This is a genomic window from Mycobacterium sp. 852002-50816_SCH5313054-b (assembly GCF_001667185.1).
Classification (GTDB): domain Bacteria; phylum Actinomycetota; class Actinomycetes; order Mycobacteriales; family Mycobacteriaceae; genus Mycobacterium.
Genome location: NZ_LZIC01000005.1, coordinates 1 through 55634, shown reverse-complemented (window position 1 = coordinate 55634; position 55634 = coordinate 1). Strand labels below are relative to the sequence as shown.

Annotated in this window: 53 protein-coding genes, 4 pseudogenes and 1 riboswitch (1 of these 58 running past the window's edge); of the genes and pseudogenes, 22 read left to right on the top strand and 35 right to left on the bottom strand. The window is 69.7% G+C overall.

What is annotated here, in order from left to right; translation table 11 throughout:
* A pseudogene (locus tag A5787_RS00765) lies at positions 1-673 on the top strand (HNH endonuclease signature motif containing protein); it begins 777 nt to the left of the window's first position.
* 141 nt (positions 674-814) lie between these two features.
* A complete protein-coding gene (locus A5787_RS00760; protein ID WP_369829064.1) occupies positions 815-2284 on the top strand; it encodes a peptidase in 1470 nt (489 codons plus the stop codon).
* 1 nt (position 2285) lies between these two features.
* Here the strand turns inward: A5787_RS00760 and A5787_RS00755 are convergent, their stop codons facing one another.
* From A5787_RS00755 to thiC, 6 genes are all read right to left on the bottom strand, one after another.
* On the bottom strand, positions 2286-3155 hold the full coding sequence (locus A5787_RS00755) for an LLM class F420-dependent oxidoreductase (RefSeq protein WP_066960131.1): 870 nt from the start codon (positions 3153-3155) through the stop codon (positions 2286-2288).
* A gap of 16 nt (positions 3156-3171) precedes the next feature.
* Positions 3172-3609 (bottom strand): MarR family transcriptional regulator, encoded by a 438-nt coding sequence (locus A5787_RS00750; protein WP_066960128.1) that lies wholly within the window; start codon positions 3607-3609, stop codon positions 3172-3174.
* A gap of 66 nt (positions 3610-3675) precedes the next feature.
* Positions 3676-3900, bottom strand: a complete 225-nt coding sequence (locus tag A5787_RS00745; RefSeq protein ID WP_066960125.1) for a hypothetical protein — start codon at positions 3898-3900, stop codon at positions 3676-3678.
* 11 nt (positions 3901-3911) lie between these two features.
* Positions 3912-4529 carry an alpha/beta family hydrolase gene (locus A5787_RS00740; protein ID WP_066960122.1) on the bottom strand — a complete coding sequence of 206 codons (618 nt, stop codon included), beginning with the start codon at positions 4527-4529 and terminating at the stop codon, positions 3912-3914.
* Entirely contained in the window at positions 4526-5362 is an 837-nt protein-coding gene (gene thiD / locus A5787_RS00735) for a bifunctional hydroxymethylpyrimidine kinase/phosphomethylpyrimidine kinase (protein ID WP_066960119.1), read from the bottom strand. Before thiD ends, A5787_RS00740 begins: the two co-directional genes overlap by 4 nt.
* Positions 5359-6993, bottom strand: coding sequence for a phosphomethylpyrimidine synthase ThiC (thiC, locus tag A5787_RS00730; protein ID WP_066960116.1), 1635 nt, complete (start codon positions 6991-6993; stop codon positions 5359-5361). Before thiC ends, thiD begins: the two co-directional genes overlap by 4 nt.
* Positions 6988-7098: riboswitch (TPP riboswitch) on the bottom strand. (Overlaps the previous gene by 6 nt.)
* Positions 7099-7167: 69 nt before the next feature.
* Between thiC and A5787_RS00725 the strand changes: the two genes are divergently transcribed.
* From A5787_RS00725 to A5787_RS00715, 3 genes are read left to right on the top strand one after another with little or no spacing between them, the layout of a single operon-like run.
* Positions 7168-7848, top strand: a complete 681-nt coding sequence (locus A5787_RS00725; protein WP_066960113.1) for a PAS and ANTAR domain-containing protein — start codon at positions 7168-7170, stop codon at positions 7846-7848.
* Positions 7849-7886: 38 nt separating this feature from the next.
* Positions 7887-8249 (top strand): STAS domain-containing protein, encoded by a 363-nt coding sequence (locus tag A5787_RS00720; protein ID WP_066960109.1) that lies wholly within the window; start codon positions 7887-7889, stop codon positions 8247-8249.
* The gene (locus A5787_RS00715) at positions 8246-12049 is read left to right on the top strand and encodes a SpoIIE family protein phosphatase (protein WP_066960106.1); all 3804 of its coding nucleotides are present in this window, start codon (positions 8246-8248) and stop codon (positions 12047-12049) included. Before A5787_RS00720 ends, A5787_RS00715 begins: the two co-directional genes overlap by 4 nt.
* Before the next feature lie 13 nt (positions 12050-12062).
* Here the strand turns inward: A5787_RS00715 and A5787_RS00710 are convergent, their stop codons facing one another.
* Positions 12063-12338: a hypothetical protein gene (locus A5787_RS00710; protein ID WP_156763697.1), complete on the bottom strand. Its 276-nt coding sequence runs from the start codon at positions 12336-12338 to the stop codon at positions 12063-12065.
* 63 nt (positions 12339-12401) lie between these two features.
* Between A5787_RS00710 and A5787_RS28450 the strand changes: the two genes are divergently transcribed.
* On the top strand, positions 12402-12710 hold the full coding sequence (locus tag A5787_RS28450) for an Rv1535 domain-containing protein (protein WP_369829063.1): 309 nt from the start codon (positions 12402-12404) through the stop codon (positions 12708-12710).
* On the opposite strand, the pseudogene A5787_RS28445 reads toward A5787_RS28450, so the two are convergent.
* The 5 genes and pseudogenes from A5787_RS28445 to A5787_RS00685 form a co-directional block, all read right to left on the bottom strand.
* Positions 12676-15048: pseudogene (locus A5787_RS28445) on the bottom strand (cation-translocating P-type ATPase); the annotation flags it as partial. The gene A5787_RS28450 and the pseudogene A5787_RS28445 sit on opposite strands and share 35 nt — an antisense overlap.
* Before the next feature lie 1809 nt (positions 15049-16857).
* Positions 16858-17301 (bottom strand): hypothetical protein, encoded by a 444-nt coding sequence (locus tag A5787_RS00700; RefSeq protein WP_066960097.1) that lies wholly within the window; start codon positions 17299-17301, stop codon positions 16858-16860.
* Positions 17302-17456: 155 nt separating this feature from the next.
* On the bottom strand, positions 17457-18263 hold the full coding sequence (locus A5787_RS00695; protein ID WP_197506928.1) for an exodeoxyribonuclease III: 807 nt from the start codon (positions 18261-18263) through the stop codon (positions 17457-17459).
* A 57-nt stretch (positions 18264-18320) separates the two neighbouring features.
* Complete coding sequence (locus tag A5787_RS00690) at positions 18321-19088, bottom strand: GCN5 family acetyltransferase (RefSeq protein ID WP_066960092.1); 768 nt, start codon at positions 19086-19088, stop codon at positions 18321-18323.
* Positions 19088-19681 carry a peptide deformylase gene (locus tag A5787_RS00685; RefSeq protein WP_066960089.1) on the bottom strand — a complete coding sequence of 198 codons (594 nt, stop codon included), beginning with the start codon at positions 19679-19681 and terminating at the stop codon, positions 19088-19090. Before A5787_RS00685 ends, A5787_RS00690 begins: the two co-directional genes overlap by 1 nt.
* A 193-nt stretch (positions 19682-19874) precedes the next feature.
* On the opposite strand from A5787_RS00685, the gene A5787_RS00680 reads away from it, so the two are divergent.
* The 6 genes from A5787_RS00680 to A5787_RS00655 are packed head-to-tail and all read left to right on the top strand — an operon-like array spanning position 19875 to position 24025.
* Positions 19875-20183, top strand: coding sequence for a DUF3263 domain-containing protein (locus tag A5787_RS00680; protein WP_066917645.1), 309 nt, complete (start codon positions 19875-19877; stop codon positions 20181-20183).
* Positions 20184-20201: 18 nt separating this feature from the next.
* Positions 20202-20675 carry a LytR C-terminal domain-containing protein gene (locus A5787_RS00675; protein WP_066960086.1) on the top strand — a complete coding sequence of 158 codons (474 nt, stop codon included), beginning with the start codon at positions 20202-20204 and terminating at the stop codon, positions 20673-20675.
* Between the two features lie 48 nt (positions 20676-20723).
* A complete protein-coding gene (locus A5787_RS00670; RefSeq protein WP_066960083.1) occupies positions 20724-21434 on the top strand; it encodes a superoxide dismutase family protein in 711 nt (236 codons plus the stop codon).
* On the top strand, positions 21415-22554 hold the full coding sequence (locus A5787_RS00665; protein ID WP_082977002.1) for a glutamate--cysteine ligase: 1140 nt from the start codon (positions 21415-21417) through the stop codon (positions 22552-22554). Before A5787_RS00670 ends, A5787_RS00665 begins: the two co-directional genes overlap by 20 nt.
* Positions 22554-23195: an LON peptidase substrate-binding domain-containing protein gene (locus tag A5787_RS00660; protein ID WP_066960077.1), complete on the top strand. Its 642-nt coding sequence runs from the start codon at positions 22554-22556 to the stop codon at positions 23193-23195. Before A5787_RS00665 ends, A5787_RS00660 begins: the two co-directional genes overlap by 1 nt.
* Positions 23196-23206: 11 nt before the next feature.
* Complete coding sequence (locus A5787_RS00655; protein WP_066960074.1) at positions 23207-24025, top strand: enoyl-CoA hydratase-related protein; 819 nt, start codon at positions 23207-23209, stop codon at positions 24023-24025.
* A 115-nt stretch (positions 24026-24140) separates the two neighbouring features.
* Here the strand turns inward: A5787_RS00655 and A5787_RS00650 are convergent, their stop codons facing one another.
* From A5787_RS00650 to A5787_RS00640, 3 genes are all read right to left on the bottom strand, one after another.
* Positions 24141-25049, bottom strand: coding sequence for an SDR family NAD(P)-dependent oxidoreductase (locus tag A5787_RS00650; protein ID WP_066960072.1), 909 nt, complete (start codon positions 25047-25049; stop codon positions 24141-24143).
* A gap of 17 nt (positions 25050-25066) precedes the next feature.
* A complete protein-coding gene (locus A5787_RS00645; protein WP_066960069.1) occupies positions 25067-26470 on the bottom strand; it encodes an MFS transporter in 1404 nt (467 codons plus the stop codon).
* Between the two features lie 70 nt (positions 26471-26540).
* Positions 26541-27317 carry a DUF2867 domain-containing protein gene (locus tag A5787_RS00640; protein WP_066960066.1) on the bottom strand — a complete coding sequence of 259 codons (777 nt, stop codon included), beginning with the start codon at positions 27315-27317 and terminating at the stop codon, positions 26541-26543.
* A gap of 21 nt (positions 27318-27338) precedes the next feature.
* Here A5787_RS00640 and A5787_RS00635 point away from each other — a divergent pair, with 21 nt between their 5' ends.
* Positions 27339-27935 carry a TetR/AcrR family transcriptional regulator gene (locus tag A5787_RS00635; RefSeq protein ID WP_066960064.1) on the top strand — a complete coding sequence of 199 codons (597 nt, stop codon included), beginning with the start codon at positions 27339-27341 and terminating at the stop codon, positions 27933-27935.
* Here A5787_RS00635 and A5787_RS00630 read toward each other — a convergent pair.
* Genes A5787_RS00630 through glp form a run of 4 tightly spaced genes read right to left on the bottom strand, consistent with a single transcriptional unit; the run spans position 27909 to position 32913 of the window.
* Entirely contained in the window at positions 27909-30083 is a 2175-nt protein-coding gene (locus A5787_RS00630; protein ID WP_066960060.1) for an AAA family ATPase, read from the bottom strand. The genes A5787_RS00635 and A5787_RS00630 overlap by 27 nt on opposite strands.
* On the bottom strand, positions 30080-30943 hold the full coding sequence (gene pssA / locus A5787_RS00625) for a CDP-diacylglycerol--serine O-phosphatidyltransferase (protein ID WP_066960057.1): 864 nt from the start codon (positions 30941-30943) through the stop codon (positions 30080-30082). The genes A5787_RS00630 and pssA overlap by 4 nt, the downstream gene beginning before the upstream one ends.
* The gene (locus A5787_RS00620) at positions 30940-31662 is read right to left on the bottom strand and encodes a phosphatidylserine decarboxylase (RefSeq protein WP_082977001.1); all 723 of its coding nucleotides are present in this window, start codon (positions 31660-31662) and stop codon (positions 30940-30942) included. Before A5787_RS00620 ends, pssA begins: the two co-directional genes overlap by 4 nt.
* 45 nt (positions 31663-31707) lie before the next feature.
* Entirely contained in the window at positions 31708-32913 is a 1206-nt protein-coding gene (gene glp / locus A5787_RS00615; RefSeq protein ID WP_066960054.1) for a gephyrin-like molybdotransferase Glp, read from the bottom strand.
* Positions 32914-32967: 54 nt separating this feature from the next.
* Between glp and A5787_RS00610 the strand changes: the two genes are divergently transcribed.
* Positions 32968-33444 carry a VOC family protein gene (locus A5787_RS00610; RefSeq protein WP_066960052.1) on the top strand — a complete coding sequence of 159 codons (477 nt, stop codon included), beginning with the start codon at positions 32968-32970 and terminating at the stop codon, positions 33442-33444.
* Positions 33435-34877 (top strand): NAD(P)/FAD-dependent oxidoreductase, encoded by a 1443-nt coding sequence (locus A5787_RS00605; RefSeq protein WP_066960049.1) that lies wholly within the window; start codon positions 33435-33437, stop codon positions 34875-34877. Before A5787_RS00610 ends, A5787_RS00605 begins: the two co-directional genes overlap by 10 nt.
* A gap of 244 nt (positions 34878-35121) precedes the next feature.
* Here the strand turns inward: A5787_RS00605 and A5787_RS00600 are convergent, their stop codons facing one another.
* Positions 35122-35616 (bottom strand): cupin domain-containing protein, encoded by a 495-nt coding sequence (locus A5787_RS00600; RefSeq protein ID WP_066960046.1) that lies wholly within the window; start codon positions 35614-35616, stop codon positions 35122-35124.
* 18 nt (positions 35617-35634) lie between these two features.
* Entirely contained in the window at positions 35635-36546 is a 912-nt protein-coding gene (locus A5787_RS00595; protein WP_066960043.1) for an SDR family NAD(P)-dependent oxidoreductase, read from the bottom strand.
* A gap of 103 nt (positions 36547-36649) precedes the next feature.
* On the opposite strand from A5787_RS00595, the gene A5787_RS00590 reads away from it, so the two are divergent.
* From A5787_RS00590 to A5787_RS00580, 3 genes are all read left to right on the top strand, one after another.
* Positions 36650-37216, top strand: a complete 567-nt coding sequence (locus tag A5787_RS00590; RefSeq protein ID WP_066960040.1) for a TetR/AcrR family transcriptional regulator — start codon at positions 36650-36652, stop codon at positions 37214-37216.
* A 176-nt stretch (positions 37217-37392) separates the two neighbouring features.
* Positions 37393-39018, top strand: a complete 1626-nt coding sequence (groL, locus tag A5787_RS00585; protein ID WP_066960038.1) for a chaperonin GroEL — start codon at positions 37393-37395, stop codon at positions 39016-39018.
* 141 nt (positions 39019-39159) lie between these two features.
* Positions 39160-39984 carry an SDR family oxidoreductase gene (locus tag A5787_RS00580; RefSeq protein WP_066960035.1) on the top strand — a complete coding sequence of 275 codons (825 nt, stop codon included), beginning with the start codon at positions 39160-39162 and terminating at the stop codon, positions 39982-39984.
* On the opposite strand, the gene A5787_RS00575 is transcribed toward A5787_RS00580, so the two are convergent.
* From A5787_RS00575 to A5787_RS00560, 4 genes are read right to left on the bottom strand one after another with little or no spacing between them, the layout of a single operon-like run.
* Positions 39973-40533 (bottom strand): carboxymuconolactone decarboxylase family protein, encoded by a 561-nt coding sequence (locus A5787_RS00575; RefSeq protein ID WP_066960033.1) that lies wholly within the window; start codon positions 40531-40533, stop codon positions 39973-39975. The genes A5787_RS00580 and A5787_RS00575 overlap by 12 nt on opposite strands.
* Positions 40530-40919 carry a hypothetical protein gene (locus tag A5787_RS00570; RefSeq protein ID WP_066960030.1) on the bottom strand — a complete coding sequence of 130 codons (390 nt, stop codon included), beginning with the start codon at positions 40917-40919 and terminating at the stop codon, positions 40530-40532. Before A5787_RS00570 ends, A5787_RS00575 begins: the two co-directional genes overlap by 4 nt.
* 17 nt (positions 40920-40936) lie before the next feature.
* Positions 40937-42328, bottom strand: a complete 1392-nt coding sequence (locus A5787_RS00565) for a PPE family protein (RefSeq protein WP_066960027.1) — start codon at positions 42326-42328, stop codon at positions 40937-40939.
* A 38-nt stretch (positions 42329-42366) separates the two neighbouring features.
* The gene (locus tag A5787_RS00560) at positions 42367-44118 is read right to left on the bottom strand and encodes an amidohydrolase family protein (RefSeq protein WP_066960024.1); all 1752 of its coding nucleotides are present in this window, start codon (positions 44116-44118) and stop codon (positions 42367-42369) included.
* Positions 44119-44164: 46 nt separating this feature from the next.
* Here A5787_RS00560 and A5787_RS27935 point away from each other — a divergent pair.
* The 3 genes and pseudogenes from A5787_RS27935 (at position 44165) to A5787_RS00550 (ending at position 45878) form a co-directional block, all read left to right on the top strand.
* A pseudogene (locus A5787_RS27935) lies at positions 44165-44490 on the top strand (VOC family protein).
* A gap of 10 nt (positions 44491-44500) precedes the next feature.
* Positions 44501-45013, top strand: a complete 513-nt coding sequence (locus A5787_RS00555) for a mycothiol transferase (protein WP_066960021.1) — start codon at positions 44501-44503, stop codon at positions 45011-45013.
* Positions 45014-45023: 10 nt separating this feature from the next.
* The gene (locus A5787_RS00550) at positions 45024-45878 is read left to right on the top strand and encodes a hypothetical protein (RefSeq protein WP_066960018.1); all 855 of its coding nucleotides are present in this window, start codon (positions 45024-45026) and stop codon (positions 45876-45878) included.
* A 2-nt stretch (positions 45879-45880) separates the two neighbouring features.
* Here A5787_RS00550 and A5787_RS00545 read toward each other — a convergent pair whose 3' ends face one another.
* The 10 genes from A5787_RS00545 to A5787_RS00500 form a co-directional block, all read right to left on the bottom strand.
* On the bottom strand, positions 45881-46579 hold the full coding sequence (locus A5787_RS00545) for an anti-sigma factor domain-containing protein (protein ID WP_066960015.1): 699 nt from the start codon (positions 46577-46579) through the stop codon (positions 45881-45883).
* Positions 46576-47121 (bottom strand): sigma-70 family RNA polymerase sigma factor, encoded by a 546-nt coding sequence (locus A5787_RS00540; RefSeq protein ID WP_066960012.1) that lies wholly within the window; start codon positions 47119-47121, stop codon positions 46576-46578. The genes A5787_RS00545 and A5787_RS00540 overlap by 4 nt, the downstream gene beginning before the upstream one ends.
* A gap of 21 nt (positions 47122-47142) precedes the next feature.
* Positions 47143-47634 (bottom strand): DUF1295 domain-containing protein, encoded by a 492-nt coding sequence (locus tag A5787_RS00535; RefSeq protein ID WP_066960009.1) that lies wholly within the window; start codon positions 47632-47634, stop codon positions 47143-47145.
* A gap of 45 nt (positions 47635-47679) precedes the next feature.
* Positions 47680-49356 (bottom strand): cytochrome c biogenesis protein DipZ, encoded by a 1677-nt coding sequence (locus tag A5787_RS00530; RefSeq protein ID WP_066960003.1) that lies wholly within the window; start codon positions 49354-49356, stop codon positions 47680-47682.
* Positions 49357-49387: 31 nt separating this feature from the next.
* Positions 49388-52267 (bottom strand): RND family transporter, encoded by a 2880-nt coding sequence (locus A5787_RS00525; protein WP_369829062.1) that lies wholly within the window; start codon positions 52265-52267, stop codon positions 49388-49390.
* Entirely contained in the window at positions 52264-52686 is a 423-nt protein-coding gene (locus tag A5787_RS00520) for an MmpS family protein (protein WP_066960000.1), read from the bottom strand. The genes A5787_RS00525 and A5787_RS00520 overlap by 4 nt, the downstream gene beginning before the upstream one ends.
* Positions 52687-53009: 323 nt before the next feature.
* The gene (locus tag A5787_RS00515) at positions 53010-53339 is read right to left on the bottom strand and encodes a hypothetical protein (RefSeq protein ID WP_066960137.1); all 330 of its coding nucleotides are present in this window, start codon (positions 53337-53339) and stop codon (positions 53010-53012) included.
* 195 nt (positions 53340-53534) lie between these two features.
* A complete protein-coding gene (locus A5787_RS00510; RefSeq protein ID WP_066959997.1) occupies positions 53535-53993 on the bottom strand; it encodes a DUF5078 domain-containing protein in 459 nt (152 codons plus the stop codon).
* A 65-nt stretch (positions 53994-54058) separates the two neighbouring features.
* Complete coding sequence (locus tag A5787_RS00505; protein ID WP_066959994.1) at positions 54059-54973, bottom strand: crotonase/enoyl-CoA hydratase family protein; 915 nt, start codon at positions 54971-54973, stop codon at positions 54059-54061.
* A gap of 7 nt (positions 54974-54980) precedes the next feature.
* Positions 54981-55292, bottom strand: a complete 312-nt coding sequence (locus tag A5787_RS00500; protein ID WP_066960133.1) for a hypothetical protein — start codon at positions 55290-55292, stop codon at positions 54981-54983.
* A gap of 98 nt (positions 55293-55390) precedes the next feature.
* Here A5787_RS00500 and A5787_RS00495 point away from each other — a divergent pair.
* Positions 55391-55634, top strand: a pseudogene (locus A5787_RS00495) (hypothetical protein); the annotation flags it as partial.

Below are 55634 nucleotides of genomic sequence, written 5' to 3'. Positions count from 1 at the left end.
CATCCATGTGGTTGCCGACCAAGGTGCTGTGGAGGGCAGCGGCAGCACGCCGGGCATCCTGCCCGGGTTCGAGGGGCTGATTCCGGCCGAGCTGGTCGCCGAGCTGGCCCGCTCGGCGCGCCTGGTGCCCGTGGGCATGCCGACCGGGGTGCCCGAGCCGGGTTATCGCCCCTCTGCCAGGCTGGCCGAGTTTGTGCGGTGCCGGGATCTGACGTGCCGGGCCCCGGGGTGTGATCGCCCCGCCGTGCAGTGCGATGTGGACCATACGATCCCGTATGCCGAGGGCGGCGCCACGCACCCGTCGAACCTGAAATGCCTTTGCCGGCTTCACCATTTGCTCAAGACCTTCTGGAAGTGGCGCGACGAACAGCTGCCGGATGGAACAATCATCTGGCGGTTGCCCGACGGCCACACCTACATCACCACGCCCGGCAGCGCGCTGCTGTTCCCGAGCCTGTGCGCGCCCACCGGCGACCCGCCGATATCCGATGCGCCGGGCGAGCGCTGCGCTGAACCCACGGCGATGATGCCGCTGCGCACCCGCACCCGCGCCCAAAACCGGGCCGCCCGCATCGACGCCGAACGGCGGCGCAACCGCGACACCCGACTGGCCGCCCAAAGCTCCGAACCACCGCCCCCACCACCCGACGACGACGAACCACCGCCCTTTTAGGGCACCGGCAATTCGCGTACCGAATACCCTCCCGCCCGTTGACGTTTCGCAATGGGTAACCCAAGGCGCATTTCGGCTGTCAGAGTTTGCCAGGGGATTTAGAATGAGGTCCCTTTGATGCTGCCCTGCAGCCCGGTCGGGATGAGGTCATTCATGGACATGCGCGGGCCGAGTCGACGTCTGAAGGCGGCAATCGCCTGCGCCGGGGCGGTACTTGTGGTGGCCGGGTGCACCACCTTCGTCGACGGGCGCGCCCTGTCGATGCTCAACGACCCGTTCCGGGTGGGCGGGCTGCCGGCGACCAACGGACCCAGCGGAATCCGGTCGAACGCACCGAGTCCCACCGGCACGGTGCTCAACACCGACAACGGGCCGATCGACAAGCTCTCGTTGCTCTCGATCAACGACATCGAGGAGTACTGGAAGTCGGTCTACAGCCAATCGCTGAAAGGCACGTTCGTTCCCGTCGAGAAGATGGTGTCCTACGACTCCGAGAATCCGCGCAGCCCGATCGTTTGTTATAACGACACCTATAAGCTCGTCAACGCGTTTTTCACGGGGCGCTGCAACTTGATCGCCTGGGATCGCACGGTGTTCATGGCCGTCGCGCAGCGCTATTTCGGCGACATGTCCGTCAATGGTGTGTTGGCGCACGAATTCGGTCACGCCCTGCAGCAGATGGCCAAACTCGTGACCAGAAAAGACCCCACCATCGTTCGCGAGCAACAGGCCGATTGCTTCGCCGGCGTCTACCAGTACTGGGTGGCCGACGGTAAATCGCCCCGCTTCACGCTGAGCACCGCCGACGGGCTCGACCACGTGCTGGCCGGCATCATCATCACCCGCGACCCGGTCATGGACGCCGACACCCACAACGACGACGAGCACGGATCGGCCCTGGATCGAATCAGCGCCTTCCAGATGGGCTTCATCGACGGCGCCTCGGCGTGCGCGACCATCAACATGCAGGAGATCGAGCAGCGCCGCGGCGACCTGCCGACCACCCTGCGGCTCGACACCAGCGGCGACCCGGAGACCGGAGAGGTGCCGATCAACGAAGACACGCTGTCGACGCTCATGGAGCTGCTGGGAAAGATCTTCTCCCCGAAGAATCCGCCGACGCTGTCCTACCAGCCCGCCGATTGCCCGGACGCCAAGCCCAGCCCGCCGGCGTCCTACTGTCCGGCCACCAACACCATCATGGTCGACCTCCCCGGACTCGCGAAGGCGGGTCAGGTAGCCGCCGAGAGTGAGCGCACGTTGCCGCAAGGCGACGACACCGCCCTGTCGATGGTGATGTCGAGATACGCGTTGGCGGTGCAGCACGACCGCGGACTACCCATGCAGAGCCCCTACACCGCGCTGCGCACCGCCTGCCTGACCGGTGTGGTGCACCGCAAGATGGCCGAACCGATCGAACTGCCGTCCCAGAAGCAGCTGGTGCTGACGGCCGGCGACCTCGACGAGGCCGTCTCCGGGCTGCTCACCAACCACCTGGTCGCCAGCGACGCCGACGGCATCAGCGTGCCGGCCGGTTTCACCCGGATCGCCGCCTTCCGTGGCGGCGTCACAGGCAACATGGACGCCTGCTACTCGCGCTACCCGGGATAGCTCAGGCGATTTCGGCGAGCTTGGGGACCACCTCGTCGCCGAGGCGGCGGATGAAGCCGACGGGGTCGGGGTTTCCGGGGAAGGGGCCGAGATTGATCAACTCGACGCCCAACTCGGCGTGGCGTTGCACCGTCTTCAGGAACCCCGGCATGTCCGCGAAGGGGTCGACGAAAACACCGACCGTCTTGCGGATCTCGCGCGGATCCCTGCCCACCGCTTCGCAGTGCCGGTGCAGGACCTCGATCTTGTGCGCGAGTTCGTCGACATCGCTCGTCGTGCTGTTCCAGACGTCGGCGTACTGCGCCACCAGCCGCAGCGTCTTCTTCTCGCCGTCGCCGCCGATCAGGATCGGTGGCCGCCGAATCGGTTGCGGCACACAGATCGTCTCGGCCAGCTGGTAGTGCTTGCCGCGGTACGGCCCGTCGTCGTCGCTCCACATCTGCCGGCAGATCTGCAGTGTCTCTTCCACCATCTCGAACCGTTCGCGCAGCGGCGGATACGGAATCCCGAGGGCGACGTGTTCGCGGTCGTACCACGCGGCGCCGAGGCCCAGCATCGACCGGCCCTGCGACAGCACGTCCAGCGTGGTGACCGTCTTGGCCAGCACGCCGGGATGGCGATAGGTGACCCCGGTGACGAGCAGGGCCAGGTCGATGGTCGCGGTCTGTCCGGCCAAAAAGCCCAGCGACGTGTAGCCCTCCAGGAACGGATCCTCGGCTCGCCCAACGTTTTCCATCTGAAAGAAGTGGTCGGCCACGGTGAACAGCGTCGCGCCGCCCTGCTCGGCGGCCTGGGCCGCGCCGGCCAGCGTCGGCCCTAGCCTTGCCGGATCACCCGGCAGAAAATCGATGAAGTGCACAGCCAATTCCATTGCAGCGGTTCCCCTCTCATGACTCGGTCAGACGCTCGAGCAGCGCTAGCGCATCGAGGATGGTGCGGCGTTCCCGCTCGGAATACCGTTCCTGGATGGCGCGCGCCAGCCACTCCTCCCGCACTTGACGATCGCTCTCGGCGCGCCGCCGGCCCGCGGCGGTCAACGAAACGACCTGGCGGCGGCCGTCTTCGGGATCGGGAGTGCGCGCGATGAGCCCGCGTTGCTCGAGCGCGGCCACGATGGTGGCCATCGACTGCGGACGCACCCGCTCGGCGCCGGCCAGCGCGCTGGCCGACGACGCTCCCTCTTTCCAGAGGCGGGTGAGCACCGCGGTCTGGGACGGTGTCAGGTCGTCGTCGACCCCGAGACTCCGCAACCGGCGTCGCAACCGGCTGAACACCACCCGCAGGTCGCGGGCGGCCAGCACGGCGGAGTCATTGATGCCGTCCATGACCCCAGCCTAGATTAGACAGGTAAGACTGTCCAGTTTCAACTGACTAAATCGAGCCGATGGTCGTCAGGTCATGCAGACGTTGGCGAAGAGCAGCACCGGCCACGACACGATCGACCCGAGGAAGGACACCGCCAGGTCGACGCCGTGCATCTGGTGCAGATGCTCGGTGTGGGTGGTTGACCAGATGGTCCCCACCAGCAGGTACGGGGTGCCGAGGATGATTCCGATGGCCATCAGCTGGGCGATGCTGAGCCGGAATTCGAGCACTCGGTGAAGTCTTTCCAACATGTGCCGTCCCTTCAGGAAATGAGCCGCAGCGCCGCCTCGACCGCCAGCGCGGGCACGTCAAGGGTCTTCGAGCGCAGATCATGGCGCGCTCCGGTGATCTCGACGATCTCGGTCGGCGCGGCGATCAGCGCCGCGGCGTCGCGCAGCTCGCCGGGCGTGCCGAACGGATCCGACGTTCCGTGGGTGAACACGGTGGGCACCCGGATGTCTGGCAGGTGCTCGGTGCGCGGTCGCTCCGGCTTGCCCGGCGGGTGGACCGGGTAGGAGAACAAGGTCAGCACGTCCACCCCGATCTTGCCGGAGGCGACCACCATGGAGGTCTGCCGGCCGCCGTAGGAATGCCCGCCGGCGATCAGCGGGCCGCCGGACAGGCCGCGGCACACCGTGATCGCCTCGACGATGCCTGCGCGGTCGGTGGCCGCCGAACCGGACGGCGGACCCTTGGGCCGGCGCCGGCGGTACGGCAGGTCATACCGCACCGCGAGCCAGCCGCGGCGCGCCCACTCGTCGCAAACCTGTTGCAGCAGCGGGGAATCCCGGTCGCCGCCAGCGCCGTGGGTCAGCGCGACGACGCCCGACGCCGAGCCCGCAGGCTCGTGCGCGATACCGGCGATCCGATCGAGGTTCATGTGAGCCGGAACAACGGGGACACGGGGCCGTGCCCATGGCCCAGGGGGTACGCGGCGCGCAGGCATTCGGTGACCCAACGCTTTCCGAAGCCGACGGCGTCCCGCATCGTGAAGCCGTGCGCCAGCGCGCAGGCGACCGCGCTCGCGAGCGTGTCGCCGCCGCCGTGGTCGTTGCCGGTGGGCAACCGCCGCGAGTCGAATTCGAGGAAGTCGGCGCCGTCATAGAGCAGGTCGCAGCTGCGCTCCGAGGACCGCAGGTGCCCGCCCTTGACCAACACCCAGCGCGGGCCCAGCGCCTGCAGCGCCTTGGCGGCCGCGCGCTGCGAGGCCGGGTCGACGACGTCGATGTCGACCAGCAGCCGCACCTCGTCCAGGTTCGGCGTCACCAGCGCGGCCAGCGGAAACAGTTGGTCGCGCAGCGAATCCAGCGCCGACGGCGCCAGCAGGGCGTCGCCGTGCATGGACGCGCACACCGGGTCGACGACGAGCGGGACCGACGAGCCCGTTAATCCCAGCCGGCGCCAGGTGGCGGCCACCGCCGCGATGATGTCCGACGACGCGAGCATCCCCGTCTTGGCGGCATGGATGCCGATGTCGCCGACCACGGCCTCGATCTGGGCGGCGACCACGTCGGCGGGCACCTCGTGAAAGCCCTGGACGCCCACCGTGTTCTGAATGGTGACCGCGGTGACCGCGACGCAGGCGTGCACCCCGAGCAGTGCCATGGTGCGCAGGTCGGCCTGGATGCCCGCGCCGCCCCCCGAGTCGGACCCGGCGATGGTCAGCACGCGCAACGGCGTGCTGCCCGGCGGCGCGAGCGGCAGGAAACTCACGGGGTGATGGGCAGATACACCCGATTGCCGTGCTCGGCGAACTCCCGCGACTTCTCGGCCATGCCCTCGCTCATCATCGCCTCGATGTCCTCTTCGGTCTCGAGCCCGTGCTTGGCGGCAAAATCGCGCACGTCCTGGGTGATGCGCATCGAGCAGAACTTCGGCCCGCACATCGAGCAGAAGTGTGCGGTCTTGGCCGGTTCGGCCGGCAGGGTCTCGTCGTGGAATTCCCGTGCGGTGTCGGGATCCAGCGACAAGGCGAACTGGTCGTTCCAGCGGAACTCGAAGCGGGCCGTCGACAACGCGTCGTCGCGCTCCTGGGCGCGGGGATGCCCCTTGGCCAGGTCGGCCGAGTGCGCGGCGATCTTGTAGGCGATCACCCCGTCCTTGACGTCCTTGCGGTCCGGCAGCCCGAGGTGTTCCTTCGGGGTGACGTAACACAGCATCGCGGTGCCGGCCTGGGCGATGATCGCCGCGCCGATCGCCGAGGTGATGTGGTCGTAGGCCGGGGCGATATCGGTCGCCAGCGGCCCCAGCGTGTAGAAGGGGGCCTCCTCGCACAGCTCCTCTTCCAGCCGCACGTTCTCGACGATCTTGTGCATCGGGACGTGTCCCGGTCCCTCGATCATCACCTGTGCGCCATGGGCTTTCGCGATCTTGGTCAGCTCGCCCAGGGTGCGCAGCTCGGCGAACTGCGCGGCGTCGTTGGCGTCGGCGATCGAGCCGGGCCGCAGCCCGTCGCCCAGCGAGAAGGTGACGTCATAGCGCGCGAAGATGTCGCACAGCTCCTCGAAGTTGGTGTACAGGAACGACTCCCGGTGATGCGCCAGGCACCAGGCCGCCATGATCGACCCGCCGCGCGACACGATGCCGGTGACCCGCTTGGCGGTCAGCGGCACGTACCGTAGCAGCACGCCGGCGTGCACGGTCATGTAATCAACACCCTGCTCGCACTGCTCGATCACGGTGTCGCGGTAGATTTCCCACGTCAGTTCCGTCGGATCGCCCTTGACCTTTTCCAGCGCCTGGTAGATCGGCACCGTGCCGACCGGCACCGGCGAATTGCGCAGGATCCACTCGCGGGTTTCGTGGATGTTCTTGCCGGTGGACAGGTCCATGATGGTGTCCGCACCCCAGCGGGTGGCCCACACCATCTTGTCGACCTCTTCGGCGATCGACGACGTCACGGCCGAGTTGCCGATGTTGGCGTTGACCTTGACCGCGAACGCCTTGCCGATGATCATCGGCTCGTTCTCGGGGTGGTTGTGGTTGGCCGGGATCACCGCGCGCCCGCGCGCGACCTCGTCGCGCACCAACTCGGCGGGCATGTCCTCGCGGACGGCGATGTATGCCATCTCGGCGGTGATCTCGCCGGCGCGGGCGCGCTGCAGCTGGGTGCCGCGGTCGCGCACCACCCCGGGCCGGGCCGGCAGGCCGGCCGCCAGGTCGATCACCGCGTCCGGATCGGTGTACGGCCCCGACGTGTCATAGAGGTCGAAGTGGTCTCCGGTCGACAGGTTGACCCGCCGGAACGGGACGCGCGCGCCGGGCACCCCGTCCAGTTCCCGGTAGGCCTTGCTGCTGCCCGCGATGGGGCCGGTGGTGATGGACGGCTCGACGGTGACGGTCATGTGTTGTCATCTCCCTACGCCGGCATTACCCGGTCAGGTTCGTACGGTCGACGGCCCCGAGCCGTCCTCTCAGCGCACTCGGCGTGCGCTCCCGCGTCTGGTGGATGGGTCCGCACGCGACGTTACCCCCTCAGGCGGTAGCCCGGGATACCCACCGGATGGCAGGATGCATACGTGCAACCCGCGGGCCACCATAAGCAGCCGACCAGCGCAATCGAGGTCGCCGCCCAGCATTTGAACGTCGGCGCCTTCCGGTTCTGGTTCGTCGGTCAACGTTGGGAATGGTCCGACGAGGTGGCCAGGATGCATGGGTACGAACCGGGCGCCGTGGAGCCGACGACGACACTGCTGCTCTCGCACAAGCATCCCGAGGACCGCGCGCACGTCCAGGAGTTGCTCGACTACGCGCTGCAGTCGTCGGAATCGTTCTCCAGCCGGCACCGCTTCCTCGACACGGCGGGCAACGTGCACGACGCGATCGTGGTGGCCGACCGGATGCTGGACGAGTCGGGCGTGGTGGTGGGGACCGACGGCTATTACATCGACCTGACCGACACCTTCGACGAGGCCCGGCAAGAGGTGCTCGACGCGGCCCTGCCCGACCTGTTCGAGAATCGCGCGGCCATCGAGCAGGCCAAGGGAGTGCTGATGTATGTCTACCAGGTCAGCGCCGACCAAGCCTTCCGCGTGCTGCAGTGGCGCTCGCAGGAGACCAATGTGAAGCTGCGGTCGTTGGCGAAGCAACTGCTCGACGAAGTGACGACGCTGATGGCGCCGCCGCCCGCCGCGCAAAGTCAGTTCGACCACCTGTTGCTGACGTTGCACGAAAGGATTCCCGACGAGCCCGCTGGGTAACCAGCGCTGTATGCGGACACACGAAGTCGGGGAAGGGCATGGAAGTGTTGGCGGTCGGCCACGAGGCCAATGGGGATGCGGTCGTCGTGCGCGTCAAGGGTGATGTCGACTCCAGCAACGTCGGCGAGCTCGGCACTCACCTCACCGCCGCGCTGCAGGTGGCCGCGACGCACCCGGAGCGGCTGTTGATCATCGACCTGCAGTCGGTGAATTTCTTCGGAAGCGCGGCGTTGAACGCGGTGCTCGAGTGCCACGAGGAAGGGAAGGCGGCCGGTACGACGGTCCGGCTGGTGGCCGATCACGACCAGGTGCTCCGCCCCATCCAGGTGACCGAGCTGGACCGCATCCTCGACATCTCTCCGACGCTGGCCGATGCGTTGGCGCGCAACCGCCGGCAATGAACCCAGGCCTGCCGGCTGATCTGGCGGCCGCGGCCGCGTTAGGCGGCGACATGGGTCGCCGGTTCGCCGAGTTCGACTGGGCGAACCACCCCCTGGGGTCACCGGACGAATGGTCGGCCGAGGCGCGGGTGGCCGTGGCGGTGGCCTTGACGTCGCGGTTTCCCATCGTGCTGTGGCTGGGGCCGACGGAGCTGTTCCTGATGTACAACGACGCCTACGCGCAGATCCTGGGCAACAAGCACCCGGCGGCCCTGGGGCGCCCGGCGGAGCAGGTGTGGTGGGAGATTTGGGGGCAGATTCACCCGATGCTCACCAGCGTCATCGACACCGGCATCGCGACCTGGTCCGACGATTTGATGCTGCCGCTGATGACCGGCGACCAGCCCGAGGAGCGGTATTTCACGTTCAGCTACAGCCCGCTGATCGGCGGCGGCGGAGACGTTTACGGAATCTTCTGCGCCGTCCGGGAAACCACCGACCGGGTGTTGAGCGAGCGTCGCCTCCACCTGCTCAACGCGGTGGCCGGCGCCGTCATGGAGACCCACGGCATCGACGACGCCGTGCACGGCGCCGTGGCCGTGTGCGACGCGCAACCCTTGGACCTGCCTTTCGTCGCCGTGTACCTCGACGGCACGCTGCGCGGGGCGACGCCCTCGATCCGGGAGCGGCTACCGTGCTCGCTGGCGGAGCTGACGGGCCCGGGCGCGGCGCCGCGTTCGCGGACGACCGCACACGTCATCGACCGGCTGGAGGCCGTGATACCCGGCATCGCAACCGTTCTCGGCGAGAACTCCCCGCGGCAGGCCCTGGTGTTGCCGTTGGGTGAGGGTGCCAACAGCGGGGCGCTGGTGATCGGCGCGAGCCCGCGGCGCCCGCTCGATTCGATGTACCGCGGCTTCTGCCAGCTGCTCGCCGACCAGCTGTCCTCTGCGTTGGCCTCCGCCGTCTCCTACGAGCAGCAGCGGAAGCGTGCGGACGCGCTCGCCGAGCTGGATCGGGCCAAGACGGCGTTTCTGACCAACGTCAGCCACGAATTCCGCACGCCGCTAACGCTTTTGCTGGGACCGCTCGATGACGCGCTGTCCGATGCGCCGCCCGAGAGCGTGCTGGCCGATCGGCTGGGCGTCGCGGAACGCAATGCGCGCCGCCTGCTGCGCCTGGTCGACTCGCTGCTCGATTTCTCCCGCATCGAAGCGGGCCGGGCGAACGCGAAGCTGGTGTGCACGGACGTCGGCGCGCTCACCGACCACATCGCCTCGTCGTTCACCGAGTTGTGCCAGCGGGCGGGGCTGGATCTCGTGCTGGACTGCGATCCCGCGCTGGCCGACATCGATCCGGGCATGTGGGAAACGATCGTCCTCAACCTGCTTTCCAACGCCGTCAAATACACCCTGAAGGGCTCCATTTCGGTCGAGGCGCGTGCCGAAGCCACCGAATGCCGGATCACGATGCGCGACACCGGAGTCGGCATCGCGCCCGAGGACCTGGACCGCCTGTTCGAACGCTTCTACCGGGCCGAGAACTTGCGCGGGCGCAGCGTGGAGGGCACCGGGATCGGGCTGTCACTGGTGCGCGGTCTCGTCGAACTGCAACGCGGAACGGTGGAGATCGACAGCGAATTGGATCGCGGAACGACGGTCACCATCCGGCTGCCGCGTTCCGTCGCGGGCGCGGCGGTCGACCAATCTCCCGCCGCGCTGCCGGACGAGAGCAACCCGTACGTCGCCGAGGCGCGTCAGTGGCTGGCGCCGGCTTCACATCCGGCGGTCGGCGGCCCCCGCCAGGTGGTGCTGATCGCCGACGACAACGCCGACATGCGCGCGCACCTGGACCGGGTGCTCTCTGCCCACTGGGAAACCGTCTTGGTCGCCGATGGCGAGTCGGCCCTGGCCGTTACCAAAGAGCTGCACCCGGACGCGATCGTGACCGACGTGATGATGCCGGGCCTCACCGGCTTCGACCTGGTCGCGGCGATCCGCGCGGACCCTGCGCTGGCCGCCACGCCCGTCCTCATGCTGTCGGCCCGGGCCGGCGCGGAGGCGATCGACGAGGGCTTCGCGGGCGGGGCCGACGACTACCTGCCCAAGCCGTTCCGCTCCCAGGAGCTGGTCGAGCGGGTGGCGTCGCGGCTGTCGGCGATCGCCCGCGAGCGCGACCGCCAGCGGCGCGAGGCGCAGCTCGACCTGGCGCAGCTCGACGCCGCCCTGCAGGCCGCCGAGTCGGTGGCCGGCATCCTGGACGCCTTGATCGGCCACTCATCGGGCTCGGGTGATCCCGCCGCCGTGACCATCGGGGTGCTCGACGGGGAGCACCACGTCCGCTTCGAATACGCCGGCGAGCTCCCCGCGGAGGTGCGGGACCGCTACCACGTGGCCGCGCTCGACTCGCCGCTGATCGGGGCCGACGTCATCAGCGGCGGCGAGGCGATGGTCGTCCCCGACACGTTCGACCTACCGCCGCGCTACCAGCACGCCGTGCGCGACACCGCGGCCAGCGTGCGCGCCTGCGTCGCGCATCCCTTGCGGGACAACACCGGTCGCGTCATCGGTGCGCTGTTGTTGCTGTGGCCCACGCCGCGGCAGTTCGACCCCGCCGAGCTCGATACGTTCGGCCGGATGGCCGAGCTGACGCAGTCGGCGCTGGACCGGGTCCGGGTGATGGCGCGAGAACACCGGATCGCCGTCGACTTCCAGGAGCACCTGCTCGACCTGGATCGCAGCTCCACCGCCGCGGTCGTGGCGGCCGTCTACCAGCCGGCCGGCGAAGCGATGCGGGTCGGCGGCGACTGGTACTCGGTCACCCCGCTCGGGCGCGCCGGCCTGATCGGGATCTCCGTCGGCGACGTCGTCGGGCACGGTCTGGCCGCCGCGATCGTGATGAGCAGGCTGCGCGCCGCCGTCGCCGCCTCGGCGCTCACCGCCGCCGAACCGCTCGCGGTGCTGGCCGCGCTGGACCGGTATGCGGCCAGCGTCACCGGCGCCCGCTGCGCGACGGTGGCCTACGCGCTTGTCGACACCGGAGCGGGCTCCGGCGGCGCCACCGTCAGCTACAGCTGCGCCGGGCATCCCTATCCGCTGCTGGTCCCTGCCGACGGTGATCCGGTCTTCCTCGAGTCCGGCCGCCGTCCGCCGGTGGCGGTCGAGGATGCCCACCCGACCGGCACCAGCGCGACGGCCGAGCTGGCGCCGGGAAGCATGATTTTGCTGTACACCGACGGGCTCATCGAGCGGGCCGGCGAGACGCTCGACGACGGCTTCGCCCGCCTGAAGGCCGCGGCCGCCGAGTGCGCCGAGCTGCCGGTCGAATCGGTCTGCACCGAGCTGCTGGCGCGGATGACGCCGCCGACGGGCTATCGCGACGACGTCGTGGTGCTCGCGTTACGCCCGAGCCACGCGGCGGGGCGCAGCTTCGCCGCGGTGCTGCCGGCCGCGCCGGCGCAGATCCCCATCGCGCGCAGGCAGCTGCGGGGCTGGTTGGACAGCATCGCCGTCGAGCCCGGCCGCGAGGAGGACATCCTGCTGGCGACCGGGGAAGCGGTGACCAACGCGATCGAGCACGGCAGCCACAGCGAGCCCCGCAAGACCGTGACCGTCGAGGCCTTCCTGCACGAGGACACGGTCGCGGTGACCGTCAGCGACAGCGGGCGCTGGGTTGGCGATTCGTCGGCCAGCCTGCGCGACAGGCGACGCGGCCGCGGGCTGACCCTGATCGGTGGGCTGGCCGACGCCGTCGACACCGAACGGAACCCGGGCGGCACCCGGGTCACGCTGCGGTTCGACCGCGCGGTCGCCAGCGGCTGAGCGACACGGCAGCCTAAGCCTCCTCCATCGCCTCGCCGAGCTCCTCGAGGAGCTTGTTGTGGTGGTTGCTCGCCAAGACGTGCCCGGCCGCGATGACCAGGGCGACCGGCCAGTCGATGAGCTCGAACGCGGCCAGCGCGGCCAGGCCGCCGTAGTAGGCCAATTGCTCCGGGCGCGGAATCTCCACCTGCCCCACCACCGGCACGTTCACCACGAAGGTTTCGCCCTCGCGGATCTTCTCGACCGCCTCGCGCTGCGGGGTCCCCCGGCGCGTTTTCTTTTCCGCCATCATTTGCCTTCCAGTAACTAAGGGTTTCCCGCCCCGCCCGGTCGTGCGGCCAACGTCGGACCTATGTCGACGATGACCGACCTCGGGGGTGATCCGCTAGTTTCGTCGATCGCCTCGGTGCTGAAGGTGCCACTGGTTGAACTTTATGCGCTGCTCTGGCGGGTCGGGGTCGTGGAGATTCGGCATTCCGATCGGGCGGCTCACCGTTCGTCGGCTCAGGTCCGGGTGGCAGCGTGTCCGGCTGGAGCCGCGTGCCCCAATCTTCCGCAACACGGTTCAGAACGGCTACCGCGACGGTCGCACCAGCGGCGGCGCCCAGGGCCTGTCCCCAGCCGACCGGACCCAGCGGCGTGCAGCCGAGCAACTGGCTGACCACCGGGATGCTGATCAGCGTTCCCATCGCGCCCAGCGAGCCCACCGCGGTGAGCACCACCAGCGGGGCGCGCGAATCCAGCAGCGTTTGACCCAACTCGGCCCCCACCAGCGCGACCAGCGCCACGGTGGATGCCCGCTGCGGGCGGCCGGTGACGCTCGCCATCGCCCACGCCGCCGTCGTCGCCGCGGCCGTGGTGACCCCGCGGATCGCCACGGCGCGCCACAGCGCGGGCTGATCGGGGCCGCGCAGGCCCGAATCGACCGGGCCGCTGGGCTCGCTGACGGCAAGCGCGGCGGCCGGCAGCGCATCGGTCATCATGTTCACCAGCAGCAGCTGCCGGGTGTTCAGCGGCGACGTGCCGGTGATCGCGCTGCCGATGACGGCGAACAGCACCTCCCCGGCGTTGCCGCCGAGCAGTACCGACACGGCCGCCTGCACCCGCTGCCACAGTTGGCGGCCCTCCGCGATCGCCTCCACCAGCGCCTCGATGCGGGCGTCGACCAGGACGACGTCGGCCGCCAGGTGGGCGGGGTCGCTGCCGCCCGCCACCACCCCGATGCCGACGGTGGCGGCCCGGATGGCGGCGGCGTCGTTGGAGCCGTCGCCGACCATCGCGCAGAGCACCCCGGCACCCTCGAGCGTCTGCACGACCTGCACCTTGTTCTCGGGCGTCATCCGGGCGAAAATGACCCGCTCGGTGACGACCCGCGCCTGGTCCTTGCGCGACAGCGCGTCCCATTCGGCGCCGCTGATCACCTGCTCGTCGGTCACCGCCAGCCCCAGCTCCCGGGCGATGGCCAGGGCGGTGATCGGGTGGTCGCCGGTGATCAGCTTGACGCCCACCCCCTGGTCGCGCAGATTCGCGAGCAGACCGACGGCCTCGGCGCGCGGGGTGTCCGACAGGCCGAGGAACCCCGTCAGCGTCAGCCCGTCGCGGCAGAAATCCGCGATGTCGTCGGGATCTTCCTGGATCGCCCGGGCCTGTTGCGCGGTCAGCACGCGCCGCGCCACCGCGATCACCCGCAGGCCGCCGGTGGCCAGCTCGGACACCGTTTCCTCGACGCTCTTGTCGACGTTGCCGCAGGCGGCCAGCACCACCTCGGGCGCGCCCTTGACCGTCAGCTCGGTGCCGGTGATGGAGGCGGAGAACGACCGCCCGGAGCGGAACGGCAGGTGAGCGTCGGATTCGGCGTCCGGTGTCGAGCCGTTGAGCGAACGCCTGGCCGCCTCGACGATGGCGACATCGGTGGCGTGCGCCTGCGGGTTGCCGTTGGCCGCCGGGGCGGCGTGCGCCGCGTCGCGCAGCACCTCCTCGGGCGAGTGCCCCGGCGCCGGGCGGACCTGCGCCACCCGCAGGCGGTTCTCGCTGAGGGTTCCGGTCTTGTCGAAGCAGACCACGTCGATGCGGCCGAGCGCCTCCACCGAGCGCGGCACCCGGACCAGCGCGCCGAACTTGGTCAGCCGTCGCGCCGACGCCGACTGCGCCAGCGTCGCCACCAGCGGCATGCCCTCCGGAACCGCCGCGACGGCGATGGCGATGCCGCTGGCCACCGCCTGGCGCAGCGCGGTTCCGCGCACCAGCCCCAGGCCGCCCACCAGCGCGCCACCGGCCACGCTGACCGGGAAGGCCCGGTTCGTGAGCTGGCTGAGCTGGTGCTGCAGGCCGATATCCGACGACAGGTCGCCGGCCACCAGCTCGGCGGCCCGGCGTTCCTGGGTGTCGGCGCCCACCGCGGTCACCAGGGCGACCGCGGTGCCGGCCACCACCGTGGTCCCGGCGTACAGCATGCAGCGACGCTCGGCGAGGTCGGCGCCCGGTGTGGCGTCGACCTGCTTCTCCACCGACAGCGACTCGCCCGTGAGCGTCGACTCGTCGACCTCGACGTCGACCTCCTCGACGATCCGGGCGTCGGCGGGCACCACCTCGTGCGTCCGGATCTCGATGACGTCGCCGGGGCGCAATTGCGCGGCGATGACGTCGGTGTACACCCGCTCGCCGTCCGGACCGGTCCCGACCTTCCTGGCCGGCGGGATCTGCTGCTCGAGGAGGCGGTTCAAACGGTTCTCGGCGCGCAGCCGCTGGCTGGCCGCCAGGATCGAGTTCCCGGTCAGCACCGAGAAGACCAGGACGGCGTCGACGGGCGAACCGAGCACCGCGCTGGCCGCCGACCCGAGCGCCAGCACCGGGGTGAGCGGGTCGGTCAGCTCGGCGCGGACGGCCTTGAGGAGCTGCCAGGCCGCGGGAGGGGGCGCGTCGACCCGCCCCGCCGGCGGGGCGTCCGCCTCCCTGTCGGTGGCCGGCGGGAGTGCCCTGCGCACCTGATCGACCGACATCGCGTGCCACTCGTGGACGGACGCCGGCCGCGGCGGGTCCGCGGCCATCGTCCCGCGCGCCAGCAGGTACCCGGAGATCGCGCCCGCGGCCGCGCCGGTCGTCACCGGCCCCGGGCCCAGGCCGCGGATGCCCGGGATCATCAGCAGCGAACCCATGGCCGTCGCGCCCGCCGAGATCCCGGCGCCGCGCTGGGTGGCGGCCTTGGCCGCCGGAAGAGCGTGCAGCACCCGCCACGCCGCCGCGAGATCGGGCAGCAGCAGGTCGGCGCACCACGCCGGCGGACCCGCGCCGGGCTGCGGCAGCACACCGAGGGCCACATCGGCGGCCGAAATCGCCTGCGCGCCAAGCGATGACAGCACCGCCACGGTGCGACCGTCCCGCCGCAGGTCCGCCACCGCGCGGGCCAGGGCGTCGTCGATGGAGCCCTCGCCCTGCACCGGCCTCAAGTCGTCGAACGCCGCCCGCAATTCGCCCAGCGAATCGACGTCGACCGAGACCAGCTCGGCTCCCGTGCGGTGTGCCTCGGCGACCACGGCCGAGGCCAGGGGGTCGTGGCCCGGGCGAAACAGCGCCTCAACCGCCGAACCCGGTCCGCCGGCCGGCGCCCCGGGCACCCGGTGCCAGCCCGGCCGGTGCCCGTTGCGCTCCAGCACCCGCTGGGCACGGTCCCACGCCGCCGCCAGGTCGAGTTCGTCGGCGCCGCGGATGCGCGCCACCCGCAGCCCGGTGGTGCACAACACGCGGGGGTCGATCACGATCGCGTCGATGCGGTCCAGGCGGCGCAGCGCGTCGGGCCGCAGCGACAGCACCGCGTGGTGGTCGGCCAATCCGCGTCCGAGCGCCGCGGCGAACGCCTCCGGGGTGGTGCGGCTGGCCTTGGGGGCGGTCACCAGCACTGCGGTGGCGGCCATGTTCAGGTTGCGGGTGGTGGCGCCGACCAGCCCGGCGCCGAGCGCCTGGACGAGCGCGAAACGGCCGGCGTTGCGTTCCACCGCTCGGGCGCGGGGCGGCCTCGGCGGCGACGCGTCGCCGGGCGGTTGGTCGGCGTAGCGGGCCAGCTCGGGCTCGTGCCTGCGCCACGCCCGCGCCTCGGCCCGGCACTCGGCGGCCTTCAGCGACTGCATCAGCAGGCCGACCGACAGCGACGCCGGGGCCAGCGTGACGGTTTCGGCCGCAGCCATGGCCAGGGTCAGCATCGTGTCCGTCGCGGGCCCGCCGATGCGGTCCTCGAGCATGCGCCGCAGCCAGGGTTGGTAGTCCAGCGCCACGATGGGCGCCTGGACGCCGATGGGCAACCGTGGCCAGCGCAGCGCCCGGCCCGCCAGCGCGACCCCCAGCCCCGCGGCATTGGCGGCCAGCGTCACGGCCCTGGTGGCCGCCACCACGCCGTCGCCCGGAAGGGTGGTCGCCGAGGCCTTGTGCGGTGCGCGGCAACGCTTTTCGGCGTCGTCGATGGCCCGGCAAAGGTCGCGCAGCGAGGCGTCCCCATCACCGAGGGCGACGACGACCCGCGACAAGGGGTGATTCAGGCTGGCCGAGGTGACGCCGGGGTGGGCCAGGACCGCGTCGAGCACGGCGACTCCAAGTTCACCGGGGTCCGCGCCGTCCAGGCCGCGCACCTCGATCCAGGCGCGGCTCTCGCCCCGCCAGCAGCGCCGGCTCAGCGTTTCGTGGGGCAGGTCGCCGGTGAGCGCCCGGGCGCCTTCGCGCAGCGGAATCGCCGCGATGTCCAAGACTGTCGTGAGCGCCCGCAGCGGCGTCGATCGTTGTAACGACGTGACAATGCTCAAGGGCGGCTCAGACGGTTCTCAGTTGGTGCTGCGCAGCTCGGCGGAACCGGCACGCCGCCCCGCCGCCTTCTTGGCGGCCGGCTTGCCGGCGGCCTTCGCGGGCGTGACCTTCTTAGGCGCGGGTTCGGAGGGCACCGGCTTGAGGTTGGCCTTCGTCGGGGCCGGACCCTCGGGCTTGCGCTGCATCCGGTGCAGCAACAGCGCGCCGCCGCCGACGGCCAGCAAAACCGGCCACTCGACCAGGCCCGCGACGCCGATCGCGCCCAATGCCAACGCCGCGGCCGGCGTCGAATGGCTGCCGCTGCTGATTCCGCGCTTGATGCCCTCCGCGGCTCCCGTTACGCCGCCGACGACTCCATTGACCGCGGCGCCGCCGACAGCACCCGCTGCCGCGGTGGTCGCGTCCGCCGCGCGACCCACGGTTTTGCCCACGTTGCGGACTGCCCCGCCGACGACACCCATGATGACTCCTTGGTATCTAGTCGCTCTCGCTCGGAACCGCGCGGTACCTGCGTACCCGTTGAACGCAAAGTTAACAGCAACAACGAATTCGTGCTCGATAGCGAAAGCCTGCCACGTTACAAACGCGCGTACAACGAGAAACTTTCAGACCGGGCTCAAATGCCCCTCACATCGATCAGCACCGGCGCGTGATCGCTCGGCGCCTTGCCCTTGCGTTCGTCCCGGGCGATCTGGGCGGCGGTGACGCGGCCGGCCAGCGCCGGTGAGGCGAGGATGAAGTCGATCCGCATGCCCCGGTTCTTCGGGAACCTCAGCTGGGTGTAGTCCCAGTAGGTGTAGACCGCCGGGCCCGGGGTGAAAGGCCTTACCACGTCGGTGAATTGCGCATCGACGATGGCGTCGAACGCGCGGCGCTCCGGCGGGGAGACGTGCGTGGCGCCGGCATAGAACTCGGTGCTCCACACGTCTTCGTCCGTCGGGGCGATGTTCCAGTCGCCGACCAGCGCGATCGGGGCGGCCGGATCTTCGCGCAGCCAGCCGGCTGCCGTATCCCGCAGCGCGGCAAGCCAATTCAGCTTGTAGGTGTAGTGCGGATCGCCCAGGGCGCGGCCGTTGGGCACGTACAGGCTCCACACCCGGATGCCGCCGCAGGTGGCGCCCAGTGCGCGCGCCTCGGCCGTGGCGGCCACCTCGGGCTTGCTGCTCCAGGTGGGCTGGCCTTCGAAGCCGACCTGCACGTCGTCGATGCCGACGCGGGAGGCGATGGCTACGCCGTTCCACTGATTGAAGCCGACGTGGGCGACCTCGTAGCCGAGTTCGAAGAACGGCAGGGTGGGGAACTGGCTGTCGGAGCACTTGGTCTCCTGCATGGCCAACACGTCGACGTCCGCGCGGCCCAGCCAGTCCAGGACGCGGTCCAGGCGGGTGCGGATCGAATTCACGTTCCAGGTGGCCAGCCGCAGCGTCGATCGCAAGCGCGGCGAAGCCGGGCGCTGCGGGTCGCCGCCATCAATCATGGGCTAGACGCTATCGAGTCGTCGCGCCCGCACGTAGCGGCGACGGTGGTGCAGCCGGAAGCCCAGTGATTCGGGAACCCCGGTGGTGTGGCCGGCAACCAGGTAGGCGCGGGTCGCGCCGCGATCCGCGCCCCACGCCAGCAGCGCCGCGAACGGGCCGGTCTCGGCTTGCTCGGCGCCGGCCCCGATGGGGGACAGGCCCAGCCACCTGGTGCCGTCCGGCGCGTCGGTCACCGCCGCGCGCCAGGTCCCGCCGTCCCGTTGCCCGGACGTGACGCCCGCGAGGTCGCCTACCAGGACCCGCTCCGTGAGCTCGACCGCGACCTCCGGCGGGAGCGCCAGCAGGCGCTCGGGAATGGCCAGCCGCGGCGTCAGGTCGCGGCGCTCATACCAGGCCACGATCTCGGGAATCGCGGTGATACGGGCCGAAATATCCAGTGGCATGGCCGAATTGGTGGCCGGCTCGGCCCCTTGCCCGGCCCGCAGCAGCCAGCCGTCCAGCCAGGTGTGCTCGGCGCCGGGCCAGGCCGCGGCGGCCGCGTGCTCGAGCGCCCGGATGTCGGAGGTGCGCACCGGTGCGTCGGTCAGCGCCCGCAGCGCGACCACATCGGCGGGCGCGAACTCGACGACCGCACCCGTTTTCGTCCGCACCCGCACCAGCGGATCGACCGACATCAGGTGTCCGACGGCATCGGTCAGCGGCGGGACCGACCCGGCGGGGCGCCGGTAGCGGACCGTCACCCGGGTGCCCAGGTCGGGCCACGAAACCATCAGTGCCCGAACGGGTCCGGCCCCTCGCCCGGTAGCCACGACAGTCCCGGAACGCCCCAACCGTGTGACTTCACGGCCCGTTTGGCGCTGCGGGCGTACCGGCCGATGAGGCGGTCCAGGTAGAGGAAGCCGTCCAGGTGGCCGGTTTCGTGCTGCAGCATCCGCGCGAACAGGCCGGTGCCCTCGATGGTGATCGGGTTGCCGTCGGCGTCGAGCCCGGTGACCCGCGCCCACTTCGCGCGGCCGGTGGGGAACGACTCGCCCGGGACCGACAGGCAGCCCTCTTCGTCGGTGCCGGGGTCGGGCATGGTCTCGGGTATGTCGGAGGTTTCCAGCACCGGGTTGATGACGACGCCGCGTTGGCGGTCGGTCAGGCCGCGGTCTTCGGCGCAGTCGTAGACGAACAGCCGCAGCCCGTATCCGATCTGGTTGGCGGCCAGGCCGACGCCGTGCGCGGCGTCCATCGTGTCGTACATGGTGGCGATCAACTCGGGCAGGTCGGCCGGCAGCGAACCGTCGGCGGCGACGGAAACCGGCGCCGTCGGGGTGTGCAGGACGGGATCTCCCACGATGCGGATGGGTACGACTGCCATGGTCGGCAAGCTTATGCGCGGCGATGGCTCCCCTTCCCGGGAGCCGGGGCCAATCGCGGCCAATCGGCCGACTCGCGGGTCTGCATTACGGCTTGAGGGTTCGCGGCGTGGTTCAATATTCGCCGAAACATGCCCCTATTTATGAGTCATTCGAACACGTTGAGCATCGCCGGAAGGGTCCAGGGGAAGCGATATGGACAGCGCCATGGCGCGGGCTAATCGATCGGGGGACGACGCTGACATCGCCGATGGCCTCACCCGCCGTGAACACGACATCCTGGCGTTCGAACGCCAGTGGTGGAAGTACGCCGGGGTCAAGGAAGACGCCATCAAGGAGCTGTTCTCGATGTCGGCGACGCGGTACTACCAGGTGCTCAACGCGTTAGTCGATCGACCCGAGGCGCTGGCCGCCGACCCGATGCTGGTGAAGCGGCTGCGCCGGCTGCGCGCCAGCCGGCAAAAGGCGCGGGCCGCCCGCCGCCTCGGCTTCGAGGTGACCTAACTCGCTACAGTGGGCTCGATGAAAGAGCGCGTTCCCGACTCCACGGGGCTGCCCCTCCGGGCCATGGTGATGGTGCTGCTGTTCCTGGGCGTCATCTTCCTGCTGCTCGGCTGGCAGGCGTTGAGCTCCTCCGGAAAGTCCGACGACGACTCGGCGTCGGCCGTCTCCAGCGCGACCAGCAGCGTCACCTCGCCGGCGACCACCAGCGCCGCCCCGGCCAACCAGGCCGAGGTTCGCGTGTACAACATCTCCAATAGAGAGGGCGTCGCCGCGCGCACCAAGGATCAGCTCACGTCCGCGGGTTTCAAGGTGGCCGACGTCGGCAACCTGCCGATGTCGGATGTGCCGGTCACCACGGTCTACTACACCGACGCCGACGGCGAGCACGCCACCGCCGACGCGGTGGGCAAAAACCTGGGAGCGCCCGTCCAGCCGAGGATTCCGGCGCTCAACGGCCAGCCGCCCGGCGTCATCGTCCTGGTGACGGGCTGACGTCGGCGCTGCTCCAATTTCGGATGCCGTCCGGCTAGGCTTTCCGCTATGCCTAAGCACCGCAATGTCGCTGCCGTCATCACGTCCGCGCTCGCTGCGGGAGCCTGTGTCGCGCTGGTGGGTGCCTGCTCGTCGCCCCAGCACGCGTCGACGGTTCCCGGCACCACGCCGGCGATTTGGACCGGAGCGAGCGCGCCGTCGCCCACGTCGGGCACCGACGGCGCCGAGCAGCAGCCCGCGGGGCAGAGCCTGACCACCCAACTCAAGACGCCCGACGGCACCCAGGTCGCGACCGCGAAGTTCGATTTCAGCAACGGCTACGCCACCATCACCATCGCGACGTCGGGCCCGGGTCACCTGACGCCCGGGTTCCACGGGGTGCACATCCACAAGGTGGGTAAGTGCGAGCCCAACTCGACGGCCCCGACCGGCGGCGCGCCCGGCGACTTCCTGTCCGCCGGCGGCCACTTCCAGGCGCCCGGGCATTCCGCCGAGCCGGCCAGCGGCGACCTGACGTCGCTTCAGGTCCGCAAGGACGGCGTCGGCATGCTGGTGACCACCACGGACGCGTTCGCCATGGAGGACCTGACGACCGGCGAGAAGACGGCGATCGTCATCCACGCCGGCGCCGACAACTTCGCCAACATCCCGCCGGAGCGCTACAGCCAGACCAACGGGGCGCCGGGTCCCGACCAGATGACGATGACGACCGGTGACGCCGGCAAGCGGGTGGCGTGCGGTGTCATCGGCGCCGGCTAGCAGGTCGCGAACCCGCATCGATTTCGCGCCGTCCCCACGGCCGACCATCGGCGTGGAGTGGGAGTTCGCGCTCGTCGACGCGCAGACCCGCGACCTGAGCAACGAGGCCACCGCGGTCATCGCCGAGATCGGCGAAAACCCGCGCGTGCACAAGGAATTGCTGCGCAACACCGTCGAGGTGGTCAGCGGCATCTGTGACTGCACCGCGCAGGCGATGGAAGACCTGGGCGAGACCCTGCGCCCGGCCCGCCAGGTCGTCCGCGACCGCGGCATGGAGCTGTTCTGCGCGGGCACCCATCCTTTCGCCCGGTGGTCCGCCCAGAAGCTGACGGACGCCCCGCGCTACGCCGAGCTGATCAAGCGCACCCAGTGGTGGGGCCGCCAGATGATGATCTGGGGCGTGCACGTCCACGTCGGGATCTCGTCGGCGAACAAGGCGATGCCGATCATGACCTCGCTGCTGAAGTACTACCCGCACCTGTTGGCGCTGTCTGCGTCGTCGCCGTGGTGGGGCGGTGAGGACACCGGATACGCCAGCAACCGCGCGATGATGTTCCAGCAGCTGCCGACCGCCGGGTTGCCGTTTCACTTCCAGAGGTGGTCGGAGTTCGAGGGCTTCGTGCACGACCAGAAGAAGACCGGCATCATCGACCACATGGACGAAATCCGTTGGGACATCAGGCCTTCACCGCACCTCGGCACGCTCGAGGTGCGGGTCTGTGACGGCGTGTCCAACCTGCGCGAGCTCGGGGCGTTGGTCGCCTTGACGCATTGCCTGATCGTCGACCTGGACCGCAGGCTCGACGCCGGCGAGACGCTGCCCACCATGCCGCCCTGGCACGTGCAGGAGAACAAGTGGCGCGCCGCCCGCTACGGCCTGGACGCGGTGATCATCCTGGACGCCGAGAGCAACGAGCGGCTGGTCACCGACGACCTCGACGACGTGCTGACCCGGCTGGAGCCGGTCGCCACGTCGCTGCAGTGTGTCGACGAGCTGCGCGCGGTGGCCGACATCGCGGCCCACGGCGCGTCGTATCAGCGCCAGCGGCGGGTGGCCGAGGAACACGACGGCGACCTGCGCGCGGTCGTCGACGCGCTGGTTGCCGAGCTGGACATCTGATGGCGGACACTAAATCCCTTGAGCGGGCCATGTTCCCGCTCGAGTCGGCGGTGCTGCCCGGGCAGGAGCTGCCGTTGCGCATCTTCGAGCCCCGCTACGGGGCGCTGGTGCGGCGCTGCATCGACGGCGACGAGCCGTTCGGCGTCGTGCTGATCGCGCGGGGCCGCGAGGTCGGCGGCGGCGACGCGCGCTGCGACGTCGGCGTGCTGTCCCGGATCGCCGAACACGCCGACCTCGGTGGGGGCCGATACGCGTTGCGCTGCCGGACCGGCGAGCGGATCCGGGTGCGCGAGTGGCTGCCCGACGATCCGTACCCGCGCGCGACGGTGACCCGGTGGCCGGACGAGCCGGGGGAGCCGGTGACCGCCGCGCAGCTGGTCGACCTCGAGGACCGCGTGATGGCGTTGTTCGAGCGGATCGCCGCGGCCCGCGAAGCCCGGCTGCCGGAGCGCGACGAGCTCCTGGGTTGCGCAGAGGCCGATCCCGGGCAACGGTTGTTCACGTTGGCGTCGCGCATCCCGATCGGCACGGCCGATCGTTACAGCGTGCTGTCGGCGCCGTCGGCCGCCGATCGATACGCGGCGCTCGGCGACGCCGTGGACGCGCTTGCCGACATGGTGGAGTTCCAGCTGTCCGAATAGGGGGCAACGCGATGAGCGCCGACGTGACTGTCGACATCAACGAGGGCGTGGCGGTGCTGACGCTGAATCGCCCCGACCATCTCAACGCCTACACCGCCGACATGGGCAGGCTGCTGAGCCGGGCCTACCGGGACTGCGACGGTGACGACGCCGTCCGCGCCCTCGTCGTGACCGGGGCGGGCCGCGCCTTCTGCGCGGGAGCGGATTTCTCGGGCAACATCTCGCCGTTCGATTCCCCGGCGGACGACAGCGGGTTCTCGGCGTCGCCGATCGACCCGGCCGCGTTCGAATTGCGCAAGCCGGTGATCGCCGCGCTCAACGGCCACGCCATCGGCATCGGCCTGACGATCGCGCTGCAGGCCGACATCCGCATCGTCGCCGAAGACGCCAAATACGGTGTGGTGCAAGTGCGCCGGGGAGTGATCCCCGACTGCATGTCGCACTGGACACTGGCGCATCTGGCCACGCTGGGCGTGGCCGCCGAATTGTTGCTGACGGGGCGCACATTCACCGGCGCCGAGGCGGTGGCGCTCGGCGTCGCGAATCGGGCGCTGCCCGCGGAGCGGGTCCTCGACCATGCCCTGGAAATGGCCCGCGACATCGCGGCCCACGTGGCCCCGATGTCGGCGGCGTTGTGCAAGCGGCTGCTGTGGGGCAGCGCGATCAACAAATACACTCCGCGGCAGGTCGCGTCGCTGGAAACCCAGCTGCACCACCGCGTGATGGGCACCGCCGACGCCCGCGAGGGGGTCAGCGCATTCCTGGATCGCCGGCCACCGCGGTTCAGCTCGCGGCTTTCGGCCGACTGGCGGGAACTGCCGGAGCCGTGAGCGCCAGGCGCGATCGCCGAGTGTGCGGTGGCGCACTTGAATGTGAACCCACGGCGGGAATTCGGTCAAAATCCCGCCCCACATACACACTCGAATGCCTAGGTGCACACTCGATTCACGCTCGGTCACACCACTTTTCGGAAAGGACCCACCAGTCCGCCGCGCGCTGCTCGTCGCGCGCGTAGGGCGCGACCGCGTCGCTGATGCGGCACTCTTCCAGGTACAACGCGCCCTTGCCCGCCAGCTCCGGGCTGACCGCCGCCCACACCTGGGTGGCCGCGCCCTGCTCCGGTGTGACGAGGTCGAGGGCACCGGCGCGGGCGGCGGCCATCTCGCGCAGCCGGGCGAAGTCGGCGCGGGACATGTAGCGCGCCAGGGACGTTGCCACGGTGCCGGGGTGCACGGCGTAGGCGCGGATTCCCGACTCCCGCAGCCGCCGGTCCGCCTCTTTCGCGTGCAGGATGTTCGCGGTCTTGGACGCGCCGTATGCGACGAACTTGTCGTATTCCCTGCTTTCCCAGTTGGGGTCGTCGAAGTCGACGTCACCCATGACGTGGCCTCCCGAGGACAGGGTGACGATGCGCGCGGCCCCCGCGGCGGCCAGTTGCGCGACGAGCAGGCGGGTGAGCTCGAAGTGCCCGAAATGGTTTGTGCCGATCTGGGTTTCGAAACCATCGCGGGTCCGGCCGAAGGGCGTGAACATGACGCCGGCGTTGTTCATCAGGACGTCGATGGACGGTGCGATGTCGCCGATCGCGCTCGCCGCCGCCCGGACGCTGTCCAACGCGGTGAGGTCGAGCGGCACCGCCGAGATCCGCGCGCCGGGAGCCTCGCCCGCTATCCACCGGGCCGTCTGGGCCAGGGCGTCGGCGTTGCGTGCGGCCAGGACGACGTGCGCGCCGGCGACGGCCAGCGCCCGTGCGGACTCGCGGCCCAAGCCGGAGGAGGCGCCGGTGATCACACAGGCCTTGCCCGACAGGTCGATTCCGTCGACGACCTGCAGGGCGGTGGGACGTTGCGTCATGCTCGATGACAGTAGCGCTAGCGTGCGGGGTGAAGCGCAAACGTCCTCGGGTCGCGAGCGGGCTCCGCGGGTGCGGCCGCGTCTCGGATGCCGAGGCCACCGATGACGGCGCCCACGAAGAACAATGCCGCGCTGACCTCCAGCAGGCGGGTGAAGCTGGCATCCGTCAGCCGGTTGGCGGTGATCAATCCCACGCATGCCACGGCGATCAGCGCGGAGGTGCGCCCCGTCGCGTTCTGGATGGCGGCCGCGATCCCGCTGTGCGCGGACTTGACGGCGGACAGGTTGACCGCGGTCAGCGGAGTGATGGCCAGGACCATGCCGACGGCCAGCAGCATCCGGCCGGGCAGCACGTCTGAGATGAGGTGGAATCCGTGCGCGGTGGGGCGAATCAGCAGCAGTCCCAATCCGGCCAGCGCCGGACCGACGATCAGGAAGACCCGATGCCCGAGCCGGGCGGCCAATCCTCCGACGCCGCGGGCGAATACAAACGACATGATCGGGCTGGGCAGGGTCGTCAGGCCCGCGGCGGTGGCCGAATACCCCGCGACCTCTTGCAGGTACAGGCCGAGGGCCAGCGAGCCCATTGTGATGCCGCCGTAGACGAACGCGGTGACCATGTTGGCTCCGGCGAAGTTGCGGGTCGCGAACAGGCTGAGCGGCACCATCGCGTGCGGCGTGCGACGCTGCCAGGCCACGAACGCCATCAAGGCCGCGATCCCCACCGCCAGCGCGGCCCGGACCAGGGGGTCGCCCCAGCCCCGGCGACCCTGTTCGATCAGCGCGTACACCGTGGCGGCCAGTCCGACCGCCGACAGGGCGGCACCGGCGACATCGACGCGGGCGCGGTCGGCGGGTGCGGGCAGCCGAGGCAGCGAAAACGTCAGCGCGAAACCGACGGCCATCGGGATCGCGGACAGGACGTAGATCCAGCGCCAGTTCAGGAAGTCCACGGCGAGCCCGCCCAGCAGCGGCCCCACCGCGAAGGCGGTGCTGGTCCAGGCGGTCCACGACCCGATCGCCGCGGGCCGGTGCGCGGGGTCGAACGTCGAGTTGATCAGTGCCAGCGATCCGGGCACCAGGAACGCGCCGCCGAGCCCCTGGACCAGGCGGCCGGCGATCAGCACGGCCGGGGTGCCCGCGGTGGCCGCCAGCACCGAACCCGCCCCGAAGGCCGCCAGGCCGAAGCGCAGCACCGGGATGCGACCGAACAGATCCGAGATGGCGCCGCCCGGCAGCACCATGGCCGCCACGGCCAGCAGGTAACCGTCGACGACCCACTGCTGCGAGCACATGCCCCCGCCCAGCTCGCGCGCCGTGGCCGGCAGGGCCAGATTCACGACGGTGCCGTCGAGGAAGACGACCGTCGACACCAGGATCGCCACCATCATGACGCGCGTCGTCGGCGCTGCCGTGATCATCGCTTCTCCATGCCGTTTAGTAGGCGTCCGGGTTACAGCTACGTGGTCACGAACGAACTAGCCAAACGGTTCAAGCGTGTGCGGCAATGCGTTTCACCAGTTGCGGTGCCACGTCGCGGTGCAGCGGTCCGACCACGGCCCAGACCGCCCGGGCGGCGATCTTGTGGGCGTACTGCACGCGGGTCGTGAGCGCGGCCCGGCCGTCCTGGCGGCGCAGCGTCAGCTCGCCGCGCATGAGCGGCCCGCCCGTCGTCAGCACGACCTCGTCGCGATCCGAACGCGTGATCGGCCAGCCGATGATGTGCCGGGGCGAGGAATACGGGCCCAGCCGAAATCTCAGGACGTGGCGGTGAACCCAGAGCACCAGCCGTCCGCCTGAGCCCGGTCGATCGCCCACCGCGTCGCGGAACGCCTGTTCGACGGTGCGCGAATCACCCTGAGCCATCGGCACTTCGAAGACGTCGGTGTAATCGGCTCCGGTCGCCGCCACCGCGATGCGCTGCAACGTCCATCGCACCGCGACGCGGTGACCGCCGGTGCCGATGACGAGCGCGCGATAGACCTTGCCGTGGATGCCGGGGAAGGCGGCCCAGGTGAGCGCGCGCAGCCGGGTGCGGTGTCCCGACTCGGCCTCCAACTCGAACACCCAGCGATATACCGCGAACGGGTGGCGGCCTTCCAGCGCGAACCGCGCGGGCGCCCGCGCCTCGTCCAACACGAACCCGGTCGAGACGGTCGCCGGGTCATGCGGGTCGCGGCACATCACCCGCAGCAGTGCCGACCACGTGTCTTCGCGACTCGCGTCGACGGTTATGGCATGCTCATCAATATAGGGTAATCGTTCCATATAGAAGGACTGTACTAGATCATGGCCCCACCGCGGAAGCACGAAACCGATGTGATCCTCGACGCGGCCCGCGCGCTCGTGCTCGACGGCGGGCCGCGCGCCGCCAGCGTCGCGGCGATTTCGAAGGCGAGCGGCGCGCCCGCGGGCACGCTGTATCACCGGTTCGGCAATCGCGACGGCATCCTGACGGCGGCGTGGCTGCGGGCGCTGGAACGGTTTCAGGCGCGGGCGATGGCCGCCGACGGCGCCGCCGCCGAAGACACCGCGGTGGCGATGGCCGTGGCCGGCATCGCTTTCGCGCGCGAACTGCCCGACGACGCCCGGCTGTTGCTGACGATCCGCCCCGCCGACCTGCTCGACGGTGAGCCGGATGCGGCGTTCCGGGAGACGCTCGCCGCCATGAATGCGCCGCTGAGCGCGCGGGTCGCGACCCTGGCGAAGCAACTGTATGGGCGCGGTGACAGGCGATCGGTCGATGCCGTCGCGCGGGCGGTCGCCGACCTGCCCTACGCGGTGGTGCGCCGGCATGCGCACGACGAGCCGATGCCTAGATGGCTGGAGGCCGACGTCGCGGCCGCGGCGCGGGCGGTGCTAGAGAGCTTTCGCGAACGCGCGTAGCGCGTCCACCTGCGCGGGATCCAGCGACGGGCGCACGGTCTTGCGGGCCGCCGCGAGGTCGGCGGCGGTGACGTCCGAGGCGTCGATAGATCGCCGCATGGCGGTGAGCGCGGCCTCCCGCAGCAGGGCCACGCAGTCGGCGGCGCTGTAGCCGTCGAGCCCGGCGGCCACCTCGTCGAGGTCGACGTCGTCGCTCAGCGGAATGGATTTGCCTGCGGTACGCAGGATTTCGCCGCGGGCCGCGGCGTCGGGCGGGTCGACGAACACCAGCCGCTCCAGCCGCCCGGGCCGCAGCAGCGCGGGGTCGATCAGGTCGGGCCGGTTGGTGGCGCCCAGCACCACCACGTCGCGTAGCGGGTCAATCCCGTCCAGCTCGGTCAGCAGCGCGGCCACCACCCGGTCGGTCACGCCGGAGTCGAAGCTCTGCCCGCGCCGCGGCGCCAGCGCGTCCACCTCGTCGAGGAACACCAGCGACGGCGCCGAGTCCCGGGCCCGCCGAAACAGTTCGCGCACCGCCTTTTCCGAGCTGCCCACCCACTTATCCATCAGTTCGGAACCCTTGACGGCGTGCACGGACAGCTGGCCGGTGCTGGCCAGGGCGCGCACCACGAACGTCTTGCCGCACCCGGGCGGGCCGTACAGCAGCACCCCCCGCGGCGGGTCGACGCCCAGCCGGGCGAACGTGTCGGGATGCTGCAGGGGCCACAACACCGCCTCCGTCAGGGCCTGCCTGGCCTCGGCCATGTCGCCCACGTCGTCGAGCGTGACGTTCCCGACGGTCAATTCCTCACTGGCCGAACGGGACAGCGGCCGGATGACGGTCAGCGCGCCGACGAGGTCGTCCTGGCTCAGCTTGGGCGGTTGGCCGTCGGCGCTGGCCCGGGACGCCGCCCGCAGCGCGGCCTCGCGCACCAGGGCGGCGAGGTCCGCGACGACGAAACCCGGTGTGCGGGCGGCGATCTCGTCGAGCCGCAGATCTCCGGTGGGCACCGGCTTGAGCAGCGCCTCCAGCAGCGCCTTGCGGGTTCCTCCGTCGGGGAGCGGCAGGCCCAGCTCGCGGTCGCACAGGTCGGGCGCGCGCAGCCTCGCGTCGAGCTGTTCGGGGTGTGCGGAGGTGGCGATCAACGCGACGCCGCCGGTGGCGACGGCGGTGCGCAGCTCGCCCAGGATCAGTGCGGCCACCGGCTCGGCGGTGGCGGGCAACAGCGCGTCGACGTCGGCGATCAGCAGGACGCCGCCGCCGTCGCGGACCCTTTGCACCGCCGCGGCAACGGCTTTCAGCCGATCGTCGGCGGCCAGCGCGCCGACCTCGGGGCCGTCGAGCTCGATCCGCCTGCGCCCGTCGCACACCGCGCGCACCAGCGTCACCTTGCCCACGCCGGCCGGGCCCGACACCAGCACCCCGAGGTTGGTGCCGGCGCCCAGGCTCTGCAGCAGGTGCGGTTCGTCGAGCGCGAGCTTGAGCCATTCGGCGAGCTTGGCGGCCTGCGGCTGCGAGCCCTTCAGCTCCTCCATGAGGATCTCCGGCGTGCCGGTGGTCAGCTGTTCGTGCGACCCGGCAATCCCGGCCGGGACCCCGGTTCCCCAGCTGACCAACGAATTCGGCTGCACGCTGACCGGTCCCTCGGGATCGACGCCGGTGACGGTCAGCAGCTCCGAGGTCCAGCTGATCCCGACCGAGGCCGCCAGCGCGCGGGTGGCCGCCGACGTGGAGGTCCCGGGCCCGAGATCGCGGGGGAGCAGCGACACGGCGTCGCCGACGGTCATCACCTTGCCCAGCAACGCCTGCCGCAGCGTCACCGGCGTGATCGAGTTGGCGGCCATCGACGAGCCGGACAGCGTCACCGACCGCGCGCCGTAGACCGTGACCGCGCTGATGATCACCGCGGTGCCCTCCCGCAACCCGGCGTTGGACAGCGTCACATCGTCGAGCAGCACGATGCCGACCGGGGTGTCCGGGCCGGCCAGGCCCGCGACCGCCGCCGTCGTCCGCGACCCGGTGAGCGACACCGCGTCCCATTCCCGGATGCCCAGGGCCGCAATGGCATTCGGATGCAGCCGGACGACGCCGCGGCGCGAGTCGACGGCGGAGGTATTGAGCCGTGCGGTGAGGGTGAGCTGACGGGCCTCGCCGGAGGCCGGGATCATCGCAGGCGCCCGCTCGGCTTCCGCAGCCCCAACCGCGTCATGGACCGGCGGCTCGGCTGCGCCCGGCGGTTCGCGCGCCGCACGGCGCGCTGCTGCTTGGGCTGATCGCCCCACACCTCGGGATGCCTGTCCAGCCAGCGCTTGTTGCGGACGGCGAACGGGACGTGGCACAGGTAGGCGACGATGATCACCCAGATCGTGATGAAGGGCTGCAACACCGCGGCGGCGGCGAAGATCACCAGCACCAGCAGCACCGCGGTGGCGTAGTTCGGCGGAACCCGCACCGCGTGCATCTTTTTCATCGGGATCCCGCTGACCATGAGCATCGACGTCCCGGTCACCCAGATGCACAGGAACCACACCGAGGTCCACCAGCCCTCACCGAACTGCAGTTTGAGCCCCATCAGGCCGATCATCGAGATGGCGCCCGCGGGCGCGGGCATCCCGACGAAGAATTCGTGCGCGTAGGCGGGCTGATTGCCGTCGTCGGCCAGCGCGTTGTAGCGCGCCAGTCGCAGCACGACGCACACCGCGTACAGCAGCACCACCACCCAACCGATCGGCCACTTCGACAGCATCCACACGTAGAGCACCAGCGCGGGCGTCACCCCGAAATTCACCGCGTCGGCCAGCGAGTCGATCTCCGCGCCCATCCGCGACTGGGCGTCGAGCATGCGGGCCACCCGGCCGTCGAGCCCATCGAGGATCGCGGCGGCGACGATCAGCGCCATCGCGGGCACCGGCTGGTGCAACAGGGCAAACCGGATGGAGGTCAGCCCCGCGCAGATGGACAGCACCGTCATCGCGCTGGGCAGGATCTGCAGGTTCACCGCCCGCCTGCCGCGGGGCTTGTCGCTCATGGCAGTTCGGCCAACACGGTCTCGCCGCCGACCGCGCGCTGGCCGACCTTGACCAGCGGTTCCGTCCCGGGCGGCAGGTAGGTGTCCAGCCGGGAGCCGAACCGGATCAGGCCGTACGTCTCACCGATCGTCAGCTTGTCCCCGACGTGGGCGTCGCAGATGATGCGGCGCGCCAGCAGTCCCGCGATCTGCACCGCCACGACGTCGGCGCCGGTGTCGGTCCGGATCCGCAGGCTGGTGCGCTCGTTTTCGGTGCTCGCCGCGGCCAGGTCGGCCGACCCGAACCGGCCCGGCGTGTGCTGCACCGCGATCACCTCGCCGCTCACCGGGGCCCGCTGCACGTGGGCGTCCAGCAGCGACAGGAAGATGCTGACCCGCGGCAACGGGGCGTCGCCCATGCTCAATTCGGCGGGCGGGGCCGCCGAGTCGATCACGCAGATCTCGCCGTCGGCGGGCGCCACGACGGCGCCGGGCCGGGTGGGCGGCACCCGCTTGGGGTGACGGAAGAACCCCGCGCAGGCACCGGCGGCCAGCAAGCCCGCCCGGCGCACCCAGCGGTGGTGGCGGCCGGCGAGGGCGGTCGCCAGGCCGGCGGCGATGAACGGCCGGCCGGCCGGGTGGACGGGCGGAACGGCGGAGCGCACCAACTCGAGGGCGTGCTGCGGGCTGAAGGCCGGGTCCTCGGCGGTGGGGCCGACGGTGCGGGGGCGTCTTGCCACGCGGCCATCTTACGGAGCCCCGGGGTCGTCCCCGCACTCAGCGGCCTAGCTGAGGTCCCAGACCTGCAGCTCGGTTCCCTCGGACACCTCGACGACGTCTTCGGGGATGTCCAGCAGCGCGTTGGCCGACGCCAGCCACCGCAAGTGGTGGGACGCCGGCGGCCCGTAGCTGGTGACGTCGCCGGCTTCGCGATCGAGGATGGCGCGCCGGAACTGGCGCTTGCCGCGCGGCGAGGTCAGCGATTCGGCGAGCACCGCCGGCCGGCGCGGCCGCTCCGGGTCCGGCAGGCCCATCGCCCGGCGCAGCGCGGGGCGCAGGAAGACCTCGAAGGACACCAGCGCGCTGACCGGGTTGCCGGGCAGGGTGACGATCGTCGCGCCGGCCACGCGCCCGATGCCCTGCGGCATGCCGGGCTGCATCGCCACCTTGACGAACTCCACCCCCTGGTCCCCGTCGCGGCCGAACGCGTCCTTGACGACCTCGTAGGCGCCGGCGCTGACGCCGCCGCTGGTGATGATCAGGTCGGCATCGGCCGCGTACCGGTCCAGGATCGAGCTGAACTGCGCCACATCGTCTTCGGCGGTCGCGACGGCGATCACCTCGGCGCCGGCCTCGCGGACGGCGCCGGCCAGCATGATCGAGTTGGACTCGTAGATCTGCCCGGGCCGCAGCGGCGCCCCCGGCGGGACCAGCTCCGAGCCGGTGGACAGCACCAGCACCCGCTGGCGCGGAAGCACCGGCAGCTCCGCCATTCCCAGCGCGGCCGCCAGCCCGAGCACCGCCGGAGTCACCACCTGGCCCTCGCGCAGCACCGTGGTACCGGGGGCGACGTCCTCGCCCGCCCGCCGGATGTGCGCGCCGGCCGGGCGGGGCTGCTGGATCGCCACCGAGTCCACCCCGCCGTCGGTGTCCTCGACCGGCACGACGGCCGTCGTCCCGGCCGGCACCGGCGCGCCGGTCATGATCCGGTGCGCGGTCTTCGGTTGCAGCGTCAGCGCGTCGGTGCGCCCGGCCGGGATGTCCTCGGCGACCGGCAACACCACCGGGCGTTCGGGGGTGGCGTCCGCGACGTCCTCGGCGCGCACCGCGTAGCCGTCCATCGCGGAGTTGTCGAAAACGGGCAGCGCCAACCGGGCGACCACGTCGTCGGCCAGCACCAGCCCCTGGGCCTCCGCCAGCGCGACCGCGACCGATGGGCGGGCGCGGATCATCTCCGCTACGACTCGTTGATGCTCTTCGACTGACCGCACCCGGCCATTATCGGCCCTCCCCGATCGGCGCCTCTCCGACGTAAGGTTGAGAACGTGATTACCGGGTTGGCCCACGCCGGGGTGTGCGTCCCCGATTGCGAGGCCGCGGTGGCGTTCTACCGCGACGTATTGGGCCTGCGTGTGCTCTCGCCGCCGTATGTCATGAGCGGTAATGCCATTCGCGACGACATGGGCGAGCTGGTGTCCGACCCGAGCATGAAGGCGGCCATCGTCGGGTTCGGTGACGACGGCGACCGGGTGCTCGAGGTGATCGAATACCTCAACGCCGACGGCCCGAACGGCGCCGGGCGGGCCCTGACCGATCACGGCCTGTCGCACGTCGGGCTGATCTGTGCGGACCTCGACGCCACCCGCGCCGAACTGGAGAGCAAGGGAGTGCGGTTCTTGGTCAGCGGGATCGCCGACGTCGCGCGGGTCCGCACCACCTGGTTCGTCGACCCGTGGGGCGTGGTGTTCATCCTCGTGGAGAAGAGCCGCCCCGAGCGACCGTACTTCGCGCAATGGGGCTGAAGCCGCGAGTCGGGATCATCGGCGCCGGTGCCGGGGGCATCGCGATGGGCATCCAGCTGGCCGAGGGCGGCTACGACTTCACCATCTTCGACCGCGCGGACGGGTTCGGTGGGACCTGGCGGCACAACACCTTCCCGGGCGCGGCCTGCGACGTGCCGTCGCACCTGTACTCGTATTCGTTTGCGCCCAACCCGCGGTGGAGCAAGACCTACGCGAACCAGCCCGAGATCCTGGCGTATCTGGAGAAGGTCGCCATCGACCACGGGCTGGCGCCGCAGCTGCGGCCGGATACCGCGATCGCCACGGTGCGGTGGTCGGACGACCAGCGGCGGTGGACGCTGACGACCGGCGACGGCGCCCAGCACGACTTCGACGTCGTGGTGAGCGCGGTCGGGATGCTCGACGTGCCGCACGTTCCGGACATCCCGGGGGCGCGGCGGTTCGGTGGTCGCCAATTCCATTCGGCGCGTTGGGATCACAGCAGGTCGACGGCCGGGGAGCGGGTCGCGTCCATCGGAACCGGCGCCAGCGCCGTCCAGTACGTGCCCGCGATCGCGCCAAAGACGGCGCACCTCACGGTGTTTCAGCGCACCCCGATCTGGATTGCCCCGCGCTTCGACTTCCCGTTCACCACCGAGCAGCACGACGAGTTCGAACGCCACCCCGAGACGGCGCGCAAGCTACGCGACGAGGCCTTCGATGCCTACGAATCGTCGAGCTTCGACGTCGACGCCGCGCAGACGCGCGAGGCCACCGAGCTCGCGCGCAGCTATCTGCGGCGCAAGGTGACCGATCCCGAGCTGCGCGCGAAGCTGACCCCGGACTATCCCGCCGGCTGCAAGCGGCCGCTGATGTCGCGCGAGTGGTACCCCACGTTCGCGTTGCCCAACGTCTCCCTGGAAACGACCGCGATCGCCGAGTTCACCGAGCGCGGGGTGCGCACCGTCGACGGCGTCGAACACCGCGTCGACACCGTCATCTACGGCACCGGGTTCAAGGCCGCCGACTACCTGGCGAGCATCGACGTCTACGGCACCGGCGGCCGCCACCTACGCGACGAGTGGAGCGGTGGCGCCGAGGCCCACCTCGGCACGCTGGTCGCCGGGTATCCGAACTTCTTCACGCTGTACGGCCCAAACACCAACGGCGTCAACTCGATTCTGTACATTCACGAGGCGCAGACCACCTTCGTCCGCCACATCCTCGACGTGATGGGGGCCCGCGGCGCGCGCACGATCGAGGTCACCGCGGACGCGCAGCGCCGCTACAACGACGAGCTTCAGGACGCCATGGCGGGCAAGGTGTGGCTCGCCTGCGACAACTACTTCCGGCATCCCAGCGGCAAGGTCGTCACGCAATTGCCGTACAGCGGCCGGGCGTTCTACGAACGCACCCGCGAACTGGTCGACGGCGACTACCGCTTCGAGCGGTGACCGGTCGGGGGCCGAAGGCGCCGCCCGCGGACCCGGGCGGATGCGGTCGGCACGCGCCTCAGGCCGGGGCGCCTCGGTCGTTTGACCCGCTCGGCGGTCCTGACCGGGGCGCTGTATGCCGTCTCGACCTTCATCCGCAACCACGCCGCGGCGCGCTTCGACCTCACCTGCACGGCCAAACCCTACGTCGCGCCCGCGCCGAGTATCGGTGCGCGGCACCGAAAGTTCGCTCACCGTTCACCAACTACTGCACCCAGTAGTTGTCGTGGCGGATGAACCACTCCCGGCGCTCGTCGTCGGTCATGTCGGCCAGCGCCCCGAAGCCCTCGAAGTAGGCCTCCCGCGGCGCCCCGGGGGCGAACAGCATCAGGACCGCCGCCGGTTCGTCGGCCTCGTTGCGGAAGCCGTGCACGCCGCCGGGCGGGACGTAGAGGAAGTCGCCGGGGTGCCCGTCGACCCACTCGTTGCCCTCGTAGAGCTTCATCGTCCCGGACAGGACGAAGAACGCCTCGGACATGGCCCGGTGGAAGTGGGCCGGGGGCCCGCCGCCGGCCGGGCCGATGTCGACCCGGTAGAGGCCGTAGTCGCCGTCGGTGGCCTGCTGGCCGGCCAGGTAGTGGTACTTGGTCCCGAAGGTCTCGTAGTCGGGTGGCTCGTCGGCGCGCTTGAGCCACGCGCTGACCTCCGGCTCGTCCTTGGTGTAGCGGGGCGGTGGATAGGGCGGAACGGCGAGGGACATGCCTCCAGTGTTACCCCGTCAGTCGAAGGGATAGACCACCCCGGTGAGCTCCTCGGAGACGGCCCACAGCCGGCGCTGCGTGGCGACGTCGTGCGACTTCTCGCTGGACCCAACGATTTTCGGGTACCCGCGTTGCTCGCCGAACCCGTCGGGCCCGTAGTACTGGCCGCCGAGCACGCCCGGGTCGGTCGCGGCGCGCAGTGTCGGCAGGGCGCCCATGTCCGCCCCCTGGAACAGCGGCTCGATCAGCGGCGCGACACGGGTGAGCAGGGACGGCAGGTTGCGGGTCAGCTCGGTCCGCGAGCCGCCGGGGTGCGCGGCCGCGGCGATCGTCGTTCCGTGCGGCGCGAGCCGGCGCTGCAGCTCGTAGGTGAACAACAGGTTGGCCAGCTTCGACTGCCCGTAGGCGCCCACGCGGCTGTAGCCGTGTTCCCACTGCAGGTCGTCGAAGTGGATGTCGGCGCGGATGCGGTGGCCCATGCTGCTGACGGTCACGACCCGGGAGCCGGCGACGGGCAGCAGCCGGTCCAGCAGCAGCCCGGTGAAGGCGAAGTGGCCGAGGTGGTTGGTGCCGAATTGCAGCTCGAAGCCGTCCTTGGTGGTGGACTTCGGCGTCCACATCACGCCCGCGTTGTTGATCAGCAGGTCGATGCGGTCGTGCGCGGAGCGCAGCTGCTCGGCGGCGGCGCGGATGGAGTCCAGCGACGTCAGGTCCAGCTCCTGCAGCGCGATGTCCGCGTGCGGGCTCGTCGCGGTGATCCGGGCCGCGGCGTCCTTGCCCTTTTCCAGGTTGCGCACGGCCAGCACCACGCGGGCGCCGTGGTCGGCGAGCGCGAGCGCGGTCTCGTAGCCGAGGCCGGTGTTGGCTCCGGTGATGACGGCGACGCGACCGGTCTGGTCGGGAATGTCCGCGGCGGTCCACTTGGCCATGACGGGCTCCTTGAACTAGTAGAGTAAACGGGGCGAGCGCTCCGGTTGATCGCAACTATACGGAACGCACGCCCCGCTTTGTCAACTCATAGGTGGTGAACAGATGGCGCAACCGACACGGCCGCTGCGCGCCGACGCGGCGCGCAACCGCGCGCGCGTGCTGGAAGTCGCCTACGAGACCTTCGCGGCCGAGGGCCTGGCGGTGCCGATCGACGAGATCGCCCGGCGCGCCGGGCTCGGCGCCGGCACCGTCTACCGGCACTTCCCGACGAAGGAGGCGCTGCTGGCGGCCGTCATCGAAGACCGGATGGGGCGCCTCGTCGACGACGGGCATGCCCTGCTCGAATCCGCGGGACCGGGCGAGGCGCTCTTCAGTTTCCTGCGCTCGATGGTGCTGCAATGGGGCGCGACGGACCGCGGCCTGGTCGACGCGCTGGCCGGGCTGGGGATCGACATCGCCTGCGCCGCGCCCGAGGCCGAGGACGCGTTCAAGGCGTTGCTCGGCGAGCTGCTGCGGGCCGCGCAGGAAGCCGGCACGGCGCGGCGCGACATCGATATGCGGGATCTCAAGACGATCCTGGTCGGCTGCCAGGCGATGGAGGCCTACGACTCCGCGCTGGCAGAGCGAGTGACCGACGTCGTCATCGACGGTTTACGCGCTGGGCGATAACCGGGGGCCGTTCTTGCACTCGGCATGGGCGAGTGCTAAGAATGACTTGGCACTCGCGACCAGCGAGTGCTAGGTCGGGACGGTGAGACCTAGCAATAAGACAGCTCCGGTCGTCCGTCGCGGGCACTGCGCCCGGCCAGAACGTGTCATCCCCAATCCGGAGGAATCACTTCGCAATGGCCAAGACAATTGCGTACGACGAAGAGGCCCGTCGCGGCCTTGAGCGGGGCCTGAACGCCCTCGCGGACGCGGTAAAGGTGACGTTGGGGCCCAAGGGCCGCAACGTCGTACTGGAGAAGAAGTGGGGTGCCCCCACGATCACCAACGATGGCGTGTCCATCGCCAAGGAGATCGAGCTGGAGGACCCGTACGAGAAGATCGGCGCCGAGCTGGTCAAGGAAGTCGCCAAGAAGACCGACGACGTGGCCGGTGACGGCACGACGACGGCCACCGTGCTGGCTCAGGCGCTCGTCAAAGAGGGCCTGCGCAACGTTGCGGCCGGCGCCAACCCGCTGGGCCTGAAGCGCGGCATCGAGAAGGCCGTCGAGAAGGTCACCGAGGTCCTGCTGAAGTCGGCCAAGGACGTCGAGACCAAGGAGCAGATCGCGGCCACCGCGGCCATCTCCGCGGGCGACCAGTCGATCGGCGACTTGATCGCCGAGGCGATGGACAAGGTCGGCAACGAGGGCGTCATCACCGTCGAGGAGTCCAACACCTTCGGCCTGCAGCTCGAGCTCACCGAGGGCATGCGGTTCGACAAGGGCTACATCTCGGGCTACTTCGTCACCGACGCCGAGCGTCAGGAAGCGGTCCTGGAGGACCCCTACATCCTGCTGGTCAGCTCCAAGGTGTCGACCGTCAAGGACCTGCTCCCGCTGCTGGAGAAGGTCATTCAGGGCGGCAAGCCGCTGCTGATCATCGCCGAGGACGTCGAGGGCGAGGCGCTGTCCACCCTGGTCGTCAACAAGATCCGCGGCACCTTCAAGTCGGTGGCGGTCAAGGCCCCCGGCTTCGGTGACCGCCGCAAGGCGATGCTGCAGGACATGGCCATCCTCACCGGTGGTCAGGTCGTCAGCGAGGAGGTCGGCCTGTCCCTGGAGACCGCCGACATCTCGCTGCTCGGCAAGGCCCGCAAGGTCGTCGTCACCAAGGACGAGACCACCATCGTCGAGGGCGCCGGTGACTCCGACGCCATCGCCGGACGCGTGGCCCAGATCCGCAGCGAGATCGAGAACAGCGACTCCGACTACGACCGCGAGAAGCTGCAGGAGCGCCTGGCCAAGCTGGCCGGCGGTGTTGCGGTGATCAAGGCCGGAGCGGCCACCGAGGTGGAGCTCAAGGAGCGCAAGCACCGCATCGAGGACGCGGTCCGCAACGCCAAGGCGGCCGTCGAGGAGGGCATCGTCGCCGGCGGTGGCGTGGCCCTGCTGCAGGCGGCACCGTCGCTCGAGGAGCTCAAGCTCACCGGCGACGAGGCCACCGGTGCCAACATCGTCCGCGTGGCGCTCGAGGCTCCGCTGAAGCAGATCGCCTTCAACTCCGGGCTGGAGCCCGGTGTTGTCGCCGAGAAGGTCCGCAACGCGAAGGCCGGCACCGGCCTGAACGCCGCCACCGGCGAGTACGAGGACCTGCTCAAGGCCGGCGTTGCCGACCCGGTCAAGGTCACCCGCTCGGCGCTGCAGAACGCGGCGTCCATTGCCGGGCTGTTCCTGACGACCGAGGCTGTCGTCGCCGACAAGCCGGAGAAGGCGTCCGCTCCCGCGGGCGACCCGACCGGCGGCATGGGCGGTATGGACTTCTAAGTCCCTGTACGAGAAAGCCCGGTCCCTTTGGGGGCCGGGCTTTCTCGTGTCCGCCGAGCGTGAGCTCAGGGCGGGATTTCGGCGATTTTTCCGCCCTGGTTTCACGATCGGCGCGCTGGGCCGCCTTGTACGTTTAACCGCGTGGCTCTTCCGACCCCATCACCCACCGGCACCGCCGTCGTCACCGGGGCATCGTCGGGCATCGGCGCCGACATCGCCCGGGAGCTGGCCGAGCGCGGCCACGGCCTGACGCTCGTCGCCCGACGCGAGGACAGGCTGCGCGAGCTGGCCGACGAGCTCGCGGGCAGCGTGCGCGTCGAGGTGATCGCCTGCGACGTCGCGGACGCGACAGCCCGCGCCGGCCTCCTGGACGAGGTCGACCGCCGCGGGCTGACCGTCGAAATCCTGGTCAACAACGCCGGCATCGGCACCATCGGGTCGGTGACGAAGACGCGCGTCGACGACGAGATCGCCCAGGTGCGGGTCAACGTCGAGGCCGTCATCGACCTCACCACCCGCGCGGTGCAGCAGATGGTCCCACGCGGGCGCGGCGCGATCCTCAACCTCGGATCCACCGCGGGCTACCACCCCTTCCCGGGGCAAGCCGGCTACTCCGCCACCAAGGCGTTCGTGAAGACCTACACCGAGGGGGTGCGCGGCGAACTCGCCGGCACCGGTGTCACCGTCGCGCTGCTGTGCCCGGGGCCGGTGCGCACCGAGTTCCTGAAGAACGCGGGCATGGATGAGCGGACCTTTGCCGACGCGTTCCCGAAATTCCTGTGGATGCCGTCGCGCGAGGTGGCGCGCATCGGGGTCGACGCCCTCGAGCACGACCGCGGGACCGTGATCGCCGGGCTGCCGAGCCAACTGTCCACCCGGCTGTTCCAGTTCATGCCGCGACGGGTGCTGCTGCCGCTACTGAAGAACCAGCATCCGGGCCTCAAAAGGGACCGGTCAACCAGCTGAGGGCCAGCGCCGCATCCACCCTTCCACCGGTAGCGCGAGCGCGTTGCACAGCGTGCAGATCGTGCGGTACCAGCCGACGGCGGTCAGCAATTCGATCCGCTGCTCGTCACTGAGGTCGCGTCCCAGCGCCGCCCAGGTCGACTCCGACCACGAGCCGCTGCGTTCCAGTTCGTCCACCGCCTCGATCAGCGTCCGCTCGGCCGGGCTCCACCGCGGGTCGTCCGCGCCGCCGGTGACCAGGGCGTCGCACTCGTCGTCGGTGACGCCCGCGATCGGACCCCAGAACGCCGCCTGCCCGCCCCACTCGTACTCGCACCGCAGCAGCGCGCAGCTGCGCAGGATCGCGATCGTCCGGGTCCGGGGCGGCAAAAGCGCTACGACATAAAGGGATTCGCCAAGCTTGCGCAGCCGGCTCGCAAGCGCCGGGTGGCGCTGCAGGCAACGCACCAGAAGCAGCGGCTCGTAGGTGCGGTCCGGGTGACCCCAGCTGTTGATGCCCGTGGCGTCCTCCTCGCTCCACGGTGGAGCGAGCGGCGCAACGCGGCTCACAGCGAGAACACCACGCAGTCGTGCAGGCACCCTTTGGCGGCGCTGGGGGAGTCGGCCTCGCGGTGCAGCAGCGCGCGCTCCGGCACGACGCCCAGGTGGACGGCCTCGCCGGCCGATTCCGCCACTTCGGCTTTGCCGTCGACGATCAGCGAGTAGCCGCCGGGCTCGCGCGGGGGCCACACCAGGGTGACGTCGCCGCGCTGGGCCAGGTTCTCCCGGGTGCGCCCGCCGATGAGGCCGACGTCGAGAGTGGCCTCGCGCATCCGCGGCTCGACGGTCACGGTGTGGGCTCGATAGTCGTCGCCGACCGTGATCAGGTATGCAAACGGAAAGTCCGGGAGGGCGGCAGCGAGCCGCTCGAGGTCCACCTTCTTCTTCGTGCGCATGCCTTCAGACTAGGCCGCTAGTCGGGGATGACCGGCTCCCCGATGCCCGGCTCGGGCACGGCGGGCGGGCGGTCAGCCTTGTTGAAGAAGCTCGAGTTGGGTATGCCCGACTCCCGCGCGGCCAGGTTCCGCACGCCCTCCTCGGCGCCGCTGGCGGCGAAGAAGCCGGTGGGAGCCGTAGTGGTCCGCAGGGCCGGCGGGGTGGGGGTGGGGCCGGCCGCCGCACCCGCGACGGCGTTCGCGCCGCCCGCCTGGATGCCGCCGGCGAGGGCGCTCGTGTCGGCCGGGCCGGCGATGGCGCTGGCCGGGGTGAGCATCGCCGCGTTCGACAGGCTCGCATTGAGGCCGCCGGTGGTCGCGGCCGAGTTGAGCAGGCTCGAGCTGAGGTTGGCCGCCCCGACGCCGCCCGTCATCCCGGAGTTGAGCACGGCGGCATCCTGGGCGCCGTGGGCGGCCGCGCCGTCCATGAAAATGCCCGTGTTGGCGTTGCCGCTGTTGAACAGGCCCGCGTTGACCGCTCCGGAGTTCAAGACGCCGGTGTTGGACACGCCCGCGTTACCGATGCCGAAGTTTCCGGTGCCGGAGTTGAAGAAACCGACGTTATTGCTGCCGGAGTTGAAAAACCCGATGTTGCCGGTGCCGGAGTTGAAGCCGCCGAAGCCGATCTGGTTGTTGCCGGTCAGCCCGATCCCGAAGTCGTTGTTACCGCTGTTACCAAAGCCAAAGTTGTTATTACCGAGGTTCCCCAAGCCCAAGTTGTTGTTCCCCGAATTTCCGGAGCCGACATTTAAGTTGCCGCTGTTTCCGAAACCGACGTTGGAATTGCCCATCGAAAGTGGACCGAAACCAATTTTACCGTTGTTGAAGGTGAAACCGATCTTTTGCAGGACCTGCTGCCAGGGCGCCAATTGCGCGGCTGCCGCCGACGCGTCGGCGTGGTAACCGAACATCGCGGCCACGTCGGCCGCCCACATCGCCTCGTAGGCGGCCTCGGTGTCCATGATCGCCGGGACGTTGAATCCGAACCAGTTCGTGGACGCCAGCGCCCGCACCAGGGCGCGATTCGCGGACACCACCGCGGGCTGCACCGTGGCCGCCACCGCGGACTCGAAGGCGGCGGCGATGGCTGCGGCCTGGCTCGATGCCGCCTCGGCCTGGGCGGCGGCCGCGCTGAGCCAGCCCACGTACTGGGTCGCGACGGCCATCATTGCCGCCGCGGACGCGCCCTGCCACGAGCCGTTGGCCAGATCCGATGTCACCGAAAAGAACGACGAAGCTGACGACGCCAGGTCCTCGGCCAATCCGTCCCAGGCTTCGGCCGCAGCAAGCAGCGGCGCCGCACCTGGCCCGGCAAAAATTAGTGCCGAGTTGATTTCAGGCGGCAACCACGCAAAATGCGGGCTCGTCACTGACCCAACTTAACCGGGAAGGGCCGCCCTTCGTGGCGTTATCGACCAGGTACAGGCATGGGCTTTCGGCCGCGGACCAACTTGCCTGGACGAGCGTCGGTCGGAACGCCATTTTCAGCAATTATTTCCCCGGAAACGATGGTTGTCACATATCCTTCCGCGGTCTGATCCAGGCGCCGCCCGCCGGCGGGCAGGTCATGCCGGATCACCGGCTTGTGCAGCCGCAGGGCGGCGTGGTCGATGACGTTCAGATCGGCCTTGTATCCGGCGGCGATGCGGCCCCGGTCGCCCAGCCCGGCCACCCGGGCCGGCACCGAGGTGAGCTCGCGCACGGCCTCGGCGACGGTGAACCTGCCGGACTTGCGATCCCGCGCCCAATGCGCCAGGAAGTAGGTCGTGTAGCTGGCGTCGCAGATCATGCCGTAATGGGCGCCACCGTCGCCGAGCCCGAGCACCACGTCGTCGCGGTGCAGCAGCTTCCCGACGGTGTCCAGCGAGTTGTTCTGCAGGTTGCTGGTCGCGACCAGCAGCATAGCGCGGCCGTCGTCGTCGAGCAGCCGGTCATAAGCCTCCTCCATCGGATTCACCCCGCGGGCCCGGGCGCGGGCCCCGATGCTGGTCGACGGGTCCGGCTCGTAGTTCGGCTCGTCGCCCAGCGGGTAGATCCAGTCCCACATCTGCGCCACGTACAGGATCGGGTGACCGACGCCGGGCTTGTCGGCCAGGATCCGGGCGCGGACCTCGGGCTTGCGCATCTCGGCCACGCGCTCTGCCAGCGGCAGGTGCGCGATCTCGCGGTAGCTGGGGTACAGCACGAACGGGTTGGCGCTCAGCTGCAGCCCGATGATCAGGCCGATCGGGCGCGGCAGCAGCTGCGCGGTAAATTGTGCCCCGCCGGCCCCCGCATTTGCATTGGCCTTCTCGATCATCGTGATGGCGTCCTCCCACGTCGGGTCCCCGGAGTTGGCGACGACGAGGGTGAAGGTGACGGGCAGGTCCAGGTCCTCGGCCACATCGAACACCGTTTGCAGGACGGGCTGGTAGCCGCCGGTGGGAATGTCCGGCACGAATTGCAGCAGCCCGCCGCCGGCGTCCACGACACCTTTGGCGATCTCTTCGATCTCCTCGCGGGCGGCGTCGTAACTCGGTATCGGCGAACCGCTTTCGGTCTTGTGGATCGTCAGCCGCGACGACGCGAAGCCCAGCGCGCCCACCTCGATCGCCTCCTTGGCCAGCGCCCGCATCTCGGCGAGGTCTTCGGCGGTGGCCGGCTCGCGCTCCGCGCCGCGCTGACCCATCACGTACACCCGCAGCGGCGAGTGCGGCAGGTAGGCCGCCACGTCGATGTCGCGTTTGCCCGCCTCCAGCGCGTCCATGTATTCGGGGAAGGTTTCCCAGTTCCACGGCAGGCCGTCGGTCATCACGACGCCGGGGATGTCCTCGACCCCGGCCATCACGTCGACGAGCACGTCGTGGTCCTCCTGGCGGCACGGCGCGAAGCCGACACCGCAGTTACCCACCACCACCGTGGTGACCCCGTGTGCCGACGACGGGGTCAGCCGCTCCGACCAGATGGACTGGCCGTCGTAGTGGGTGTGCAGGTCGACGAATCCGGGCGTGACCAGCAGCCCGGTGGCGTCGACCTCGCGGTGGGCGCCGTCCCCGTTCACCGATCCGACCGGGCCCACCTGTGTGATGACACCGTTCGCTACCGCGACGTCGCCCACGTACGGCTCACCGCCCAGCCCGTCGACGATGGTGCCGTTGCGGATGATGAGGTCGTAGGTCATCTAAATAATCTACGACCGCGCCGGTGGATCGTGCCAGGATCTCTTCGTGATCGACCACATCGGAATCAATTGCGCCGATTATCCGAAATCGCAGAATTTCTACGACGACGTGCTGGGAGTGCTTGGTTTCTCGCGGCAAATGGAATTCGGCCGCGCCATCGGGTACGGCCGCGACGGCAAACCGTCATTCTGGATCGCGGACGGGTCGGGCAGGGGTCCCGCGCGCTGGGCGCCGAGTCATCCCCCGCAAGCGGGAGGTGCCCCCACCACGGGCCGCGGCTCTGGCCCGAATATCACCCCGGGTACTTCGGGGCCTTCGTCCCCGATCCCGACGGCAATAACCTCGAGGCGGTCTGGCACGGGGGCCCGTAATGTCGATGGCATGCCCAACGCCGACGCCGCAACTCAGGAACTGCTTCGCGACGCGTTCACCCGGTTGATCGAACACGTCGACGAGCTCGCCGACGGGCTGACCGACGAGGTGTCGAACTACCGCCCGGCCCCGAACGCCAACAGCATCGCCTGGCTGCTCTGGCACAGCGCGCGGGTGCAGGACATCCAGCTGGCCCAGGTGGCCGGTGTGGAGCAGGTGTGGACCCGCGACGGCTGGGTGGACCGGTTCGGGTTGGACCTGCCGCGGGACGACACCGGGTACGGGCACGGCCCCGACGAGGTGGCGAAGGTGAAGGCGCCCGCCGAGCTGCTGAGGGGCTACTACCACGCGGTGCACAAGCTGACCCTCGAATACGTCGCCAGCGTGACGGCCGACGAGCTGGGCCGCGTCGTCGACACCAACTGGGATCCGCCGGTGACGGCCAGCGCGCGGCTGGTGAGCATCATCGACGACTGCGCCCAGCACCTCGGCCAGGCCGCGTACGTGCGGGGGATTCAGTAGGTTCTAAGGCGTGCGATTCGCGGCGACCGTTGCGTTGTGGCTGGCCACCACGGTTGCGCTGGCCGTTGCGATTCCCGCGGCCTGGGCGCAGCGCAACCTCGTCAGCGAGGACGGCTACGCCGCGCTCGCGCAGCAGGCCGCGGGCGACCCCGCCCTGCAGTCCGCCATGGCGGGCGAACTCACCACCCGGGCGATGGCGCTCATCGCCACGCACGGCGCGGGTCGCTACCCGGTGGACAGCGCGCAGGTGCACGACGTCGCGAGCGGCTTCACGGCGGGCCCCTCGTTTCCGCCGCTGTTCGCCCGGGCGAACCGGGCCGCCCACGCCTGGTTGTTCACCGACCCGGCGCCGGGCCGCGGCGGCAATCAGTGGGTCATCGACGTGGCCCCGATGCTCAAGGACGACTCGTTCCGGCAGGTGTTGAGCAGCCACAACGTCACGGTGCCCGCGGACCTGACCGTCCCGGTGGCGGTGTCGATGCCGCCGTCCCTGCGGGAGGGAAAGCTGAGCCGGCTGGCGGCCTGGGGGCCGTGGGTCAGCGCCGGCGCGGCGGCGCTGAGCGGCCTGTTCGCGCTGCTGACGCTGGCCGCCGCGCGCCGCCGCGGCAAGGCCCTGAGCAGCCTCGGGGTCTCGGCGCTGCTCGTCGGCGCGGCGGGATGGGCGGGCATCGAGGCGGGCCGCCGCTACCTCGACGACGCGCTCAACCGCACCACCGGGGACATCCGCCAGGTCGCCGAGGTGATGGTCGCCCACGCCGAGGCCGGCCTGCGCCACTGGCTCGACGTGACGCTGGTCGCCGGCGCCGCGCTGGTCGGGCTGGGCGTGCTCGTCGCGATCGTGGGCGGCCTGGCCAAGAAGGCCTGATCTCAGCTGAGGGGCAGCGAGGCCAGGATCGGGGTGGTCGGCCGCGGCGACCCGTTGCCGGGTTCGACGGTGAACGCCAGCGCCGTCGAGGATCCGATGTTGGTGAGCGTGTCTTTCGTCGACGGCAACACGGCCTCGGCGCCCATGGTGCCCGCCGAGGTGGGGCCGTTGGCCCCGATCAACCACATCTGATACACGGTGCCCGGTGACGGCGGCGGCACGTTGTTCATCACCAGCACGGCCGCGTTGCGGTCGCGGGAGAACATCACGGTGGCGGTCCCATTGGCGAGGGGTCCCGAGGTCGTGCGCACGTCGGGGGCGGCCAGCACCTGCTCGGCGACCGTTGACGTGGCGGGCGGACGCATCAGCACGCCCACGCCGAACGCCGCGGCGCCCACCACGACCGCCGCCGCGGCGGCGGTCAAAACCGTTCTGCGCCAACCCATCTGGCGAATATTGCTCGGCCTTGCGGCGGACAGCGTGGCCGCCCGCAGGCGTACCGGTGGCTCGGTCGCGGTCGCGGCCGACACGACCGCCATCGTCTCGCGCACGGCGCGCACCTCGTCGCCGAAGGCCTCCGCGACCGGCGCCGGCGCGGCGGCGACCCGCCGCTCGACCTCGGCGCGTTCCGCGTCCGACAGGGCATGCAGGGCGTACGGCGTGGCGAGCTCGAGCAGGTCGAAATCGGTCGGTTCGGTCATGGCACGTCCAGGCAGTTACGCAGGCCGCGCAGCGCGTCGCGGATGCGGGACTTGATCGTCGATAGGTTGGCGGCCAGTCGCTGCGACACCTCGCTGTACGTCAGCCCCTGGTAGTAGGCCAGCTCGATGCACTGGCGCTGCGCATCGCTGAGCCCCTCCAGGCATTGGGTCACCCGGCGACGCTCGTCGCCGGCGATCGCCGAGTCGGCGACGACATCGACGGGCGGGTCGGCGTTGGCCGCACCGTAGCGGGATTCCCGCGTGCTGCCCGCCTGCTCGGCGCGCACCCGGTCGACGGCCCGCCGGTGCGCCATGGTCAGCATCCAGGCCAGGGCCGACCCTCTGGCGGGGTCGTACTGCGCCGCCATGCGCCACACCTCGAGATAGACCTCCTGGGTGGTTTCCTCGCTGTAGCCCGGGTCACGCACCACCCGCATCACCAGTCCATATACCCGGGCTTTGGTGAGGTCGTAGACCGTGGCGAAGGCGGCGCTGTCCCCGCGCGCGACCTGGCGCAGCAGGGCATCGAGCTCGTTGCTCATCGACCGGTAGCCTATCGCCCCTCATCGAGAGGCCGATCGAGGCGGCCGGGGGAAGAAAAACGCTGCCCGTTGCCGGTTTCCGTCGAAGCCGGGACGGCCGGCCATCAGCTTCTCGGTCAGCCGCGCGCCGCTGACATACATGAAGTACGTCATGAGTACCGGCGAGCCGACCGTGGCCAGGGCCCACCAGCCGATAAAGGCCTGCAGCACAAAGACTTTCCGTACCGTTCCCCCGCAAGCGGGAGGTGCCCCCAGGGCGACCGTCGCGCCGCGGAGCAGGGCGGCGTACCGGGGACCCTCGCCCGTGCCGGCCGTCTTGCGCTGGATGTGCCAGGCCAGCCGCAGTCCCCAGATCGCCACCAGTGCAAGCAGCAGCCATCGCCGGGCCGCGTCCCCGCGGCCCAGCGTCGCGGCGACGGCGGCGATGGCCACGAAGCCCACGCCCCAGGCCACGTCGACGACGTTGTAGCGCCCGATCCAGGCGGAGACCTGCAGGAGGTTCACCAGATTCATTGCATCCACCGTGAGTGATTCGAAGCCGTCGACGACATGGACTGCTCAGCCGAATGTGAACGAAAACACTTGCAGGCCCTTGCCGACCTGTAGGTCGAGCTGATCGCGGTGCGCGGCGTCCCCGGCGTCCTCGCCGGCGATCTGGTGCAGGGTGGGCGGGCCGCCGATGGCCGTCGCGGTCGTCCGGCCGCCCCGGGTCACGGTGATGGTGCCGGTGCCGCCGACGACGACGTAGACGTCCTTGCCGGTGTAGTTCAGCCGGATGGCGGCGTCGTCACTGTCGGCGGTGGCGCCCTGGTCGTCCAGGGTCCACCGGCCGCGCAGGGCGAACCGGTCGTCGGGCAGCGTCGCCGGGTAGGCGAATGTGGCTGTGCCGGGCTTGTATTCGCCGCCACCGCCGTAGTTGAGGGCCTTGCCCGCGCCCAGGTAGGTCTCGGGGGTGAGCCGGGTGCGCGGGGTGGCATCGACCGCGCCGCCGGCGCCGGGCAGCCTGACGTTCGGGTTGGCGTCGGTGAGCAATTCGCGGATCAGCCTTTCCGTGCCGTCGTAGTCGCCCTCGCCGAACTTGGTGTGCCGCACCGTCCCGTTGGCGTCGATGAGGTACTCGGCGGGCCAATACAAGTTCTGGTAGCTGTTCCATGTCGCGTAGTCGTTGTCCAGCGCGACGGGATAGCCGATGTGCAGCGCGGCGGCGCCGCTGGCCACGTTGCCGGGGACCCGTTCGAACGCGTACTCCGGGGTGTGCACCCCGATGGCGACGAAACCGTCGTCGCGATACCGGTTGTACCAATCGACCACGTGCGGGATCGCGCGCTGGCAGTTGATGCAGGAGTACGCCCAGAAGTCGACCAGGACCACCTTGCCGCGCAGCGAAGCCAGGTCGATCGGGGCGCCGCCCGGGGTGTTGAGCCACCCGGTGATCCCGGTGATGGCGGGCGCCGGCCCGCACTGCTGCAGCCGGTCGGCGGCTTCGGTGCAGTCGGCCAGCTGCCCCCGGGAGGTGCCGCTGGCGTTCAGCTTCTGCCGAATGTTGTTGGCGCCGACGCCTTTCTGCATCGCCGCCGTGTAGTCGGGGACGGCGCGCTGCAGCACGGCGGGCAGGTTGAAGACCAGCGCCACCGCCAGCAGGATCATCGTGATCCCGCCGGCGACCTGAATCGCGCGCTGCCGGCGGCGGAAGGCCGCGACGCGCTCGGCGATGCGCCGCCCGGCCAGGGCGAAGATCAGCAGCGGCAGGGCGGCACCGACCGCGAACGCCGCGGTCAAAACCAGGATGGGCGGGCCGATGCGCGCCGTTCCGCCGGCGACGACGATGGCGGCCAGCACCGGCCCCGCGCACGGCACATACAGCGCGCCCAGCGTCAGACCGAGCCCGAAACCTGTGCGGTGTGAACCCGTTTCGCGCTGCGGGATGCGGGCGAACGGCCGCTCGATCAGGTGCTGCAGGGGCGGGAAGATCAGCCCGAGGCCGATGAGGGTCAACGTCACCAGGGCGGCCCACCGGATCGCGTCCTGCGGCAGGTGCAGCGCCGACAGTAGGGCCGAACCGGCCAGGGTGACAACGCTGAAGCTGCAGACCAGGCCGGCGATCACCAGATACGGACGGGCCGCGCGGGTGCTGTTCAGGCCGGAAAAGAACACCACCGGCAGCACCGGCAGGATGCACGGCGAGATGCCGGTGATCAGGCCGCCGAGAAAGCCGATGAGCGCGATCGTTGCCATACCAGCTATTCGGAGCTAATCGGCCGACGGACTAATCGCTGTACGCCATGGAGCGGTCCGGCGGGTGGGGTCCGACCGGCCGCGACGCCACCCGGGCCGGGCGGGATCGCACCCGGATCGGCCACCAGAACCAGCGCCCCAACAGGGCGGCGATGGACGGCGTCATGAACGCGCGCACGATCAGCGTGTCGAACAGCAGGCCGAGGCCGATCGTCGTGCCCACCTGCCCGACCATCCGTACGTCGCTGACGACCATGGACGCCATCGTGAACGCGAACACCAGGCCCGCGTTGGTCACCACCTTGCCCGTGCCGCCCATCGAGCGGATGATGCCGGTGTTCAGGCCGGCGTGAATCTCCTGCTTGAACCGGGAGACCAGCAACAGGTTGTAGTCCGATCCCACCGCCAACAGCACGATGACCGACATTGCGAGCACGATCCAGTGCAGTTGGATTCCGAGGATGTGCTGCCAGAAAAGCACCGACAGCCCGAAGGAAGCGCCCAGGGAAATCGCCACCGTGCCCACGATGACCGCGGCGGCGACCAGGGCGCGGGTGAGGATCAGCATGATGATGAAGATCAGGCACAGCGACGAAATCCCCGCGATCACCAGATCCCACTGGGCGCCCTCGGAGATGTCCTTGAAGACGGCGCCGGTTCCGGCCAGATAGATCTTCGCGTCTTCCAAAGGCGTTCCCTTGGTTGACTCCTCGGCCGCGGTGCGAATCTTGTCGATGCTCGCGATGCCCTCGGCCGACGCGGGGTCTCCGCGATGCAGGATGATGAAGCGCGCCGCGTGCCCATCGGGCGACAGGAAGTTGTTCATCGCGCGTTTGAAGTCCTTGTTCTTGAAGACCTCGGGAGGCAGGTAGAACGAGTCGTCGTTCTTGGCGGCGTCGAAGGCGTGGCCCATCGCCGTCGCGTTGTCGCTCATCTCGTCCATCTGATCGAAGATCCCGGACATGGTGCTGTTCATGTCCAGCATCATGGTCCGCATGTTCACCATGGTCTCGATCATCGGCGGGAACTGGGCGACCATCTGCGGCATCAGCCGATCCAGGTCTTTGATGTCACCCACCAGCGTGTTGAGTTTCTCGTCGATCTGGTCCAGGCCGTCCAGCGCGTCGAATATCGATCTGAACGACCAGCAGATCGGAATGTCGAAACAGTGCCTCTCCCAATAGAAGTAGCTGCGGATTGGCCGCCAGTAATCGTCGAAGTCCGAGATGCGATCGCGGAGCTCGTTGGTGATCTGCTGCATCTGTTCGGTGTCGCCGACCATGCGGTGCGTGGTGGCGACGAGCTGGGTCATCAGGTCGTACATCCGTTGCATGGTGACGATCGTCTTGGTCATCTCGTCGGCCTGCTTGCGCATGTTGTCCATCTGGTCGCGCTGATATTTCATGCTCTGCATCTGACCGGCGCTCTGCATGCTCATCTGGAACGGGATCGACGTGTGGTCCATCGTCGTTCCGTCGGGCCGGGTGATCGCCTGGACGCGCGAGATGCCGGGGACGCGGAAGATGCCCTTGGCCAGCCTGTCGAGAACCAGGAAGTCGGCCGGGTTGCGCATGTCGTGGTTCGACTCGATCATCAGGATTTCCGGCTTCATCCGGGCCTGCGAGAAGTGGCGATCCGCGGCCATCAGGCCCTCGTTGGCGGGGATGGAGGTGGGCAGGTACTCCCGGTCGTTGTAATTGGCCTTGTAGCCGGGCAGCGTGAGCAGGCCGACGAGGGCGACGGCAAACGTGACGGCCAGAATCGGCAGCGGCCAGCGAACCACCGCGGTGCCGACGCGCCGCCAGCCGCGGACCCCGAGCTTGCGCTTCGGATCGAACACGCCGAACCGGCTGCCGACGGTGAGGACCGCCGGGCCGAGCGTCAGCGCGATCGCCACCGCGGTCAGCATCCCGATCGCACACGGAATGCCGAGGGTTTGGAAGTACGGCATCCGAGCGAAATGGAGGCAGAACGTCGCCCCGGCGATCGTCAGACCGGAGCCCAGGATCACGTGCGCCGTCCCCCGGTACATGGTGTAGAAAGCGGATTCCCTGTCTTCACCGGCCTGGCGGGCCTCCTGATAGCGGCCGATGATGAAGATGCCGTAGTCCGTGCCGGCCGCGATGGCCAGCGAAGTGAGCAGGGATACCGCAAAGGTGGAGAGTCCCAGGAGTCCGAAGTGCCCCATCAGCGCGACGGCTCCGCGCGCCCCGGTCAATTCGAAGCCGACGGTGACCAGCAGCAGGATCACGGTGGTGATCGAGCGGTAGACGAACAGCAACATGATGAGGATCACCGCGATCGTCGTCGCCGTGATCCTGGCCATGGATTTGTCGCCGCTGTGGTGCAGGTCCGCGGCGAGCGCCGCCACCCCGGTGACGTAGACCTTGACCCCGGGCGGCGGCGGGATGCTGTTGACGATCTTGCGGACCGCCCCGACGGATTCGTTGGCCAGCGGCTCGCCCTGATTACCGGCGAGGTTCACCTGGACGGTTGCCGCCTTGCCGTCGTTGCTTTGCGCGCCCGCGGCCGTGAGGGGATCTCCCCAGAAGTCCTGGACGCTCAGCACGTGCGTTTTGTCGTCGCGCAACTTGCGGATCATCGCGTCGTAGTACTTGTGCGCATCGTCGCCAAGGGGTTGGTTGCCCTCCAGCACGATCATCGCCGAGCTGTCGGTCTCGCCCTCGTTGAACGCGTGGCCGATGTGTTTCATCGCGACGAATGACGGTGCGTCGCCAGGGCTTAGCGACACCGACCGTTCTTGGCCGACCTCTTCCAGCGATGGGACGAACAGGCTGAGGGCGATGGCGATCCCGATCCAGAACAGGATAATCGGTACCGCGAAGGTGTGGATCGTTCGTGCGATGAACGGTCGTTCGGCGTGGGTGTTGGCAAACTGTTGCGTGATCACGCGGACTTCACCACGCAGAACGTGTAGGCGTGCACCTCGTTGGAAATTCGCTCGGCCTTGACCACGTCGTCCACCGTGATGCGACAGCCGACGCTATCGCCGCTGGCGCGCGCCATCAGGTTTCCCATCACCGCGGCCTTGTCGGTGGTGATGCGCAGCGACCACGGCAAAGGCGCGCCGTCGACGCGTTGGGGGTCGCCATTGACGTCGAAATAGCTGATGTCCGCGGTTGTTCCGGGCGGGCCGAACACCTCGTAGGCGATCCGCTTCGGGTTGAACGGCTTGGGGTTTTGCAGGTTGCTGTCGGCATACGATTCGCGCTTTTCCGAACCGAAGTAGCCGTGGACGCGGTACACGATGAATCCACTGATCACCAGCACCGCCACGATGACCAGCGGGATCCACGTTCGGGACAGCACCTTGAAAATCTGGAATCCCTTCAGCGGTTGGGCACTTCTTTGGGCGGATCGCCGCGTTGCGCCCGTCCGCCCGGCGCACCGATCCCGGGGCACCAGCGCAGCCAAGGCTTACCTAAGTAAATCATGGCCGAGTCTTGCCTGGACGGGGACCGTTGGCTCCTTCCCCTCGCGCCCTGGAGTGTAACGCATATCACGTGCGTAACGAGGGGAACTGTCAGTCCCTGCTACTGCCCGAGGACGATGCCCCAGACAGCAATGGGCACGCGGCGGACATGGATTCGTTCCGGGCGAGCGCCCCGCGCTACTGATAAGGCGTCAGGCGGTCAGGCGTACGTGCGAAGCTGCACCATCTTGCGCATGACGTCGCTGAGTTTGTGCACCGGCGAACCGCAGGTCAGGCAGTAGCCCCCCGGGCAGCGGTTGATCCGATCCACCTGCTGCAGCACCTGGGCCTTGAGCCGGCGCACGCAACCGATGCACAGAATCTCGACGACGTTTCCGGACGGGTCGAGGTTCGGCCGGTTGCACTGGTCCACGGCATGCCGGTACACGATGTGCGTCGCCCGATTCGCGCACCCAGCCTCGGATTGGCACGTGATCTCGAGCCAGTCGAGGGCCGCGAGCGCGTCGGACTGGGGGTCTACGACGCTCATCGCGTCCTCGCTGGGGCGCAGCATCCCGGCATGGGCATGGTGTAAGTCCTGGTTGACTCTGGTCGCACGGACCGGCGTCCGCATGAGTGCGAATACCAGTCAAGAACTATTGATTTGTCCCCAAACTACGGGGAAAAAGCGATTCCCGACAGTCGCAGAGTCTAAACTCGATGGCCAATAAAGACCAGGGTCGATCTACGACCAGTTCCACACCGACATATCGCCGGGCGGGTACTGGTTGCACACGTCGGTGGCCTTGGCGACAACGCCCTTGTTGTTGAAGAAGATCTTCATGTGATTGACCCAGGCGAAGGTCAGCGGGTCGCCATTGTAGAAGTTTTCGGAGTAGTTCCTGCGCTCCTCCGGCGACAGCGAGTAGAACCAGTGCGCTTTATCGATCGTCGCCTGCTGCAGGTTCGCGTGGTTGTTGAAGTCGATCATGTACCGCTGGTAGTACACCGGGCTGGTATCCCTGACGGCCGCCAGGTACTGCTCGGCGTCGCAGGTGGTGGCGATCTGCCGGCGGGGGACCGGGAAGTCCTCGGTGGAATCGGCCGCAGCCGTCTTCGGGAAGGTCGCAGCCGCGATGCCGAGGGCTACCAGGAAAGCAAGAAATACGACGCCTGCGCGCAGGCCGGAACTCAGCCGAGACATAGCCGCTACCGTAACACTTTCAGGGCCCCTGTGGGGGGCCGGGGGCATATTCGTAGTCCATCTCACTATCCATCGCGATCAGGCACGATGACGTGGCTGGGATCCGGCCGCAGCTCCGGCGGGGCCTGGCTGTAGTCGCCGAACGGGCCGTCGCGCCGCTCGACCGCCGCCCGCACGCCCTGCGTCTGGGCGGTCTTGATGAAATCGAGCGCGTCAGGGGTGTTGCGCATCAGGCCGTCGAGGATGCCGCCCAGCATCTGCGTGGACGCCAGGCCCATGTTCTCGTAGGCCTGGTTGACGATCAGCTTCTGCGCCCGCAGCTGCGACAACGGAATCCTGGCCAGCTCCGCGGCGACCTCGGCGACGCGGGCCTCCAAACGCTCGAACGGCACCGCCTCGTTGATCAACTCGACGTCGGCGGCCTGGACGCCGGTCAGGGGCCGGCCGGTCAGCGAATGCCACTTGACCTTGGCCAGGCTCAGCCGGTAGAGCCACATGCCGGTCAGATAGGCGCCCCACATCCGGCTGTAGGGGGTGCCGATCACCGCGTCCTCGCTGGCGATCACGATGTCGGCGCAGAGCGCGTAATCGCTGGCCCCGCCGACGCACCAGCCGTGCACCTGCGCGATCACCGGTTTGGATGCGCGCCAGATGGCCATGAATTTCTGGGTCGGGCCGGTTTCGCGGGCGGTGACCATCGCGAAATCCTTACCGGGGTCCCATTGGCCGTCGGACATCATGGCCTCGCCCCACTGCTGGAAGCCGCCACCGAAGTCGTAGCCGGCGCAGAAGGCGCGGCCGGCGCCGCGCAGCACGATCACCTTGATCTCGTGGTCGCGTTCGGCCAGCCCGACGGCGGCCTCGATCTCGTCGGGCATGGGGGGGACGATGGTGTTGAGCTGCTCCGGGCGGTTCAGCGTGATCGTGGCAACGGGGCCGGACGTCGCGTAGAGCAGGGTCTGGAAATCGGGAGTCGGCATGGTTTCCTCAGGGATCGGGCTGACGATTTTCCGGCGACGACGCATAGATTCGTCCGCCGATTTTGAGGTACGGCGTCGTCAGATACGCCGAGAACACAACGACCGCCGAAAAGATGGTTGCGACGGCGACCGCGTTCGGCCAGATTTGGCCGACCCCTGCCGCGAAACTGACGATGCCGATGATCGAGGTGGCCCAGTAGAACCGTCGGCCCGGCCGGCGCTCCTTGATGAAGCGGTAGCGCGCCTGCGCCGCCCCGGCCACGATGAAGATCAAACCGGTCGCCAGCAGGGTGAGTTCGATCCGTTCGGTCGCTGCCACGTCGACGATCTTATGGCCGATCAAAGGCCCGCAAGGAAAGTCCGGGGCCCGACACGTCGCTAGCATGTACAACCACGGGGGTGTGGGAAGGTCTGCCAGTGAGCGGGGTGAGCGTTATCGCGACGGCGGCCGCCGCTCTCGCGATCGCCCCGTTCTCGGTGCTCGCCGCCGCACCCGGTGTGGCGCAGGCGGCGCCGTGTGCTGGCGCCGGGGCGAACCCGGTGTCCTGCCAGAACTGCTTGGTCTACGTGGAGGCGTATCACACGTCGAACGTGTGCTACAACCCCGCGCCGCCCCGCCCCGCCCCGCCGTCCCCGAGCAGGGTGTCGGTGCCGACTCTGG

What these genes read in the sequence shown, in the direction of transcription:
- A5787_RS00755 (WP_066960131.1), bottom strand. Translation starts at nt 3,155, where the DNA reads ATGGAATTGGCTGTGCACTTCATCGATTTTCTGCCGGGTGATCCGGCA.
- A5787_RS00715 (WP_066960106.1), top strand. Translation starts at nt 8,246, where the DNA reads ATGAACCCAGGCCTGCCGGCTGATCTGGCGGCCGCGGCCGCGTTAGGC.
- A5787_RS00645 (WP_066960069.1), bottom strand. Translation starts at nt 26,470, where the DNA reads ATGATCACGGCAGCGCCGACGACGCGCGTCATGATGGTGGCGATCCTG.
- A5787_RS00535 (WP_066960009.1), bottom strand. Translation starts at nt 47,634, where the DNA reads ATGAATCTGGTGAACCTCCTGCAGGTCTCCGCCTGGATCGGGCGCTAC.
- A5787_RS00555 (WP_066960021.1), top strand. Translation starts at nt 44,501, where the DNA reads ATGCCCAACGCCGACGCCGCAACTCAGGAACTGCTTCGCGACGCGTTC.
- pssA (WP_066960057.1), bottom strand. Translation starts at nt 30,943, where the DNA reads ATGAGCGACAAGCCCCGCGGCAGGCGGGCGGTGAACCTGCAGATCCTG.
- A5787_RS00605 (WP_066960049.1), top strand. Translation starts at nt 33,435, where the DNA reads ATGGGGCTGAAGCCGCGAGTCGGGATCATCGGCGCCGGTGCCGGGGGC.
- A5787_RS00600 (WP_066960046.1), bottom strand. Translation starts at nt 35,616, where the DNA reads ATGTCCCTCGCCGTTCCGCCCTATCCACCGCCCCGCTACACCAAGGAC.
- A5787_RS00710 (WP_156763697.1), bottom strand. Translation starts at nt 12,338, where the DNA reads ATGGCGGAAAAGAAAACGCGCCGGGGGACCCCGCAGCGCGAGGCGGTC.
- A5787_RS00650 (WP_066960072.1), bottom strand. Translation starts at nt 25,049, where the DNA reads ATGACGCAACGTCCCACCGCCCTGCAGGTCGTCGACGGAATCGACCTG.
- A5787_RS00660 (WP_066960077.1), top strand. Translation starts at nt 22,554, where the DNA reads ATGGCGGACACTAAATCCCTTGAGCGGGCCATGTTCCCGCTCGAGTCG.
- A5787_RS00530 (WP_066960003.1), bottom strand. Translation starts at nt 49,356, where the DNA reads ATGGCAACGATCGCGCTCATCGGCTTTCTCGGCGGCCTGATCACCGGC.
- A5787_RS00670 (WP_066960083.1), top strand. Translation starts at nt 20,724, where the DNA reads ATGCCTAAGCACCGCAATGTCGCTGCCGTCATCACGTCCGCGCTCGCT.
- A5787_RS00545 (WP_066960015.1), bottom strand. Translation starts at nt 46,579, where the DNA reads ATGACCGAACCGACCGATTTCGACCTGCTCGAGCTCGCCACGCCGTAC.
- A5787_RS28450 (WP_369829063.1), top strand. Translation starts at nt 12,402, where the DNA reads ATGTCGACGATGACCGACCTCGGGGGTGATCCGCTAGTTTCGTCGATC.
- A5787_RS00560 (WP_066960024.1), bottom strand. Translation starts at nt 44,118, where the DNA reads ATGACCTACGACCTCATCATCCGCAACGGCACCATCGTCGACGGGCTG.
- groL (WP_066960038.1), top strand. Translation starts at nt 37,393, where the DNA reads ATGGCCAAGACAATTGCGTACGACGAAGAGGCCCGTCGCGGCCTTGAG.
- A5787_RS00540 (WP_066960012.1), bottom strand. Translation starts at nt 47,121, where the DNA reads ATGAGCAACGAGCTCGATGCCCTGCTGCGCCAGGTCGCGCGCGGGGAC.
- A5787_RS00510 (WP_066959997.1), bottom strand. Translation starts at nt 53,993, where the DNA reads ATGTCTCGGCTGAGTTCCGGCCTGCGCGCAGGCGTCGTATTTCTTGCT.
- A5787_RS00680 (WP_066917645.1), top strand. Translation starts at nt 19,875, where the DNA reads ATGGACAGCGCCATGGCGCGGGCTAATCGATCGGGGGACGACGCTGAC.
- A5787_RS00740 (WP_066960122.1), bottom strand. Translation starts at nt 4,529, where the DNA reads ATGAACCTCGATCGGATCGCCGGTATCGCGCACGAGCCTGCGGGCTCG.
- A5787_RS00515 (WP_066960137.1), bottom strand. Translation starts at nt 53,339, where the DNA reads ATGAGCGTCGTAGACCCCCAGTCCGACGCGCTCGCGGCCCTCGACTGG.
- thiC (WP_066960116.1), bottom strand. Translation starts at nt 6,993, where the DNA reads ATGACCGTCACCGTCGAGCCGTCCATCACCACCGGCCCCATCGCGGGC.
- A5787_RS00635 (WP_066960064.1), top strand. Translation starts at nt 27,339, where the DNA reads ATGGCCCCACCGCGGAAGCACGAAACCGATGTGATCCTCGACGCGGCC.
- A5787_RS00590 (WP_066960040.1), top strand. Translation starts at nt 36,650, where the DNA reads ATGGCGCAACCGACACGGCCGCTGCGCGCCGACGCGGCGCGCAACCGC.
- A5787_RS00700 (WP_066960097.1), bottom strand. Translation starts at nt 17,301, where the DNA reads ATGGGTGTCGTCGGCGGGGCAGTCCGCAACGTGGGCAAAACCGTGGGT.
- A5787_RS00685 (WP_066960089.1), bottom strand. Translation starts at nt 19,681, where the DNA reads ATGGCAGTCGTACCCATCCGCATCGTGGGAGATCCCGTCCTGCACACC.
- A5787_RS00690 (WP_066960092.1), bottom strand. Translation starts at nt 19,088, where the DNA reads ATGGTTTCGTGGCCCGACCTGGGCACCCGGGTGACGGTCCGCTACCGG.
- A5787_RS00675 (WP_066960086.1), top strand. Translation starts at nt 20,202, where the DNA reads ATGAAAGAGCGCGTTCCCGACTCCACGGGGCTGCCCCTCCGGGCCATG.
- A5787_RS00630 (WP_066960060.1), bottom strand. Translation starts at nt 30,083, where the DNA reads ATGATCCCGGCCTCCGGCGAGGCCCGTCAGCTCACCCTCACCGCACGG.
- A5787_RS00760 (WP_369829064.1), top strand. Translation starts at nt 815, where the DNA reads ATGAGGTCATTCATGGACATGCGCGGGCCGAGTCGACGTCTGAAGGCG.
- A5787_RS00570 (WP_066960030.1), bottom strand. Translation starts at nt 40,919, where the DNA reads ATGCGCACGAAGAAGAAGGTGGACCTCGAGCGGCTCGCTGCCGCCCTC.
- A5787_RS00745 (WP_066960125.1), bottom strand. Translation starts at nt 3,900, where the DNA reads ATGTTGGAAAGACTTCACCGAGTGCTCGAATTCCGGCTCAGCATCGCC.
- A5787_RS00720 (WP_066960109.1), top strand. Translation starts at nt 7,887, where the DNA reads ATGGAAGTGTTGGCGGTCGGCCACGAGGCCAATGGGGATGCGGTCGTC.
- A5787_RS00640 (WP_066960066.1), bottom strand. Translation starts at nt 27,317, where the DNA reads ATGGAACGATTACCCTATATTGATGAGCATGCCATAACCGTCGACGCG.
- A5787_RS00750 (WP_066960128.1), bottom strand. Translation starts at nt 3,609, where the DNA reads ATGGACGGCATCAATGACTCCGCCGTGCTGGCCGCCCGCGACCTGCGG.
- A5787_RS00505 (WP_066959994.1), bottom strand. Translation starts at nt 54,973, where the DNA reads ATGCCGACTCCCGATTTCCAGACCCTGCTCTACGCGACGTCCGGCCCC.
- A5787_RS00595 (WP_066960043.1), bottom strand. Translation starts at nt 36,546, where the DNA reads ATGGCCAAGTGGACCGCCGCGGACATTCCCGACCAGACCGGTCGCGTC.
- A5787_RS00655 (WP_066960074.1), top strand. Translation starts at nt 23,207, where the DNA reads ATGAGCGCCGACGTGACTGTCGACATCAACGAGGGCGTGGCGGTGCTG.